The 56,837-nt window shown below is 64.2% G+C and carries 53 protein-coding genes, 2 tRNA genes and 1 pseudogene (1 of these 56 running past the window's edge); 31 read left to right on the forward strand and 25 right to left on the reverse strand.

All coding sequences use genetic code 11. From position 1 onward, the window contains the following. Positions 1-14 precede the first annotated feature (14 nt). The 3 genes and pseudogenes from SE91_RS04345 to SE91_RS04355 all read left to right on the forward strand — a co-directional run. Positions 15-626, forward strand: a complete 612-nt coding sequence (locus SE91_RS04345; protein ID WP_061846703.1) for a LysE family translocator — start codon at positions 15-17, stop codon at positions 624-626. A 721-nt stretch (positions 627-1,347) separates the two neighbouring features. Continuing rightward, positions 1,348-2,556 carry a GGDEF domain-containing protein gene (locus tag SE91_RS04350; RefSeq protein WP_061846704.1) on the forward strand — a complete coding sequence of 403 codons (1,209 nt, stop codon included), beginning with the start codon at positions 1,348-1,350 and terminating at the stop codon, positions 2,554-2,556. A gap of 36 nt (positions 2,557-2,592) precedes the next feature. Next, positions 2,593-3,213: pseudogene (locus SE91_RS04355) on the forward strand (peptidoglycan recognition protein family protein); the annotation flags it as partial. 112 nt (positions 3,214-3,325) lie between these two features. On the opposite strand, the gene SE91_RS04360 reads toward SE91_RS04355, so the two are convergent. The 3 genes from SE91_RS04360 to SE91_RS04370 all read right to left on the reverse strand — a co-directional run bounded on the left by SE91_RS04360 (position 3,326) and on the right by SE91_RS04370 (position 5,990). After that, complete coding sequence (locus tag SE91_RS04360; RefSeq protein ID WP_061850947.1) at positions 3,326-3,667, reverse strand: hypothetical protein; 342 nt, start codon at positions 3,665-3,667, stop codon at positions 3,326-3,328. Positions 3,668-3,866: 199 nt separating this feature from the next. Next, complete coding sequence (gene rpoH / locus SE91_RS04365; protein WP_008544924.1) at positions 3,867-4,766, reverse strand: RNA polymerase sigma factor RpoH; 900 nt, start codon at positions 4,764-4,766, stop codon at positions 3,867-3,869. A 216-nt stretch (positions 4,767-4,982) separates the two neighbouring features. Next, a complete protein-coding gene (locus SE91_RS04370; RefSeq protein WP_061846705.1) occupies positions 4,983-5,990 on the reverse strand; it encodes an RluA family pseudouridine synthase in 1,008 nt (335 codons plus the stop codon). Here SE91_RS04370 and SE91_RS04375 point away from each other — a divergent pair. The 4 genes from SE91_RS04375 to SE91_RS04390 all read left to right on the forward strand — a co-directional run bounded on the left by SE91_RS04375 (position 5,989) and on the right by SE91_RS04390 (position 8,849). Next, the gene (locus SE91_RS04375; protein WP_061846706.1) at positions 5,989-6,333 is read left to right on the forward strand and encodes a hypothetical protein; all 345 of its coding nucleotides are present in this window, start codon (positions 5,989-5,991) and stop codon (positions 6,331-6,333) included. The genes SE91_RS04370 and SE91_RS04375 overlap by 2 nt on opposite strands. Positions 6,334-6,459: 126 nt before the next feature. Further along, on the forward strand, positions 6,460-7,020 hold the full coding sequence (locus tag SE91_RS36875; protein WP_283806310.1) for a DUF2846 domain-containing protein: 561 nt from the start codon (positions 6,460-6,462) through the stop codon (positions 7,018-7,020). 140 nt (positions 7,021-7,160) lie between these two features. Continuing rightward, a tRNA-Glu gene (locus SE91_RS04385) sits at positions 7,161-7,235 on the forward strand. A gap of 84 nt (positions 7,236-7,319) precedes the next feature. Further along, a complete protein-coding gene (locus tag SE91_RS04390) occupies positions 7,320-8,849 on the forward strand; it encodes a site-specific integrase (protein WP_061846708.1) in 1,530 nt (509 codons plus the stop codon). A 434-nt stretch (positions 8,850-9,283) separates the two neighbouring features. On the opposite strand, the gene SE91_RS04395 is transcribed toward SE91_RS04390, so the two are convergent. The 3 genes from SE91_RS04395 to SE91_RS37990 all read right to left on the reverse strand — a co-directional run bounded on the left by SE91_RS04395 (position 9,284) and on the right by SE91_RS37990 (position 12,264). Continuing rightward, positions 9,284-10,516, reverse strand: a complete 1,233-nt coding sequence (locus tag SE91_RS04395) for a hypothetical protein (protein WP_156489450.1) — start codon at positions 10,514-10,516, stop codon at positions 9,284-9,286. A gap of 120 nt (positions 10,517-10,636) precedes the next feature. Then, complete coding sequence (locus tag SE91_RS04400; RefSeq protein WP_156489451.1) at positions 10,637-11,275, reverse strand: hypothetical protein; 639 nt, start codon at positions 11,273-11,275, stop codon at positions 10,637-10,639. 866 nt (positions 11,276-12,141) lie between these two features. Further along, positions 12,142-12,264, reverse strand: a complete 123-nt coding sequence (locus tag SE91_RS37990) for a hypothetical protein (RefSeq protein WP_283806218.1) — start codon at positions 12,262-12,264, stop codon at positions 12,142-12,144. Between the two features lie 261 nt (positions 12,265-12,525). Here SE91_RS37990 and SE91_RS37460 point away from each other — a divergent pair, with 261 nt between their 5' ends. Further along, positions 12,526-12,720 carry a hypothetical protein gene (locus tag SE91_RS37460; protein WP_082813659.1) on the forward strand — a complete coding sequence of 65 codons (195 nt, stop codon included), beginning with the start codon at positions 12,526-12,528 and terminating at the stop codon, positions 12,718-12,720. An 802-nt stretch (positions 12,721-13,522) separates the two neighbouring features. Here SE91_RS37460 and SE91_RS04415 read toward each other — a convergent pair. Further along, complete coding sequence (locus tag SE91_RS04415) at positions 13,523-13,747, reverse strand: hypothetical protein (RefSeq protein WP_061846712.1); 225 nt, start codon at positions 13,745-13,747, stop codon at positions 13,523-13,525. Between the two features lie 176 nt (positions 13,748-13,923). Between SE91_RS04415 and SE91_RS04420 the strand changes: the two genes are divergently transcribed. Together SE91_RS04420 and SE91_RS35955 are read left to right on the forward strand one after the other, a co-directional pair. Further along, entirely contained in the window at positions 13,924-14,175 is a 252-nt protein-coding gene (locus SE91_RS04420; protein ID WP_245318315.1) for a DUF6894 family protein, read from the forward strand. A gap of 56 nt (positions 14,176-14,231) precedes the next feature. Continuing rightward, positions 14,232-14,411, forward strand: a complete 180-nt coding sequence (locus SE91_RS35955) for a hypothetical protein (RefSeq protein ID WP_156489452.1) — start codon at positions 14,232-14,234, stop codon at positions 14,409-14,411. A 24-nt stretch (positions 14,412-14,435) separates the two neighbouring features. Here the strand turns inward: SE91_RS35955 and SE91_RS04425 are convergent, their stop codons facing one another. Further along, entirely contained in the window at positions 14,436-14,873 is a 438-nt protein-coding gene (locus SE91_RS04425) for a hypothetical protein (protein ID WP_061846714.1), read from the reverse strand. A 21-nt stretch (positions 14,874-14,894) separates the two neighbouring features. Then, on the reverse strand, positions 14,895-15,440 hold the full coding sequence (locus SE91_RS04430; protein WP_061846715.1) for a recombinase family protein: 546 nt from the start codon (positions 15,438-15,440) through the stop codon (positions 14,895-14,897). A gap of 392 nt (positions 15,441-15,832) precedes the next feature. Between SE91_RS04430 and SE91_RS04435 the strand changes: the two genes are divergently transcribed. The 3 genes from SE91_RS04435 (at position 15,833) to SE91_RS04445 (ending at position 17,467) form a co-directional block, all read left to right on the forward strand. Further along, entirely contained in the window at positions 15,833-16,426 is a 594-nt protein-coding gene (locus SE91_RS04435) for a hypothetical protein (protein WP_061846716.1), read from the forward strand. Between the two features lie 136 nt (positions 16,427-16,562). After that, positions 16,563-17,234 carry a pPIWI-associating nuclease domain-containing protein gene (locus SE91_RS04440; protein ID WP_061846717.1) on the forward strand — a complete coding sequence of 224 codons (672 nt, stop codon included), beginning with the start codon at positions 16,563-16,565 and terminating at the stop codon, positions 17,232-17,234. Between the two features lie 158 nt (positions 17,235-17,392). Next, positions 17,393-17,467: transfer RNA gene (locus SE91_RS04445), tRNA-Glu, on the forward strand. 139 nt (positions 17,468-17,606) lie between these two features. Here SE91_RS04445 and SE91_RS37465 read toward each other — a convergent pair. Continuing rightward, positions 17,607-18,029, reverse strand: coding sequence for a GlxA family transcriptional regulator (locus SE91_RS37465; RefSeq protein ID WP_245318316.1), 423 nt, complete (start codon positions 18,027-18,029; stop codon positions 17,607-17,609). 75 nt (positions 18,030-18,104) lie between these two features. Beyond that, the gene (locus SE91_RS37470; protein WP_245318317.1) at positions 18,105-18,593 is read right to left on the reverse strand and encodes an AraC family transcriptional regulator; all 489 of its coding nucleotides are present in this window, start codon (positions 18,591-18,593) and stop codon (positions 18,105-18,107) included. A 70-nt stretch (positions 18,594-18,663) separates the two neighbouring features. Between SE91_RS37470 and SE91_RS04455 the strand changes: the two genes are divergently transcribed. The 3 genes from SE91_RS04455 to SE91_RS04465 all read left to right on the forward strand — a co-directional run bounded on the left by SE91_RS04455 (position 18,664) and on the right by SE91_RS04465 (position 22,703). Further along, the gene (locus tag SE91_RS04455; protein WP_245318318.1) at positions 18,664-19,422 is read left to right on the forward strand and encodes a DJ-1/PfpI family protein; all 759 of its coding nucleotides are present in this window, start codon (positions 18,664-18,666) and stop codon (positions 19,420-19,422) included. 55 nt (positions 19,423-19,477) lie between these two features. Then, entirely contained in the window at positions 19,478-20,704 is a 1,227-nt protein-coding gene (locus SE91_RS04460; RefSeq protein ID WP_063921284.1) for an ABC transporter substrate-binding protein, read from the forward strand. Positions 20,705-20,795: 91 nt separating this feature from the next. Further along, positions 20,796-22,703, forward strand: coding sequence for a DEAD/DEAH box helicase (locus SE91_RS04465; protein ID WP_245318319.1), 1,908 nt, complete (start codon positions 20,796-20,798; stop codon positions 22,701-22,703). A 22-nt stretch (positions 22,704-22,725) separates the two neighbouring features. Here SE91_RS04465 and SE91_RS04470 read toward each other — a convergent pair whose 3' ends face one another. Together SE91_RS04470 and SE91_RS04475 are read right to left on the reverse strand one after the other, a co-directional pair. Then, the gene (locus SE91_RS04470; RefSeq protein ID WP_008544961.1) at positions 22,726-23,751 is read right to left on the reverse strand and encodes an alpha/beta hydrolase; all 1,026 of its coding nucleotides are present in this window, start codon (positions 23,749-23,751) and stop codon (positions 22,726-22,728) included. A 129-nt stretch (positions 23,752-23,880) separates the two neighbouring features. Then, positions 23,881-24,174, reverse strand: coding sequence for a hypothetical protein (locus tag SE91_RS04475; protein WP_245318320.1), 294 nt, complete (start codon positions 24,172-24,174; stop codon positions 23,881-23,883). Between the two features lie 380 nt (positions 24,175-24,554). On the opposite strand from SE91_RS04475, the gene SE91_RS04480 reads away from it, so the two are divergent. Together SE91_RS04480 and SE91_RS04485 are read left to right on the forward strand one after the other, a co-directional pair. Next, positions 24,555-26,084, forward strand: coding sequence for an amidohydrolase family protein (locus SE91_RS04480; RefSeq protein ID WP_082813896.1), 1,530 nt, complete (start codon positions 24,555-24,557; stop codon positions 26,082-26,084). Positions 26,085-26,087: 3 nt separating this feature from the next. Continuing rightward, complete coding sequence (locus SE91_RS04485; protein WP_061846721.1) at positions 26,088-27,014, forward strand: CobW family GTP-binding protein; 927 nt, start codon at positions 26,088-26,090, stop codon at positions 27,012-27,014. A 19-nt stretch (positions 27,015-27,033) separates the two neighbouring features. On the opposite strand, the gene SE91_RS04490 is transcribed toward SE91_RS04485, so the two are convergent. After that, positions 27,034-27,411 (reverse strand): tautomerase family protein, encoded by a 378-nt coding sequence (locus SE91_RS04490; protein ID WP_061850951.1) that lies wholly within the window; start codon positions 27,409-27,411, stop codon positions 27,034-27,036. A 165-nt stretch (positions 27,412-27,576) separates the two neighbouring features. Between SE91_RS04490 and SE91_RS04495 the strand changes: the two genes are divergently transcribed. Further along, positions 27,577-28,176: a TetR/AcrR family transcriptional regulator gene (locus SE91_RS04495; protein ID WP_061846722.1), complete on the forward strand. Its 600-nt coding sequence runs from the start codon at positions 27,577-27,579 to the stop codon at positions 28,174-28,176. Between the two features lie 146 nt (positions 28,177-28,322). Here SE91_RS04495 and SE91_RS04500 read toward each other — a convergent pair whose 3' ends face one another. Together SE91_RS04500 and SE91_RS04505 are read right to left on the reverse strand one after the other, a co-directional pair. After that, positions 28,323-28,793: a hypothetical protein gene (locus tag SE91_RS04500; RefSeq protein WP_061850953.1), complete on the reverse strand. Its 471-nt coding sequence runs from the start codon at positions 28,791-28,793 to the stop codon at positions 28,323-28,325. 14 nt (positions 28,794-28,807) lie between these two features. Continuing rightward, positions 28,808-29,308 (reverse strand): hypothetical protein, encoded by a 501-nt coding sequence (locus tag SE91_RS04505; RefSeq protein ID WP_061846723.1) that lies wholly within the window; start codon positions 29,306-29,308, stop codon positions 28,808-28,810. Positions 29,309-29,612: 304 nt separating this feature from the next. Between SE91_RS04505 and SE91_RS04510 the strand changes: the two genes are divergently transcribed. From SE91_RS04510 to SE91_RS04520, 3 genes are all read left to right on the forward strand, one after another. Then, on the forward strand, positions 29,613-31,295 hold the full coding sequence (locus SE91_RS04510; RefSeq protein ID WP_061846724.1) for a methyl-accepting chemotaxis protein: 1,683 nt from the start codon (positions 29,613-29,615) through the stop codon (positions 31,293-31,295). 195 nt (positions 31,296-31,490) lie between these two features. Next, positions 31,491-34,793 carry a carboxyl transferase domain-containing protein gene (locus SE91_RS04515; RefSeq protein WP_061846725.1) on the forward strand — a complete coding sequence of 1,101 codons (3,303 nt, stop codon included), beginning with the start codon at positions 31,491-31,493 and terminating at the stop codon, positions 34,791-34,793. Positions 34,794-34,888: 95 nt separating this feature from the next. Beyond that, entirely contained in the window at positions 34,889-36,754 is a 1,866-nt protein-coding gene (locus tag SE91_RS04520) for a sigma-54-dependent Fis family transcriptional regulator (RefSeq protein ID WP_061846726.1), read from the forward strand. A 26-nt stretch (positions 36,755-36,780) separates the two neighbouring features. Here SE91_RS04520 and SE91_RS04525 read toward each other — a convergent pair whose 3' ends face one another. Beyond that, the gene (locus SE91_RS04525) at positions 36,781-37,335 is read right to left on the reverse strand and encodes a flavin reductase family protein (protein ID WP_156489454.1); all 555 of its coding nucleotides are present in this window, start codon (positions 37,333-37,335) and stop codon (positions 36,781-36,783) included. A 58-nt stretch (positions 37,336-37,393) separates the two neighbouring features. Then, positions 37,394-38,491 (reverse strand): LLM class flavin-dependent oxidoreductase, encoded by a 1,098-nt coding sequence (locus tag SE91_RS04530; RefSeq protein ID WP_061846727.1) that lies wholly within the window; start codon positions 38,489-38,491, stop codon positions 37,394-37,396. A 218-nt stretch (positions 38,492-38,709) separates the two neighbouring features. On the opposite strand from SE91_RS04530, the gene SE91_RS04535 reads away from it, so the two are divergent. The 3 genes from SE91_RS04535 (at position 38,710) to poxB (ending at position 42,087) form a co-directional block, all read left to right on the forward strand. Continuing rightward, positions 38,710-39,624: a 2-dehydro-3-deoxygalactonokinase gene (locus SE91_RS04535; RefSeq protein WP_061850955.1), complete on the forward strand. Its 915-nt coding sequence runs from the start codon at positions 38,710-38,712 to the stop codon at positions 39,622-39,624. Between the two features lie 13 nt (positions 39,625-39,637). Then, positions 39,638-40,270 (forward strand): 2-dehydro-3-deoxy-6-phosphogalactonate aldolase, encoded by a 633-nt coding sequence (locus SE91_RS04540; protein WP_061846728.1) that lies wholly within the window; start codon positions 39,638-39,640, stop codon positions 40,268-40,270. Positions 40,271-40,350: 80 nt separating this feature from the next. Then, positions 40,351-42,087, forward strand: coding sequence for a ubiquinone-dependent pyruvate dehydrogenase (poxB, locus tag SE91_RS04545; protein WP_061846729.1), 1,737 nt, complete (start codon positions 40,351-40,353; stop codon positions 42,085-42,087). Between the two features lie 62 nt (positions 42,088-42,149). On the opposite strand, the gene SE91_RS04550 is transcribed toward poxB, so the two are convergent. Then, positions 42,150-42,515, reverse strand: coding sequence for a hypothetical protein (locus SE91_RS04550; protein WP_008563390.1), 366 nt, complete (start codon positions 42,513-42,515; stop codon positions 42,150-42,152). Positions 42,516-42,581: 66 nt separating this feature from the next. Continuing rightward, positions 42,582-43,490: a PaaI family thioesterase gene (locus SE91_RS04555; protein WP_061846730.1), complete on the reverse strand. Its 909-nt coding sequence runs from the start codon at positions 43,488-43,490 to the stop codon at positions 42,582-42,584. Positions 43,491-43,634: 144 nt separating this feature from the next. Here SE91_RS04555 and SE91_RS36880 point away from each other — a divergent pair, with 144 nt between their 5' ends. Next, positions 43,635-43,952 carry a hypothetical protein gene (locus SE91_RS36880; protein WP_008563405.1) on the forward strand — a complete coding sequence of 106 codons (318 nt, stop codon included), beginning with the start codon at positions 43,635-43,637 and terminating at the stop codon, positions 43,950-43,952. 98 nt (positions 43,953-44,050) lie between these two features. Here the strand turns inward: SE91_RS36880 and SE91_RS04565 are convergent, their stop codons facing one another. Both SE91_RS04565 and atzD read right to left on the reverse strand, forming a co-directional pair. After that, a complete protein-coding gene (locus SE91_RS04565; RefSeq protein ID WP_061846731.1) occupies positions 44,051-45,520 on the reverse strand; it encodes an amidase in 1,470 nt (489 codons plus the stop codon). A 128-nt stretch (positions 45,521-45,648) separates the two neighbouring features. Then, complete coding sequence (gene atzD, locus SE91_RS04570; protein ID WP_061846732.1) at positions 45,649-46,758, reverse strand: cyanuric acid amidohydrolase; 1,110 nt, start codon at positions 46,756-46,758, stop codon at positions 45,649-45,651. Positions 46,759-47,056: 298 nt separating this feature from the next. Between atzD and SE91_RS04575 the strand changes: the two genes are divergently transcribed. Beyond that, positions 47,057-49,393, forward strand: a complete 2,337-nt coding sequence (locus SE91_RS04575) for a Tex family protein (protein WP_061846733.1) — start codon at positions 47,057-47,059, stop codon at positions 49,391-49,393. Between the two features lie 60 nt (positions 49,394-49,453). Here SE91_RS04575 and SE91_RS04580 read toward each other — a convergent pair whose 3' ends face one another. Beyond that, positions 49,454-49,825, reverse strand: coding sequence for a response regulator transcription factor (locus SE91_RS04580; RefSeq protein ID WP_061846734.1), 372 nt, complete (start codon positions 49,823-49,825; stop codon positions 49,454-49,456). Continuing rightward, a complete protein-coding gene (locus tag SE91_RS04585) occupies positions 49,822-50,688 on the reverse strand; it encodes a S1C family serine protease (RefSeq protein ID WP_061846735.1) in 867 nt (288 codons plus the stop codon). The genes SE91_RS04580 and SE91_RS04585 overlap by 4 nt, the downstream gene beginning before the upstream one ends. A 185-nt stretch (positions 50,689-50,873) precedes the next feature. Between SE91_RS04585 and SE91_RS04590 the strand changes: the two genes are divergently transcribed. The 4 genes from SE91_RS04590 (at position 50,874) to SE91_RS04605 (ending at position 56,517) form a co-directional block, all read left to right on the forward strand. Next, positions 50,874-51,839 carry a VOC family protein gene (locus SE91_RS04590; protein ID WP_061850958.1) on the forward strand — a complete coding sequence of 322 codons (966 nt, stop codon included), beginning with the start codon at positions 50,874-50,876 and terminating at the stop codon, positions 51,837-51,839. A gap of 65 nt (positions 51,840-51,904) precedes the next feature. Beyond that, complete coding sequence (locus tag SE91_RS04595) at positions 51,905-52,780, forward strand: dihydrodipicolinate synthase family protein (RefSeq protein ID WP_061850960.1); 876 nt, start codon at positions 51,905-51,907, stop codon at positions 52,778-52,780. Between the two features lie 167 nt (positions 52,781-52,947). After that, positions 52,948-54,054, forward strand: coding sequence for a S1C family serine protease (locus tag SE91_RS04600; protein WP_061846736.1), 1,107 nt, complete (start codon positions 52,948-52,950; stop codon positions 54,052-54,054). Between the two features lie 138 nt (positions 54,055-54,192). After that, the gene (locus tag SE91_RS04605; protein WP_061846737.1) at positions 54,193-56,517 is read left to right on the forward strand and encodes a xanthine dehydrogenase family protein molybdopterin-binding subunit; all 2,325 of its coding nucleotides are present in this window, start codon (positions 54,193-54,195) and stop codon (positions 56,515-56,517) included. Between the two features lie 214 nt (positions 56,518-56,731). Here the strand turns inward: SE91_RS04605 and SE91_RS04610 are convergent, their stop codons facing one another. Then, positions 56,732-56,837 carry the 3' portion of an acyl-CoA dehydrogenase family protein gene (locus SE91_RS04610; protein WP_061846738.1) on the reverse strand. The gene runs 1,091 nt beyond the window's last position, so only the last 106 of its 1,197 coding nucleotides appear in the window; the start codon falls outside the window, past its right edge; it ends in the stop codon at positions 56,732-56,734.

Raw genomic sequence — 56,837 nt, forward strand, 5'->3', positions numbered from 1 at the left:
GATAAGGTCGGCCCATGACCTGGTCCTTCCTGCTCACCTCGCTCATCGTCGTCGCTTCGCCCGGCACCGGCGTGCTCTACACGCTGGCCGCCGCGCTCACCCGCGGCTCGCGTGCCAGCATCGCGGCGGCGTTCGGCTGCACGCTGGGGATCGTGCCGCACATGATCGCGGCGATGCTCGGTCTTGCCGCCGTGCTCCACACCAGCGCGCTCGCCTTCGCCGCCTTGAAATGGTGCGGCGTGGCGTATCTGCTCTACATGTCCTGGCAGGCGCTGCGGGAGACCGGCGCGCTCGCAGTCGAGGGCAAGATCGCGGAGCGGTCGAACGGCCGCGTCATCGTGACGGGCTTCCTGATCAACATCCTCAATCCCAAACTGTCGATCTTCTTCCTCGCCTTCCTGCCGCAATTCATCGCGCTGGATGAAGTCCATGTGCTGGCGCGGATGCTGGAATTGAGCGGCGCCTTCATGGCGATGACCTTTGCGGTGTTCGTCGTCTATGGCCTCTGTGCCGCCGCAGTGCGCGAGCGCGTCATCTCCCGTCCCGCCGTCATGGCCTGGCTGCGCAGAAGTTTCGCCGCCGGCTTCGCCGCCCTCGGCGCCAAGCTCGCGTTTGCGGAGCGGTAAGTACGTTCTCCACCTTTTCAGGGGCGATGCTCCGACAGCGTCATGGCCGGGCTTGTCCCGGCCATCCACGTCCTTGCCGCGGCACAAAGAGCGTGGATGCCCGGGACAAGCCCGGGCATGACGACTACTTCCAACGCGCACCCAATAAAAAAGCGGGCCTTGCGCCCGCCATCTTCAAACCCGCTCGATCCTGCCCGACGCCCGGGCGGAGCGAAACTCCACCCGGGCAAAGAGAAAGAAGCCTCGTTACTTCTTCTTCGCCGCCTTCTTGGCCTTCTTCGCCTTCTTCTTCGCCGCCTTCTTCGCTTTCTTAGCCATAGTATCCTCTTCAGGTTTAATGGTGGAACGCGACACGAGGGATGCTCGGCGGAGGGCCAGCCTCGCAACATCCTCGACGACAAACTCAGCAGATTCGGAGGCGCCTGCCCCGCGCCGTCACATCCGTGTCATCGTGTTATCCACAGCTCAGATGCATTTTCGGGTGATTTTTGGCCGCGAATCCGCATTGCCGCGCCGGCGCGCTGTGGCGGCGACAGGCTTAACGATCCGACAACGCCGGCGCGCCGTTCAGGAATCCAAAACCAAAGGCGCAGTTTCGCAAATCGCAGTGAGACTCCCTTAAGCGCATCCCGCGCATTGTCCCCGCAAGAAAACGGGGATGGGTCATGGACGGACGGCTGCCAGGGACGGGGGGCGGGACGCTGCGCGTGCTGCACGCGCCATGCTGAACGTACCGACATTGTGGACGGTCTTCGTCGTCAACTTCCTGGCGCTCGGCGTGATCTGGGCCTACGTGACGCGCTCCTATCCGAAATTCGCGGCCGCGCGGTTCTGGATGGCCTCGTCCTTCGTCGGCGCGGCCGGCGCGATGACGGCGCTGATCCGCCTGTTCGTTGTGTCTCCTCTTCCGCTTCTGCTTGGAGCGGCGGGTGTCATCGCCGCGAGCTGCCTCGCTGCCATGGGCATTCAGCGCTTCTATGACCGCCCGGTCTCCTGGCGCCTCATGATCGCGACGGGGTGCTTGAGTCTTACCGGCGTCGTGGTGTTCATGGTCGGCTTCGACCACATGCAGCTACGCATGCTCAGCTACACGTTCGGTCAGGCCCTGCCGCTGGTGCTGGCGCTGTGTCTGTTGTTGTCGCCGGAAGGCCGCGTCAGTCCGGGTGCCCGGCTGTCCGGCATCGTCATCCTCAGCATCCTCGCGATCCTGCTCGCGCGCACGGTAGGCAATCTGCTCGGCCACGATCTCTCGGCGCGTGCCGGCGGCCAGGCGCATGCCGTCATGGTGCTAGGCCTGCTGTTCCTGTCGATGACGCTCAATTTCGGCTTCCTGCTGATGGCGATGGACAGCTTGCGCAATGAGGTCGCCGACCTCGCGCTGCTCGACGATCTCACCGGCGTCGCCAATCGGCGGCATCTGCTCCAGCGCCTGACTGAGGAATGCGCTCGCTCGGAGCGCAGCGGCGAGCCCTTCTCGCTGCTGGTGATCGATCTCGACGGCTTCAAGACCATCAACGACACCCACGGCCACGCCGCGGGCGATGCCTGCCTCAAGCACTTCACCCTGATGGCCCAGACGCGATTGAGGCCGGGCGACATGCTCGCCCGCACCGGCGGCGACGAGTTCTGCATCGTGCTGCCGTCGTCGTCGCTGCGCGAAGCTGCCGCGATCGCCCGCCGCGTGCTCGACGTGTGCCGCCAGGATGCCGCGACCTGTACCGGCGGCGACATTCCGATCGCAATCTCGATCGGCGTCGCGCAGTGGGATCGCGACATCGGTCAATTTCCGGACCGCCTGATCGCGCATGCCGACCACGCACTCTACGCCGCCAAGAAGAACGGCAAGAACGACTTTGCCGTCTACGATCCGGCGCCGCCGATCTCGCCCGCGCCGATCGGTCCCGGCGAGCCCGCGCGCCATTTCGCATAGAGCTGTGCTACGTCAGGGGCCGTGACTGACCTCGCCATGATATCTCGCCTGCTCGCGGCCGTGCTCGCCGCTCTGTTTCTGGTCGCTCCCGCCATGGCCGAGGACGCTGAGCTGGCAAAGCTCGCGCGCGCCTCCGGCACGCCCGATATTCCCGGCCTGAAGATGGTGTGGCTGGCGCCTTGGGGGGACGTCGCCAGCGCAAGGCCCTGGCGCAACATCATCGTGCACCAGACCGAAGGGCCGGCCGGCTCGGCGCGCGGCGGCGCGCAGGCGCAGGCGAAGAACCCGACCCGGCGCGGCGTCACGGTCTGGGTCGAGACCGACGGCACGGTCTATTGGGCGGTGGCGGAGAACCTGGTGCCGACCCATGGCGACGGTGCCAACCGCAACGACAACAAGTATATCGACAACCGATCGACCTACCGCCAGGTCGTGGGCGACAATTCGATCGGCGTCGAGTTCGCCGGCAATTTCCCCGACGTCGCGGCCGGTCCGACCGACGCGCAGGTCGCGGCCTGGAAGATCCTCGTCAAGGTGCTGCGCGCGCGCTACGGCATCCCGCTCGACCGCGTCTACGCGCACAATTGGATCGACTACAAGGACGCCCGCTATTGCGAAGGCTGCTGGCTCGCGACGCTGGCGCGGGTTTGGGGGGAGTGGGTTGCGTCATTCCGGGGCGCGCCTCTTGGCGCGAACCCGGAATCAACTCGTCCACCAACTCTGCGATCCCATGGATTCCGGGCTCGCGCTACGTGCGCCCCCGGAATGACTAAACCGGCTGCGCCATCCAGCCGAACAATCGCCGCATCAATCCCGGCCGTTGCGGCAATTCCGGCGGCTCATCTGCTGCCAGCACGCGTTTGAAGAAGTACTCCAGGAACACCATGTCGTTCGGCTCGGTGACGGTGAATGTCTCCTCGCCGAAGAACACGCTGTAACTATAGAAGAACGGGCCCATCCGCGGGATCGTTGCCGTGCCCGCATAATCCTTCGAGATCACGAACTCCGACGGCTCGAGCCCGTGCTCGCGCATCGCCTGCTCGACCAGCGGCAGCTTGCGCATGAACTGGGCGGAAAAGCCGCCGACGGTGGATTGCAGGATGATCGACACGGTGTTCGTCCCATCGATGCTTGTCGGTCCGATCATCTTGGGTCGGTCGGCCGGCAATGTCGGTTCAAGGCGGGCAAGTTCGCTTGCGCCATGAGCGCTGCGAGCAAACGTGGCGCGCCACCACAAACAAAAAAGCCGGCGTTGCCGCCGGCTTTTGTCTCTCTTCGATCCGCCAATTCCTGGCGCCGTCACGCCCCGCTTAATGCGCGGCTTCCAGCGCAGCTTGTTCCTGCCTTGCGATCGTGCCCTTGACCGCGGACTGCACCTTCTCGAAGGCGCGGACCTCGATCTGGCGGACGCGCTCGCGCGACACGCCGAACTCGGCGGCAAGGTCTTCCAATGTCATCGGCTCATCGGCGAGGCGGCGGGCCTCGAAGATGCGGCGTTCGCGCGGGTTGAGCACGCCCATGGCGCCGTTCAGCGCGTCACGGCGGTGATCATACTCCTCATGCTCCGCCATCATGGCTTCCTGGTTGGGCGTATTGTCGACCAGCCAGTCCTGCCATTCGCCGGCTTCGCCGTCGTCACGGATCGGCGCGTTGAGCGAGGCATCACCGCCGAGGCGGCGGTTCATGTCGATCACGTCCTGCGCCGTGACGCCAAGGCGCTTGGCAATGGTCGCGACCTGGTCGGGGCGGAGATCGCCTTCGTCCAGCGCGTTGATCTTGCTCTTCGCCTTGCGCAGGTTGAAGAACAGCTTCTTCTGGTTCGCGGTGGTGCCCATCTTCACGAGCGACCAGGAACGCAGGATGTACTCTTGAATCGACGCCTTGATCCACCACATCGCGTAGGTGGCGAGACGGAACCCCTTCTCGGGTTCGAATCGCTTCACGGCCTGCATCAGGCCGACATTGCCTTCCGAGACGACCTCGGAGATCGGTAGGCCGTAGCCACGATAACCCATGGCGATTTTGGCCACGAGGCGGAGATGGCTGGTGACGAGTTGGTGCGCCGCGTCGCGATCGTCATGCTCGCGCCAACGCTTGGCGAGCATGTATTCCTGCTGGGGCTCCAGCATCGGAAACTTGCGAATCTCGGCGAGGTAGCGAGAAAGGCCGGATTCTCCATTGAGGACCGGCAAAGCAGCGGTACGGGCCATAGTGCGCCCTCCAAAAGGTTCAGGCCCCCGATAGCGGCGGGCCAGGCAGACGACCGCTGTGTCAAAGCCGGCCGGGCTGCGATGTTCCGCGTTGGTGATTTCACGCAGGCGCAATATACCCCATGGGGGGTCGAAAAGGGAAGGATTGCTGACGTCACGTCCCCGTGTGGCAGCTATAACTTTTTGTAATGTAACGCTTTTCTTAAGGCCGCTGCGTCATTGCGCCGCTTTCAGGCAGCTTTGGAGGAGAAGCAAATCCTCCGGCAGAGGGGCCTCCCAGTGGAGTAGTTCTCCCGTCCTCGGGTGCTCCAATACCAGCAGGTAAGCATGTAAGGCCTGCCGGCCCAGCGCCGCCAAAGCTGCCTGCGACTGGGGGCCGAGCTGGTTCGCCTTGGTCTTGAAATGCGGGCCATAGACGGCGTCGCCCATCAGGGGATGGCCGATATGGGCGAGGTGGACGCGGATCTGGTGGGTGCGCCCGGTCTCGAGCTCGCAGGCGAGCAGGGCGGCGACGCCCTTGCCGTCGCGGCCCTCATAACTCTCCAGGATCTCCCAATGGGTCACGGCTTCGCGGCCGCCCTGGCGCACCGCCATCTTCTCCCGCGCATGGGGATGGCGGTCGATCGGCGCGTCGACCGTGCCGCGATGGCGGTGCGGCACGCCCCAGGCAAAGGCCATGTAGCCGCGCCGCATCTCACCGGTGCGGCCGTGGTCGGCGAACTGGGCGGACAGCGAGGCGTGGGCGAGGTCGTTCTTGGCGACCACCATCAGCCCGGTCGTGTCCTTGTCGAGCCGGTGCACGATGCCGGGCCGGCGCACCCCGCCGATACCCGAGAGCGAAGCGCCGCAATGGGCGATCAGCGCGTTCACCAGCGTGCCCGTTTCGTGACCGGCCGCGGGGTGCACCACCAGGCCCTTCGGCTTGTTGATGACGATGATGTCGTCGTCCTCGAACACGATGTCGAGGGCGATATCCTCGCCTTGCGGTTCCGCGGGTGCGGCCTCCGGCACGTCGATTGTGATCGTATCGCCGGATGCGACGTGATAAGCGGGGTCGCGGACCGCGGAGGCCCTCAGGCTCACCGCACCCGCCAGGATCAGGGCTTTCAGCCGCGATCGCGAGAGGTCGGTGAGGTGCGCCGCCAGCACGCGGTCGAGCCGGGCCGAGCCCTCGTCGCCGCCGACCACGACCTCCAACCGTTGCGCTGACCCAGAGCTTTCCATGACGACGTCTGATACCGCTGTTCCCGAACCGACCCCCGAGCAGGCTGCGCTGTTCGCGCGGGTACGGCGGATGATGCTGATCGCGGGGTTAACCACGGCGCTGGCATTTTGCGCCGTGCTGATCGCGGTGGGCTACCGCCTTTTCAAGTCGGAGGGAAGGGCAGTTGAATCCGCGGCCGACGTCACCGCCACCTTGCCCAAGGGCGCCAAAATCGTCGCGACCGGGGTCGCCGGCGACCGCCTCGTGATCACGCTCGATCTCGGCGGCGTCACCGAGATCCGCACCTTCGACGCCCATACGTTGAAGCCGGCCGGAAAGCTGAAATTCGCCAATGAGCCGTGAGGCGGCGCGATCTGGGGATCGTGTCCGGTCCACATTGTCTTGCCGCGCAACTTCTGATTTAGCTCTTGCAGGGAAAGTTGGGGCCGGGACCGAGGAATGGGGCGCATCAAGTCACTCGTTGTTGCGATGACATTCGTCGTCGCATCGCTCGGCTGTGCTGGATTTGCGGCGCTTGCAGAGCCGGCCAAGCAGCCGGCACCTCCCGCCAAACAGGCTGGGCTCGCAGCTCCGGCCAAGCAAACCGCAGCAAAAGCCAAGCCGACGGGTTCGCGGAACGCCCGGCTCTATTTCCTGCGGGAGAAGGGCATTTTGGGTGCGATCGGCGGGCTCGCCGCTTCCATCGAGATCCTGATAGATGGCAAGTCCGCCGGAAAGGTCGACATGGGGACTTTCTTCGTCGTCGACCGGCCGCCGGGCGTCACCAAGATCGCCACACGCATGAAGCTGTCGATGGCGGATTACGAGATCGAAGTCCCGATCGAGGCCGGCAAGACCTACTACTTCGGCGTCGGCACCCGGCGTGGCGGCGCCCCCGTGCAGGACCTGCTCAATCAGGCGGTCGCGGGCAGCAGCGGCGAGCAGATCGGCTCGTCATCGCCCTTCAAGGCCTCTTTCGCCGGCGCGGGTCTGTTCCGGTTTGAGCCTGCCGCTGGCGCCGCCGCGATCGAGAAACTGAAGACGCCGTGAGTGCTGCCGGCGGTTTGCGAGGCGCCTGACAAGGCCGTCGCGCATTAAGCCTCAACCGCACTCATCGTGAATATTCGAGAGTTTCGCACCCGATCGAGGCTTGCCGCCGTCCAAATTCGCGGCTATGTCCTCTCCCTCACGCTCCCTTCGTCTAGCGGTTAGGACGCGGCCCTCTCAAGGCTGAAACAGGGGTTCGATTCCCCTAGGGAGCGCCATTTCTTCCTAACTGCCTGACATCGCTACGACTACTCGGTTCGGCTTTCTCGTCTGCTACGTCTTCGTGCTACGGGAAGCGTTGAATGCCGCGTGTCTCTCATCTGCTCAGGCGGAACGGAATTTACTGGTTCAAGATCGACCTGCCCAACGATCTCGCGGGACGGCCTCTACCCCCTTCGGTCCCGCAGTCCATCAAGCAACTTGAAAGCCCAACGCGGGCAGGTCGCCTCAAGACGGCAGTCTGGCTTTCGTTGAGAACAACCGTCGAGCGCGAAGCCAAGCAGCGTGTCGGCATTCAGATCGCGGAACATGCAACTCTGTTCGACGCGGTGAGAGCGTTCCTGACCGGCAGCGGTCAACCCGAAGAAGCTGTCACGTTGAAGGGGGCCGATCAGTTACCCGCAATAAAGAGCAACTCGATTGAACCCAGGGGCGTCGGCTTGCCGTTTTCGAAGCCAGCCAATGCCCCCACTGGCGCTGAGGCCATCGGTGGGTGGATGGCTTCGTCCTCAAGGGGTTTGACGATAACCAAGGCGTTCCAGTCTTGGTCCAGTGGAGGCGATGTGAAGGGCGCTCGGACGCCCGCTCCCAACACGATCATCGAGGCAGACGCAGCTCGTCGTAGGTTCGTTGAGTTGTTCGGAGATTTGCCGGTGCACTACATCAACAAGCGGCATGGTCGCGAGTATCGAGACGCAATCAGCCGGATACCCAAAGGTCTTCCCGCTGACATGAAGCAGCTTACCCTGCCGGTCCTGATACAACGCGATCTGAGTGCCTACGAGCTACGCTCTGCCACGACCATCAACAAATCCCTGACCCTGCTCGGCGCAGTGCTGGCCCGTGCCGAACAGGACGGCCATTTCGACGGGTCAGGGTGGCGCAATCCCTTCGATGTCTCGTTCGAGGTCGATCCCGCAGATGAGGACTACTACGAGCCGTTCACGAAGGACGAGTTGAGATTGTTGATGTCTAGCCCGGTATTCGCCGCCGGTGTGTGTCCAAAGCGTGGACGTGGCGAGACTGCAAGATGGGTGCCGATGGTTGCTCTGTTTCAAGGTGCTCGCCGCACTGAGGTAATTCAGCTTCTGGTTCAGGACATCGCCAGAGAACCGGATACCGACCTATGGACGTTCCGCTTCGACCGCGAAGGTGACAAGAGGATCAAGACCGTTTCCTCAATCCGACGTGTCCCGGTCCATCCAGAACTGGTTCGTCTTGGCTTCCTGTCCTTCGTGGAGGAGCGCCGCAGAGCGGTCGGGCCGTTGGCGAGCTTGTGGCCGGGATTTGAGGACAGAAGCAAGCTGGCGAGCCGTGCCAACAAGTGGAGCGAGTGGTTCAACGGGTATCTTGCGAAGCACGTGGTCGATGAACCCGTGAAGAAGTTCCACTCCTTCCGGGGAACGTTCAAGCGGTACGGCCGTGCGGCGGGCCTGGACGAGGTCGTCATCAACCACCTTGTCGGGCATTCAAACCACAGCGTCGGCGCTCGCTACGGGCGCAAGCGTGACGCTGATGGTGTCCGGGACAGCGGCTATCCGATGCCCCGACTGCTTGAGGAGATTGGCAGGGTCCGATTTGATGGCGTCAACATCCATGCGTTCGTGCCGTAAGCGCCCATGGGCTTCTGGAGTCCGCTCGTGCGTTCACCGAGCCACCGGCTCTATCCCGCTCGGACCAAATAAAACGAATCCTAGGCTTCCTAAGGCCCTCCTAGCGAGAGTTCACCAAAGCACGTCGATCCTTCCTGAATTCAGCTCATCGCGGCTATGACCACCGGCATCGGTAATCGCGAGGCAAGTCAGGTGATGGACAATAATCCATCATCTTCATCATCATCGTCGTGAACGGCAGGGCTAGACGGCAGTGGCCGTGTCTACCCGGCTCACTGGTCTATCAGGGTAAGGATAGATGGATGAAGACCATCATCAACGATGTAGGTCAGGTTGGAGACGTGAGCGGGGTAAAGGCTTGTGAACCTCAGTGAATAGAGGAGTGAAAACCTACTGCTTACTCCATGTACGGGAAGCGTAAGGATCGCCTCTCCTCAAGTCTTTATTGAGCAGGGCAACTCAACGCCCACGATAGCCTTCGACTGGCTCCGCATTGTCTCAAGGGCGATCTCCGCCTTCGACATGGGTACAAGGAGACCATCATGGAGACCGAGAGCCACGATGTTCTGCTCCATCAACTCACGCAGAACGGCGAGCAGTATCTCGCTCTCCTGCCACATCAGGCGGTAGCCAAGGCCACGGCCCCACGCTCGCTCTAGAGCGGGATGGACCGTCAGAATGGCCTTCTTGGTCTTGTTGACCGTCCAGCGGTCAGGGAGCTTGCCCTTGAAGGTGTCCTCCTCCGTAGCCTCCGCGCCTGTTTCGGCACTAAGGCTCATGTCCTTCGGCCATGTCCTGCGGTTCGGGGTCTCATCGAACAGGAAGCAGTTCATAGCCAGCTTAACGCCGCTCCGGTGAGCCTCAAGGCCGGGGACAGCGTAAAGGTCGCCCTCAGGCGGTTGTAACCACAGGTCGGCGTAAGCCAGCCTCGTGAACATGGTCGAGTAGTCGAGTTCGGCCACGGCTTCACCATCGATCCTGATCTGCTTCCGCCTTTCCCGCTTCATCGACATCCAAAAGCCACCGAACAGCCGTCCGACCTGATCGAACCGATGTTCCTGAGCGTCGAAGATTGTGAAGCGCCGGGTCAGTGTCCGGCCGTAGGGGTCTACCGCAGGCTCAAGGCCATCGTCGATGAACGAGATGTCCGCGCTGTCCAGGAACGCATTCAGTTCTCTCACTGCCGCCCGGTAGCTCAGCGTATCCAGCGTGTCGATGTAGTCCTCCAACTTCCTCGTCTTCGTCCACTTGTGAGTTATTGGCGACTGGTTCCGGATCACCCGCGTGAGCAACAGCAACTCCTGTGACGGATCACGGGCGAAATGCGGGAGCGCGATGTTCGCCTCGACAATCATGTCAGCAAAGCGGGAGGTCGGCTTTATAGAACTAACCTCTCCCCTTATCGCGTCCGAGATTTGACGCTGCAATACGCCGGTGGCCTCAAGCAGCGTTAAGACTTTCCTGTATGTCGTCGTGCCGAACGCCCTATTGTCGTATCTGCCCTTGCCGCGCTCACCGTTGCGGGTGTTGATGGCGAGCCATCCGGTAAGCGGTGGGCTGATTACTGCGTAAGCGAGATTGCAGACCACGCCTTCTATGACGCGAAGGTGGTTCTTCCGGTCGTCGGGACGCCGTGCTCGCTCGCGCTGTTCCCGATTCTGAATCAAGGCCGTGATCTGGTGAACAAGAGCCGTTAGCGGGCCGTCTCTAGCGATGAGCCACTGATCGAACCAGCGATGCTTGATCGGCTTTGCTCGCTTCGTGCTGGGTTTTGAGGATAACACTGATCAGGCTGCCCGATGTCTGACCTGATCCATCATCGCTTTCCACTCGCTTCCAACCCTGCCTCCCGACAAGAGCATCTTTTCCATCGCCTTCCACAGCCGCCTGCCGACGTATCGCAAATCAGCACGGCGGATGCGGCAGTATTCCTTCGTGGGGACTTCCTCCTCAACGAGACGGGTCAGTTCTTCTGGACCGTTAGGCCCGTAGCGGATGGCGCCGGTCTTCTCGCGGCGGCTGCGGTAGCGCATGATCGTGCGGCTGTAGACTTCCCTGCGCATGAACCGCTGACCGAGTAACGCGATCATGTAGTCGTTGCGGACAGGTTGGGGGATGTTGGGTGTGATGAAAGCATCGACGGCCAATGCAAAGGCCAACAGGTTGACCACGCCTCGCCGGGTCAGGATGCCCCTGTCCCTTGTCCGCAAGGCCAGTAGGGCGTCATAGCGTTGCTTGGGGTATCGGCGGCGCTTCAACGCGAGCGGGGCAGGCAGCATCGCGAGCGGGCGGGAGAACGTCCTGCCGATCTGTGATGACCAGTCATCGAACACGCCACTACTGATCTTGTCGGCGTAGTGTTCCCGGACCGCTGCCTCCGCCGCCGCAAGCTGCTCCTTTGTGGGCTTGCCGAAGACCGGCTTCATGTCCTCAAGGAACTGGCGTTCGCAGAGGCCGCATAGGTTTGACCAGCGGGTGGCCTTATTCCCACACCCGGTTGCTTGGCACGGAAGGCCCGCAGCAAGGACGATGGCGTTCCGTTCCGCTGCGGAAAGGCGAGTGTCGGTCGTGATTTGACGCATCGGCAAACGTATTAGGATGTGTGTGTTCCAATCTCGGAACCTGAGGGACACATTACGTTCAGGCCGGGACACCGCCTCATAGGCTTTCGGTAAGGCTGCATTGTGGCTAAGTCATTGAAAAACCTATCCATATGTGGATAGGTCGCAGTATCGCGAGGTTCGCGGAATCGTAACGGTATGGAACCGACCGCGCCATTCAGCGCCACTTGGTTGCCAACTTCGGTGGCTACTCGACTTGCTCGCGCTTTTCGCGATCAGGGAAACGACAGTCCTCTATTGGTATTTGGAACCGGCCCTTTTGAGGTTGAGTGGTGTCCGAAACTAAGGAAGCAGAGCCTTCACCCCGGCCGCCGCAGTGGGGGCCAACGTGTCCAAAGTGCAAAATGCCCTCGCGCTACACCACGTCAATCCTCGACGTGAAGAACGACCGGCTGGTGCCAATCTATCGCTGTCATGACTGCCGCGAGGAGATTTGGAAATAACGTCGGGTTGACCATCTCAGTCGGCAGACTTGGATAGTCCACAATCGACGGTCTTGATCTTACCTGCCGCGTCGAACTTGAGCACCGCGCTGACCGTCCCATTCGGAGTGATGTACGAGATTGCCGTTCCCTCAGACAACGGTTGAAGATCGTCGAGACTAGAGGCCGGACGAACTCGAAGCCGGTCAACCCAATATGCGCGAAGCGCTTCCCGACCCGACACGGTCTTTATGCCGCCGCAGCCGCAGTGACCACTGCATCTTCCGCGTACAAATCCAAGATCGCTTCAACATCGCTAGCGCGGTAGGCATCAAGCCAGTCAACCGCAGCGGCCATCGCGTCAAAGGACATCTTCTTCACCTATACGCCGTGGTGAGGGGCGCTGTAGAAACCTTGCTTGAATAGAAGGTGAAGCGAAGCCGTTGCCCATATGGCATCTGCCATATGCAGTAGGGCGATGAAGACGTAATCGCCTCTGAAATGGTTCCGCGTGAAAAACAAAATATCTTGCTGGTTTTTCCCGGTTCGGTCGGCACACTACCCCGACCGCGTTGGGCTGTCTCGGCGAGGGACGGCCCCATGCGGTCTTGCGTTCACTAGGATGGCACTATCATGACAGAGCGACGGCGTCCGACCCACTCCCTTGAGGAACGGCTGGCGGCAGAGGCCATCCGCCTGCGTGAACAAGCCAAAGGCACTCCGCCAGGAATCGCGAGGGAGGAGCTACTGCGCAAAGCACGACAGGCTGAGACCGGCTCGCACATGAGCGAGTGGTTGCGCTCACCCGGTCTGCTTCCCCCCAAATAGCCGAGCACTGTGCCGTATCCACATGAGGTAGCAAAGATGAAGTGGATGTTGGTGGTCTTGGTGGGCGGTGTCTCGCCTGTCAACACTGATTTGGTGTTCGACAAGTTCAGTGAATGTCTCGCCGCTGAGGAGCAGATGCGACAGCACTATGCCGATGCTTTCGAGGCATGGGATCGCATCGCTGCGGCTAGGATAGACCGGCGCAGGGACTACAAGAAAGCCCGCGAGGTTGAGGCCAAACGGCTCTTGAGCAACGTGGGGACTTGTGTCCCCCATGGTGGCGGCGATCAGCCCCCTCCACCGCAGCAAGCTCCTGCTACATCGTCGGAGCAGCCTGCTAAGCCTCAGCCTCAGGCAGCTCCGCGAACGTAGCCAAGCAGCGATGATCTCAAGGTCGCGATGATCGTTGGCGTGCTCAAGGTGCGGTCGTGGTGAGCAAGACGACCGCCCTTCTAGATGCCTGCGATCCTATGCTTTTTTGTACAATGCAGCGGAACTCAATGCGGGTTGGCGAACTCATCCAAGGGGGCATGGATCAGAGGACGTGTCTCGCTACAACTCGTTCACCAGCGCGAGGGCGAATTACCACTGGTCGACGTTGAGGCCGTCGCCGGGGAACAAAACAAGCCTCTGACAAGAACTGAGGGCCGCTGGAAGATGCGGCCTTTATCTTTCGGACCCGAAAGTCGGCCCCAGCTTGGGCAATGGGGGGCGGTGAAGCTGGGGCCGCGCGGAGTTACCCTTTGGGGAAGGGTAATGGGAAAACTTGGCAATCGGCAAACCGTTCCGACTGATGAGTTGGTCAGCGGTCTTTATCCGGCTTGCCATTTGGGCTGCCGTCACCGCCGCCGTTGCCATAGCCGTTGTTGCCGCGAGGGCCACCCACCAAGCCGCCGCCAGACTTGGCGATAGCGGTGCTGGTCAGAGATGTCGACAGCAACGCCGTCACCGTGGGAGGCGTGACCACGGCAAACTTACCGCACGTTTTCAGAAATTCGCGCCGGTCGTCATCATTCTGCTCGGTCATGACACTCTCCAGAACGTTGAACCGTCATCATAAGATTAACTCAAATTAAAAGGAATTAAATGTTTAAGGTTTCAATCACAATATGTGACCAAGGCTAAGCCGTGTAGCTCATGCGTTGAGCAAGCGCTGTGAACCAGTGGGACGGTGCTCGGACGCACTGCGAGGAACAACAGTCGTTGAAGTCGCGTTCGCGGTATATGCCCCGCTACTTCTTCCATGTTCATGATGTCGCCGCGTCCAAGGACAACGAAGGGGAAGTGCTTCGCGACGATGAAGCGGCTTGGCGCGAGGCTGTCAGCTATGCGGGAGCACTGCTCAACGACATAAACGGAAAGTTCCGGCCCGGTCAGGAGTGGTCTCTTGAGGTCTCCGATGCGGCAGGGAGGCCGGTCTTCTTCATCGGCGTTTCATCACGGCGCATGAGGTAAGCCGGAGATGGCCGCTGCCCCTGTTACCTAACGCGAAACGTGAGCCAAACGTTGACATGGATCAAAAGGCCAGCACTAACCGGGACCACCGTTTTGGCATGAAGCAGCCCGACAATGATGAGGGCGAAGACCCTCCGTACCGAGACAAGCTTCAAGCGGAAGCACGTCGCGTGATTCAGGACTACATCGAGAATCTGCGCGAACTGATCAGGAAGTTGCGCGGCAAGCCACATTAGGACACGCCGCTCCCTGACCTCGCGCTATGTCGCTCGCCCGCGCATGACGCTGATCTTCCATGTGATCTTGAACTGCTCACCCGGCTGCTCATGCAGTTGAAAGGCGCAGTGCATGTTGGCGTGGCCGATCAGATCGCCGTAGGTGCCGTCATCGAGCTTCGTAGTGAACACCCGCCAGAGCATGGCGATGGTCTGCATGTTGTTTCCTGTGCCGTCAGAGGACATGCCGTCGTCGTGGACGCTCGCAATCAAACCATCGGCGAAGCTGCCTAACTCCACTTCCGGCATCATCCTGTCCCGCATCTTCGGCAGCATTGCGAGGACACCGTCCCTTTGAGAGGGCGTCCCGTGCCAGTTCAGTACCAGCTTGTCACCAATCGTGGCCGTGACATTGCCTGTGTTCGTCGCGCCAGCCGTGAATGCCTCGCGCAACTCTTTCATCCTGCGGAACAGGCCGAACATCAAACCCCCACAGAGGCCAAGTTAGTCTGCGCTCATCGCCTTGTAGATCGCGCCCCGTGAACACCCAAGCTGCTTCGCAATCGCGGTCGCGCCAAGCCCTTGCGAGCGCAGCGTCCTGATCTGGTTGTGATCGAGGCTCACCGGCCTGCCCTTGTAGACCCCGTTGGCCTTGGCTTTGGCAATGCCAGCCGCCTGTCGCTCTTTGATGAAGCCCAACTCCATCTCAGCGACCATGCCGAGCACGGTCAGCACCATGCGGCCAAGCGGTCCCGCTGTGCTGACATCAGGCTCAAGGATTCGCAGGGATGCGCCCTTCTGATCAAGCTCATGGACAAGGTTCAGCACGTCACGGGTGGAGCGGCCAAGCCTGTCGAGCTTCACTACGACCAGCGTGTCGCCGGGTCTGATGAAGTCGAGGATGGTCTCCAATTCGGTTCGGCCCTCGCGGCTCCTGCCTGAGACCTTCTCCTGCCTGACGATGTCACAGCCAGCGGCCTTGAGCCGTTCGAGTTGGGTGTCGGTGTTCTGGTCGGCGGTGCTGACGCGGGCGTAACCGATGAGGGACATGCGGCCTTCCTGTTCACGATGGGTGTACCCTTCGTGATCGTTCAGGATATGCGACTTTCGCGTTCACGATGGGTTGATTTCGATAAAGTAGACAGTCTGAATCCATAACTCAAGACCCAAAATACACAATACACTTCGTGGGTCCGACGAGGGCTGCGGCCACGCGGAGATGCACTTTCTGCTCTGTCCCTAAAGGGGCTGCCCAGGGGGGAAACCGCACGGATCATCATGTTGCAGCCGTCTCACATTTTTTCGCGAAATTCCCTTTCCGACCGGCGAGCGTCCCGGGTTACAGCGCTCACGCAAGTCTCTGGATACTGGACATCCTGAGTTGCTGGCCCGGCCCTCTCGCCTTAACTTGCGGTTGCTTAGGGGGTTGAGGAGGAACAGGGGTGGCAGATACCAAATCCGATTTGGCGAAGGAGCTTGCGGCTATCGAGATTCTGACAACGACGTTGGAGCCGCTCGGTGCGACTGCGCGGGCTAACGTCATTGACTATGTCTTCAAGAGGCTCGGCATCGGTGTATCCGCTTCCACGGAGGCGGCGCCGACCATGACACCTCCTTTGAACCTCGCTTCGCCGCCCCCGGCCTTGGCCGAATTGGCCTCGCGGCCCGCTGACATCCTTTCACTCAAGGAGGAAAAGCAACCGAGGAGCGTGAACGATATGGTTGCTCTTGTCGCGTACTATCTTGCTCACCTCGCGAAGGACGGCGAGAGGAGAGACTACATCATCGCGGACGATATCTCGAAGTACTTCAACCAAGCGCGGTTCAGGTTGCCAGAGGGGCCTGCAAGGATGGCTCTCACGAATGCGAAGAACGCCGGGTATTTGGAGGCCAAGGATCGAGGTCAATACCGCCTGAGTGCAGTGGGACACAACTTGGTCGTTCACAGAATGGGGACTGACGAGGCTCAAGGATCGCCTGCTCGACGCAAGAAGCGGAAACCTAAGGTGAAGGGGAAGAGCAATCGCAGAGGCTGACGTGGACCATACTCAAGAATGGCAGTCGCTCTGCGACGCAGTGGATGCGCTGCACAGGACCGTAAGTCGCACCCGTTCAGTTCACGTCAATGACGAGGGCGCTAGAGGGCAGGCTCGGGCCGCTGCACAATTGTACATGCGGAACGCCCGCCCCCTGTTGTCGAACGCGGCCATCGACGACGAGACCATCGGGAGGCTCGACGTGGCTTTCCAAGAACTCCTGCGCCTTGCCTCGTCGAGAAACGTGACAGATGCGTACCAGAAGCGGTTGCGTATCATCAGAAGACTTGCTCCAACGATCTCTGCCGCTCTTGAACTCAAGGCGGGCGAACACCGCAGTCATGAGGCGCTTACATCCTCTGACAAGCAAATAATACAAACTCTGGAACGGACCGTTCCCTCAGCGGCCCTGTCATATCGGCAAGCACTCGCCGATCTCTCCGACGCGGGCCGCGTATCTTTCAGAGGCTCCGGCACGGAACTACGCGAGGCACTTCGAGAGGTTCTCGATCACTTGGCGCCAGACCGCGAGGTGATGGCCATGGACGGGTTCAAGTTGGAGAAAGATCGGCAGAAGCCGACCATGCGCCAGAAAGTCATGCACATCTTAAAGGCCAGAGGGCGGTCTAAGACAGCGATGGGTTCTCCTAGCGAGGCGGTTGAAATGGTGGAGGGTCTAACCGGAAACTTGGCTAGGTCAGTCTATAATCATGGATCGCTCTCAACTCACGTTCATTCGACGCATCAGGACGTGGCTCGGTTGAAGCGATATGTCGACGTGGTTCTGCTAGACATTCTCGAATTATGAACGCCTAACCGGCTGACTGCCCTTGCGCTGCTACTTACCTCTGCTACGTTTCGCACGTTAGGTGACTATGCAGATAAGAAAAACCGAGCGTTAAAGGTGAAGTTCGGAGCGAGGTCAGGCGACGCCGTCCAAATTCGCGGCTATGTCCTCTCCCTCACGCTCCCTTCGTCTAGCGGTTAGGACGCGGCCCTCTCAAGGCTGAAACAGGGGTTCGATTCCCCTAGGGAGCGCCAGCAACCACTCATTTGCGAACCCGGGCCGCCTCGGCTCGCCAAGACTTTTTTGCCGACCGGATTGCCTGTCGCGGCACGACCGTGTCGCTTGAGTATGCGACCGGCTGATCGCGCAAAGGTCAGGCCAATCGACCTTCCTTCATTGCCTCTGCCCTTGATAGAACCGGACCCGGTAATCATGCGGCAGCACGTTGAGGCGGCGGCGGAACGCGCGGCGCAGATGCTCCTCGCTCTGAAAGCCTGAGCGCGCGGCGATCTCCTTGATGGGAGAAGCGGATTCTTCGAGCGCGCGGCGGGCGGCCTCGACGCGAAGCTCTTCCACCGCCTTGCCGGGCGTGCGGCCGGTCTTCTGGCGAAACACCCGCGCGAAGGTGCGGGGGCTCATGCCGGCTCGCTCAGCCAGCTTCTCGACACGCAGGTCGCCGCCGAGATTGTCTTGCATCCAGTTCGATATCTTCTCGAATGCCCGGTCATCAGAGGCCTGTAGGGACAACGGCACGCTGAATTGCGCTTGCCCGCCGGGCCGCTTCAGGAACACGACCAGGCGGCGCGCGATGCGCATGGCCTCGCGATGCCCGAGGTCGTCCTCCAGCAGCGTGAGCGCGAGATCGATGCCCGCTGTGACGCCTGCCGATGTCTAGATGCCGCGGTCATGCACGAAGACCGGATCGACCTGCACCGAAACGTCCGGGTATTTTTCGCGCAGCAGGTCGCAGGAGCCCCAATGGGTGACCGCGCGCCGCCCGCGCAGCAGGCCGGCCGCGGCCAGGACGAACGTGCCGGTGCAGACCGAGCAGACGCGTCTGGCCTTCGGCGCGGCGAGCCGAAACCAGTCGATCAGGGCCGCCTCCGCGGCCGCACGATGAACGCCGGGGCCGCCGCCGACGATGAGGGTGTCAATATTGCGGAGGTCGCAATCGGCGAGCGCCGACGTCATTACTTCAAGGCCGGACGAGGTTTTGACCGGTCCGCCCTTCAAGGAGCAGGTCTGCCAGACATAGGGAGCACGTCCCGTCTGCGATGTTTCGCAGGCCAGCTCGAAAGCCTGCAGCGGCCCGGCGAAGTCGAGCAACAGACACTGGTCGAACAGGACGAAGACCACACGGCGGGCGGCCGAACGGGCCATTGGCTGCGCCTTTGTCATGGGAAAGGCTCGACACGAAAGTCTTGGCAGGAATTGCGCGTATTATGACATTTTGGCAAACGGCCTCTGCTGTCAACATCGTTTCATAAAACGGTGGAGGCGCGGCATGTCCGGCAAGCGGATCGAGATCGGAATTCTGTACTATCCGGGGATGACCCAGCTGGATGTCACCGGGCCGTTCGAAGTGTTTGCCCGTCTGCCGAACGTTCGCATGCATCTCCTGTGGAAGCGCATCGAGCCCGTCGTCAGCGACGTCGGCCTGCCGTTGCTGCCGACGACGACCTTCGCCGATTGCCCGGAGCTTGACGTATTCTGTATCGGCGGCGGCCCTGGGCAGGTCGCCACCATGGACGATGACGAGGTGATCGCATTCGTTCGCGACAAGGGTGGATCGGCGCGCTACATCACGTCGGTTTGCGCCGGCTGTCTGATCCTCGGGGCCGCAGGCTTGATCGACGGATACAGATCAGCCTGCCATTGGTTGATGAGCGACCAGCTTGCCGCCTTTGGCGCCATCGCCGTCGACGAACGCGTCGTAGTCGACCGCAACCGCATTTCCGGCGGCGGTGTCACCGCCGGTATCGATTTCGGTTTTCAGGTCGCCGCTCAACTGTGCGGCGAAGAGGTTGCGAAAAAACTCCAGCTGATGCTGGAATACCAGCCGCAGCCGCCGTTCGATATCACCGTGCAGAATGCGCCGCGTGAGCTGATTTCCGGCATGCGCCGCGAAGCCGAGCCTTGGTTGCAAAAGCGCGCAGCCGCGGTGCAGAAGGCGGTCTTGAAACTCAAGGCAAAAGCGACGGCGGCTTAAGCTCGTTCGCGACAGGGAGGAAAGCCACAAGCGCCATCATTGGAAAGGTGTTCGCATGATCTGGCACGGCCGCATCGCTAGCCTTCTCGTCGCCGGGACTTTCATCGCAACTTTTCCGGCCGCTCGCGCCGCCGAACTCTCGGGAGGCGTGGTCCGGATCGGCATCATCAACGATCAGGCCGGGCCGCTGTCCGACCTGTCGGGATCGGGCTCCGTCACGGCGGCCAGGATGGCGGCGGAAGACTTTCAGAAACTGGTGCCGTCGATCAAGGTCGAGATTCTGACCGCAGACCACCAGAACAAGCCCGACATCGGCGTCGGCATCGTCCGCAAATGGTTCGACGTCGACGGCGTCGATATGGTCGCCGACGTGTCGAATTCGGCCGTGGGACTGGCGATCCAGTCGCTCGCGCGCGACAAGAACAAGATTGCGGTCTATTCGGCGGTGGCGACCACCGAACTGACCGGCAAGCAATGCTCGCGAACCGGCCTGGCCTGGCTGCACGATTCCTACAATCTGGTGTCGGGACCGATCCGCACCCTGGTCAGCCAGGGCTACGACACCTGGTTCTTCATCGCGGCCGATTACGCGTTCGGCAAGAACATGGTGTCGGAGTCGCAGCGCGTGCTGGCGGCGGCGGGCGGCAAGTCGCTCGGGGCGGTGTATCACCCGATCGGCAACGCGGACTACAGCTCGTTCATCCTGCAGGCGAAGGCGTCCGGCGCGAAGGCGATCGCCTTCGCCAATGCCGGCGACCAGCTGGTCAACCTGATGAAGCAGTGGAACGAGTTCGGCATGAACACGGGCAGCCAGAAGCCCGTGGCCGAACTCATGTTCGACACCGACGTCCATGCCATGGGCGCGAAAATCGCCAAGGGCCTGACCACCCTGACGGCATGGTACTGGGCGCTAAATGACGAGAGCAGGGCATTCGGCCAGCGCTTCTTCAAGCTTCGCAACGCCATGCCCACGGCGCCGCAAGCCGCGGTCTATTCCGGTGTCAGCCACTATCTGAAAGCAGTCGCTGCCGTGGGCACGGATGCGACGGATTCGGTGCTGGAGCAGATGCGCTCGACGCCCGTCGACGATTTCTACGCACGCGGCGCGAGGTTGCGCGAGGACGGCAAGCTCGTGCACGACTTCTACCTTGTACAGGTGAAGGATCCGTCCGAGGTCAAGGCTCCCTGGGAATACTATAACGTGCTCGAGAAGGTCCCAAGCAACGAAGTCTACTCCTCGTTGACTGAGAGCGAATGCCCACTGGTCAAGCGGGTCAATTGAGAAGCTCGGCGCGCCAAACGGCTGATTGCCCCTACAGGAGAGTTCGCAGCTTTGTTCTGAGCGGCGCGCCCAAATCCTAAGCCATTGAAAGTTGCGCCCTCTGGGCGACCATGGGAGCCGTGAGAGACCGCTCGGTTGGACGAATGGCCACGGGGCGGTCCGCGGAGGCGCTCGCGGTCCTGACATGGCAATCCTGATCCCTAGTCTGGGTTTCGCACGCTTCGACAGCCGCGGGGAGCTGCGGCTCGCAGAACGGCTCAAGGACTTCCTCGAAGAGAATGCCGTCGTCTGGCACAACCTTCCTGTCGGCCCTCTCAACCGGCATCCGGATTTCATCATCGTTCATCCCACGAATGGCCTGCTCGTGCTCGAGGTGAAAGACTGGCGCCTGGACACGATCGTTGCGGCGGACAAGACGAAAGTCGAGCTGCTGACCAATCGTGGTGTCGTACGGGAGAGCAATCCGCTCGAGCAGGCTCGCAAATATACGTTCGACGTCGTCCGCACGCTGGAGCGCGACGGGCAGTTGCTGTTTCCGCCCGGCCATCGCTACATGGGCCGGGCCATTGTTCCGTTCAGTTTCGGCGCCGTCTTCACCAACATCACGCGCAAGCAGTTCGACCAGACCGATCTCAAGGAGGTGTTCTCGGAGCATCTCTGTCTGTTCAAGGACGAAATGACGGAGGGCGCGGATCCCGAGGAATTCCGGTCCAGATTGTGGCGCATGGTTCATCCGCGTTTCGGGGAGCCGCTCTCCATGCCGCAGTTCGACCGGCTGCGCGCACTTCTCTTTCCCGAGATCCGCATCCGACAGATTGCCCTGCCGCTGGACGACGCGACTGGCGATCCATCCGACCGCACGCTTGCGGTCATGGATATGCATCAGGAGCAGTTCGCGCGCAGTCTGGGCGAGGGGCATCGCATCATTCGCGGCGTCGCCGGATCGGGCAAGACCCTGATCCTGGCCTTTCGCGCCGAATATCTGGCACGTGCGGCGGCAAAGCCGGTGCTCATCCTGTGTTACGCCAACGGCATCGCCGGGCGGCTCGAGGATGCCATGCAGAGCAGGGGCGTTGAGAACCGCGTTCAGGTTCTCACCTTCCATTCCTGGTGTTACCGTATGCTGCGGACCTACGGGATTCCCACCCCGTCGGAGCGGGACTATCCGGACTACGCAGCGCGGCTGGCTGCGAGCGTGTCGGAGGTCGTGAAGGCGGTAGACCAAGGCCATATCCCGATGGAGCAGTACGACGCCGTCCTCATCGACGAGGCGCACGACTTCGAGCCGCAATGGCTCGCGCTTGCGGCCAAGATGGTGAACCCGCGCACGAAGGCGCTGATGGTCGTCTACGACGACATCCAGGCCATCTACAGGGGACGCGAGCGTCCGGTGTGGAGTCAGCTCGGGATCGAGGCGAAGGGCCGAACGACCGTGTTGAAGGTCAACTACCGCAACACGTCGCAGATCGTGGCCTTTGCCCGCCGCTTCGCCGCAGACGTCATCGGCGCTCCCGGCGTCACCGCCGACGATGAGCACGCCATCCTGTTGCCCGAAGATGCTGGACGGCAGGGACTGGAGCCGGCCGTGCAGCGCTGCGTGAGCGTGGACGCAGAAGCTCACTGCGTCGCCGAATGGTTTCTCGACCGGAAAAAGGCCGGTTATGAGTGGTCTCAGATGGCGTGTCTCTATCCCGAGCATTGGATCGGCGGTCGGGTCGCGCAAATCCTTGCCAGGCACAACGTGCCGATCGACATGGCCAAGGACAATCGCAACAGGATTTCAGTCAAGCGCGTGGCCGTGCGGTTCTTGAGCATGCACACCGCGAAAGGGCTGGAGTTTCCTTGCGTCGCCATTGCCGGCTTGGGCTTGCTCGGCCGTCACGGTGAGACCGTCGAGGAATGTGTCCGGCTCACCTATGTCGGCGTAACGCGGGCGACGCACGAAGCGCTCCTGACCTATTCGAGCGAGTCGGCCCTGGTGCAGCGTCTGATCGCTTGACGAACGTCGCGCGGGCGCTCCCTTACGCCGTCGTGCCGTCGATCGAGCGGCGGATCACGCGCAGCACTTCTGCATTCGACAGGAACAGATCGTGGTTGATGATGCCCCAGCCTTCCTGGGAGGCGTCGACCACGCGCACGCCGAGCCGGGCGATGGCAGCCTTCTCGGCGGCGCCGACCCGGGTCATGCCACCTGCGATTTGGCCCGACAGCGCCAAAGCGCGATCGTTGGTCGCGGCAATCACAGTGATCTTGCCGGCGAGCGGACCGATCCGCTGGATCGCCGACGAGAACACGTCCATGTCGATATCTGGCGCGGCAAACACCACAGAGCCGATCTTGCCCGTGACGGTGTCGCCGTATCGCGAATAGAGCTGACGCAGGCTTTCGAGCGTCAGCATGGTTCCCATGCTGTGCGCAACGATGTGCACGCGGCCGGCGCTTGGCGCCGACACGAGCGCGGAGAGCACGCGTTCGAAATCGTCGCGGGACCACATCGCGCTGTCGCGGTCATAGGCGTAGTCGAACAATCCGGCCTTGGAGGGCCAGGAGAACGCCATGGTCCGGCCGCGGAACTTGATCCCGTCGGAGAGAAAGGCGGCATCCAGCACCGCCGTCTCGAATGTCTGCTTGAAACCGTGCACATAGATCAGCACGTCTCCGCTGCCGGCCTGCGCAGCGAGTTCGCCAACGTCGGCCGATACCGGCTCGACCCGATCAAGGCGCCAATTGCCCAGGCCAACCGAAGCGAGGGAAAGACGGCTCTCGTCCGGCGCCACCAGCTTTGCCCGTGCCACCGTCATGCTGGTCGCGCGCTCCGGCCCGAACCATGGTTTGGCACGAGCCCCATTCACCGGTTTGCGCGTGGTGGTGACGAGCAATGTCGGTTCAACGGAAAGGGACGAGGCGTCGAAGCGGGCGCCGGTCGCACCCAAGCCGGCGCATCCACCGAGCGCGAGCGCACTCCCGGCCGACACAAAGCCGCCGAGGAACGCGCGGCGCGAAATGGAATGACGGGAGTCGTGTTGCAGAAGACGTCGGACGATCACACGGAACCTTTGGGAACTTTGCCCACCATAATGCCGCCCCACCTCGCTCACTGAACGACAATGGGGGCGAGAAGACGGCAGAGCCGTCTCTGCGAGTGGTTCAGTCAGGGTGTCCGGACGAATGCCCCATCAGCCGATGATTTCGATCGAATGTAGCGCGCACCACTCGCGCAAGGCCTGCTCGGTTGCCTCCTTCTCGAAGGCATGCCAGCGCTCGATCGCACGTGGTCGAGCGAGCAGGGCCTTGAACTTGGGATAAGCGCCTCGCTTGCTGAAGAAATAGCGGACGTCATCGAAATCATCCGGCAGGAACTCGCGGGCAAAAGCGAGCACCAGGGGTTTGCCGAGATCGAGATCGCGCTTGTCGGGGAGCGGGATATATTTGTCTTCGCTCTCGATGTCATCAGGCAGTTCGTCGTCCAACTCTCCCGAGTAAAGAGGATTAGCAGTAGATCTCCGCGGTCTGTCTACAGACCAAGGCGCGGAAGTCTCCCAGGCCGCCACCGGTACCGGTATTGGCAAACTCAAGGGCTGCCAGGATGTCATTGAACTTCACCGGCATCGCGTTGGGCCACCGTGTGCTCGCATTCGATCCATCGCTTTTAAGCCGGCTTCGCAAGGCGCGACGGGTCTGGATATATTCATCCAGAACGCGGCGCCTGTCTTGAAGAATTTTCCCGCCCCCAGCGCGATGTCGGCTGTGATGGGCTTTTGTCGCGCGCAATGCGCGCAATCACTGCCAAAATGACCTTCCGTGCAAGCATGATGCGTCGGCCTCTGTGGAGGTGGTCGTTGCGCCCAGAATCTGCCTTGATACAAGTTCAGCGCGGAGGAGTTGCGACATGAACGGCTTGGTGATCTCTGGCGGTCGGGTGGTGGACCCCGCCAGCGGGATGGATGCCATCGGCGATGTGGCTGTCGTGGACGGCAAGATTGCCGCGGTCGGCACAGGTCTCGGCGGCGCCGAGCGCGTCATCGACGCCACCGGCCTCGTGGTCGCGCCGGGCTTCATTGATCTGCACGCGCATGGCCAGTCGGTGCCGGCCGACCGCATGCAGGCGTTCGACGGTGTCACGACCACGCTCGATCTCGAGGCGGGGGTGCTGCCGGTCGCATCCTGGTATGAGCGCCAGGCGCGGAAAGGGCGGGTGCTGAATTACGGCGCCGCCGCTAACTGGGCGTTTGCGCGTATCGGCGCGATGACGGGCTCCAATGCGGAGAGCTCGCTAGAGGCATTCGGCAATGCCATGCGCGACCGCCGCTGGATCGAGAACGTCGCGACCGATGCAGAGGTCGCCGGCATCCTCGAGCGCCTGTCGCGCGGCCTCGACGAGGGCGGCATCGGCATCGGCATCCTGAACGCCTATGCACCCGGCGCCGGCGTGCAGGAGCTGACCGCGGTGTGCCAGCTCGCCGCCAAGCAGGACGTGCCGACCTTCACCCACGTCGCCTTCATGTCGCGCATCGATCCCGAAAGCGCGGCGGAGGCCTATATCCGCCTGATCGGCTATGCCGGCGCCACCGGCGCGCATATGCACATCTGCCATTTCAACTCGTCGAGCAAGACCGACGTGGAGCGCTGCCGCGTGCTGATCGCCAAGGCGCAGGCGCAAGGCCTGCCCATCACCGTCGAGGCCTATCCTTACGGTACCGGCTCGACCGTGCTGGCGGCGGCCTTCTTCAGCGATCCCGAGTTCGTCGAGCGCAACGGTACCGGTTACGATTCGGTGCAGCGGGTGACCGACGGCCACCGCTTCCGCGACCGCGAGGAGCTGCTCAAGGCGCAAGCGGAAGAGCCGTCCTCGCTGGTGCTCTGGCACATTCTCGACACCGAGAACAACGCGCATCACCGCGACCTGCTCGACATGTCGGTGCTCTATCCCGGCGGCGCGATCGCCTCCGATGCGATGCCGTGGACGCTGCCCGACGGCTCGACCTACACCGGCGACGCCTGGCCGCTGCCTGATGATGCCACCTCGCATCCACGCTCGGCCGGCTGCTTCACGAAATTCATCCGCGAATGGGTGCGCGAGCGCAAGGCTGTGTCGCTGCTCGAAGGCGTGCGCAAATGCGCGCTGATCCCTGCGGAGATCCTGTCACAGAGCACGCCGGCGATGCGCGCCAAGGGCCGGCTCGCCAAGGACGCGGACGCCGACATCGTCGTGTTCGATTACGAGAAGCTCTCGGACTGCGCCACCTTCACGGCGATGAATCGTCCTTCCGAAGGCGTGCGCCATCTGGTCGTCAGCGGTCAGCCGCTGATCAGCGACGGCATTCTCGATGTGGCTGCGCGGCCGGGCAGGCCGGTGCGCCGGCCCGTCGCCCGGGGCTGATCCATGCCGGTCCCCATTCTCCTGGTGACGGGCTTTCTGGGGGCGGGCAAGACCACGGTCGTCAATCATCTGCTGGCCAACGCCGCGGGGCGGCGCATCGCCGCCATCGTCAACGATTTCGGCGCGATCAACATCGACGCGGAGCTGATCGCGGGCGCGAGCGACGGCGTAGTCAGTCTCGCCAATGGCTGCATCTGCTGCTCGCTGGAGGGCGATTTGCTCCGCACCCTCTCGACGCTGCTGCGGCGCGATCCGAAGCCCGAGCACATCGTCATCGAAACCAGCGGCGTCGCAGATCCCGCCGACATCGTGCGCAATCTGATGGACCCGGTGATCCTGCGCGAGGCGCCGCTGGAGACGGTGCTCTGCGTGATGGACGCGACCGCGCCGCCGAGTGCCCTGGAGGACGCGCTGCACCGATCGCAGTTGCGCGTTGCCGACATCGTGGCGTTGAGCAAGCTGGACCTGGCGGAAGAGGGCGCGGGCCTGCGGATGCGCGAGGCGATCCGTGCGCAGCGCGTGCCTGCTGTAGTGGTCGACGCGCACCATGGCGAGATCCCTGCCGCGCTGCTGTTTCCCGCGCATGTCGATCGCGCGCCGACGCCGCGCGAGGTCGGGCCGCGACGGCCGGCGGAAGAGCGCTTCGAAACGCTGAGCTGGACCTCGGAGCAGCCGCTTTCGCTGCCGCGCCTGCAGCAGGCGATCGGCAAGCTGGCACCGAAGCTCGCGCGCGCGAAGGGCCTGTTCGAGACCGTCGAGCAACCCGGCCGCATGATGGTGTTTCAGTTCGCCGCCGGCCGCGCGACGTTGGCACCGGGTGAAGCCCCGGCGCCAGGCGTGCCGCGATCACGGATCGTCTTCATCGCCGAACTCGGCATGCTGTCACGGGCCGAGCTCGACGCGATCATGGAGGGCTGTGTTGCGAGTTAAAGCTGCAGCGCGTGCTGCGTCACGCGAATTGCGCGATGCCGTGGCCCACGGACCAGTTCTCCTTGGGCGCATCGAGCACGTTGACGAAGACGTCTTCGGGGCGGATGCCCGGGCTTTCGCCGAGCAGGTCCGCGATGCGGCGATACAGCGCCTTCTTCTGCTCTGCGGTGCGCGAGGCGAACACGGTGATCTGGATCAGCACGGCATCGTCGCTGCGTTCGACGCCGTAGGCGTTGCCGCAGCGGAAATTGGCCGGCGCAAGCTCGCTGATGGTCATGAATTGATCGCCCTCGGGCACGTTCAGCGTCTCGCGCATGGCCCGGTAGAGGTTGTCGAGGATCGCCTGCCGATAGGCGTCCGGCTTGCCAGCCCGCATCGAGATGTGGAGGAGAGGCATGAACTGGTCCCTTTGCATGCGAGTCCGGCCCGCCAGGAGCACAAGCGCCGGCGGTTTTCGGCCCATTGACGAAACTTGCTGTCAATCCCAATCTGTTTTTGACACGCTGTCTAGAAACCACGTTTTTGACATCGTGTCAAATATTTGCCCACACAGGAGGATATCTTGAGGCCGCGCGAGTTCGACCATGATGACGTCCTGCGCATCGCGTTCGAGCAGTTCTGGCGCAAGGGTGTGCGCGGCACCTCGCTGTCGGACATCGCGCGCGATGCCGGTGTCCAGCGTGGCAGCCTCTACAACGCCTTCGGCAGCAAGGAGGCGCTGTTCCTGACGGCCTATGAGCGCTATGCGGGCGAGTATCTCGTCACGCTGCGAAAGGCGCTCGGCACCGGTTCGTTGCGCAAACGCCTCACCGCGTTCTTCGATCTGACCATCACCAACTTCCGCGCGGGCTCGCCACCACGGGGATGTCCGACCACGCGCGGCTTGATGGAGCTCGGCGCGGCCGAAGGCGAAGGGCTCGACGAGGAGGTGCGTGAGGCTTTTGCGGGCCTCGTCTCGTGCATCACGGCTCTCATTCAGGAGACATTGTCGGCCGGCGCCGAGCGCGGTGAATTCAGCGGCAACCCTGCGGCTGCGGCGCTGCACATCGTCACGGTGACGCGGGGTCTTGCCGTGCTCGAACGTGCCTTCGACGATGAGCCGCAACTGCGCAAGATCGCAGCTCATACGATCGACCTCGTGCTGGGCAAGAAGGGCGGTTAGTCAGGTGAAGATATAGGAGAACGACGATCCCAGCGGTGGTCGCGCTGGGATCGCCTGGAGGTTTCATGGAGGGCATCGAGCTCTGCGCCTCCACGCGATGTTGATAGCGTAAGGCCGCTCGCGATGCGACTAGAACCCGTCAAAGCTCAGCACAAGGCGAGAGCGTTGACCGCGCGCGTCGTCGCATCCTGCTTCCCGGAGCCCACGAACTGGCAAACGACGGATTCGAGCTCGCCCAGCTGCCGGCTGCGTGCGACCGTGAGCAGCCGCATCAGTTCCGTTTCGTCCTTCGACAGGCGGCGGCAGGACGGCGGCATGAAGTACAGCTCGCATGACCTGCCGCTGCGCAGGATCCTGACGAGCGCTGCGGCCCGCGCCACCAGCAATGCGCCGTCGGCGATATCAGGAGTTTCGTCGGCGAAACGGTAGGCCGCTTCCCAGCAATCGGACGCGCCGGTCGCATAGGCCGCTCCGATGAAGCGGAACAGCGATAGCGCGACGCGGGAAAACTGATCATAGCTCTCGACGCTGCGCGGCGTCGACAGCACCGCTTGGAGCGGGCAGAGCCGCGATTGCTCCGCCTCCGGGACTGCCACGGTCGTGCACGTGTTCTGCATCGCTGGCGGTCCCATCAGTGCAGCGTCGGACTGCCCACGAACCAGCTCTTCATGGCCTTGGTCCGATCATGCTCGAAAGTCCGGATGTGCCGGTCGGGCAGGATGAGACCCGCCATGCGGAAGATCGTTGCAAGTCCGCGCACGGGCGCGAGTGCCCAATCGGCCCCGACCGGCGGCAGCCAGCACTCGAACTGCTCGCGAACGACGTCGATGCGCTCCTGCTGGGCCGCGGCGATGGCCCGTAAGATTCCGTGCTCGCTGTCGGACATGCGCGGGCAGGTGGGACAGTGTATTTCGATCGCCGTATGCGCCGTGCACGCGAAGACCTCGATAATGGCTTCCAGCGAGAACACGGCGTCGCCGACGCGAAAATGATCGTACACCTGCTGGATATCGGCCGCGGTCGGGACCGCACCTCCGCTGCGCGCCTTTGCCCTGAATCCCCAGATGAACAGCCGCTCCGCCGCGCTCAGCGCAGGAAGGTCTAGGGATCTGGTGTGTGTCGATTGGTGCATGGAGGCTCTGGCCTTCGGCTGCGCTCACGCCACTTCTGGCGTTGGTGATCTGCGTCGATCGTTCTGCCAGAGCCTTCCGCAAGTCAACGCTGGGAGCGGCGATATCGAGGTCTTCTAGATCTAAAGAAGCCTGGAGCCAGGAAACAACCAGCCCTTGTCTTGAACGATTCCAAGGCAGGGAGTCCGAATGGTGCCGCCGTGATGCACATTTGGCGGGCGTTGCGGGCGAACTCCTTGCTTAAAACTTTGCTAAGGCGAGCACGATAAACTGACATATCAGCCCTCCGAATTCTTGTGAGCTCCGATGTTTTTCTCCCGCATCAGTTTCAAGCTGGTCCTGATTGTCGGCATCAGCCTCCTCGGCATGATCGTGCTGGCGCCGATCGCGCTTTCGACCCTGCGCACGCAGATGGTCGCCGACCGCCAGGCCAAGACGCAGCACATGGTGGATATCGGCTACGGTATCCTGGCGCACTATCAGAAGCTCGAGAGCGACGGAAAGCTCTCGCGCGATCAGGCCCAGGCCGGTGCAATGGCTGAGATCAAGGGCCTGCGCTACGACAAGGTCGAGTATTTCTGGATCAACGACATGGCCCCGAAGATGGTCATGCACCCGATCAAGCCCGAGCTCGACGGCAAGGATCTCTCGGGGATGAAAGACCCGGCCGGCAACGCGCTGTTCATGGGTTTCGTTGACGTCGTCAAGAAGCAGGGCGCGGGCTTCTACGGCTATCTCTGGCCGAAGCCCGGCTTCGACCAGCCGGTCGGGAAGATCTCCTATGTGAAGGGCTTTGCGCCCTGGGGCTGGATCATCGGCACCGGCATCTATCTCGACGACGTCGATGCCGTCTTCCGTCAGAACGCGATGACGTTCGCCTACATATGCCTGGCGGTGCTGGTCGTGGTTCTCGGCGTGTCCTTCCTGATCGGCCGCAGCGTCACCCGGCCGCTGGCCCGGATCACGTCCCTGACCGAACGCCTCGCCGCCGGCGATGCCGCGTTCGACGTGCCCTACACCGATCGCCGCGACGAGGTCGGCGGGCTCGCCAAGGCGCTCGCCGTGTTCAAGGACAATGCATCGGCCGTCAGCCGGATGCATGCCGAGCAGCAGGAGCTGAAGCAGAAGGCCGACGACGAGAAGCGCAAAGCGATGGCCGACCTCGCCGGCAAGTTCGAGGCGAGCGTCCAGGCCGTCGTCCGCGACGTCTTCCACGAGGCGCGCGCGATGCAGCAGGCCGCGCAGGGCATGTCGGAGACCGCGAACAAGGCGACCGACCGCGCGAGCTTCGTTGCCGCCGCCTGCCAACAGGCTTCCAGCAACGTGCAGACGGTGGCCTCCGCCGCCGGCGAATTGTCGTCCTCGATCACCGAGATCAGCCAGCGCGTCGCGCAGGCCGCCAGCGTGGCCGACAAGGCCGCCGCCGACGGGCAGCGCACCAACGACACCGTGCAGGGCCTGGCTGCCGCCGCACACAAGATCGGCGAGGTCATCGACCTCATCAACCAGATCGCCTCGCAGACCAATCTGCTCGCGCTCAACGCCACCATCGAGGCGGCGCGCGCCGGCGAAGCCGGCAAGGGCTTTGCGGTGGTCGCGAGCGAAGTGAAATCGCTGGCGAGCCAGACCGCCAAGGCGACCGATGAGATCGGCGCGCAGATCACGGCGATCCAGGCCGAGACCAACGAGGTTGTCGGCAACATCGAGAGCATCCGCGCCACCATCATGGAGGTCAACGAGATCTCCTCATCGATCGCGGCCGCGGTCGAGGAGCAGGGCGCCGCCACCCAGGCGATCGCCCACAGCGTGCAGGAGGCCGCCTCCGGTACCGACCAGGTCTCGCAGAACATCTCAGGCGTCACCGACGCCACGGCGGAAACCGGCCAGGCTGCCGGCCTCGTGCTGCAATCGAGCGGCCGGCTGACGCAGAAGCTGCAATCGCTCGAGAACGAGGTCAGCACCTTCGTTGCGGGCGTGCGGGCGGCCTGATCGTCGCCGGTCGCGTCTGCCGTGACGTGGATAATTCGCCGCGTCACGACGCGTGCGGCTGGCTCGAAATTCCGGCCGGCGGGAGCGGTCATCGCGACCGGGTTTCCCGTCCTTGACGGCTGCGGTTAAAGTGGCGAAGCAGGACCATCGAACCTGCCGACCCGCGTCTGCCATCGCGGGCGTGGAGACCGCCGCATGTCGTTCAAGAAACTGCTGATCGCCAATCGCGGCGAGATCGCCATCCGCATCGCGCGTGCCGCAGCCGATGGCGGCATCACGACGGTCGCGATCCATCCTGCCGACGATGCGCTGTCGCTGCATGTGCGCGTTGCCGACGAAGCCATCGAGATCCCCGGCCGCGGTGCGCGGGCCTATCTCGACATCGATGCGGTGGTGAAGGCGGCGAAGGCAACCGGCTGCGATGCCGTGCATCCCGGCTACGGCTTCCTCAGCGAGAACGCCGCCTTCGCGAAGGCTTGCACTGAAGCGGGCGTCGTCTTCGTCGGGCCGAAGCCGGCCGCGCTGGAGCTGTTCGGCGACAAGGTTGCCGCACGGCAGCTGGCAAAGCGCTGCGGCGTGCCGATCATCGCCGGCACCAGCGGGCCGTCCACGCTGGAGGAGATCACGGCGTTCTTTACATCCCTCGGCAGCAACGCGGCGATCGTGATCAAGGCGATGGCCGGCGGCGGCGGTCGCGGTATGCGCGTGGTCGAGAGCTCAGCCGATCTGGCGGAAGCCTATGCGCGCTGCCAGTCCGAGGCCAAGGCAGCGTTCGGCTTCGAAGGCGTCTATGCCGAGCGGCTGATCCGGCAGGCGCGTCATATCGAGGTGCAGATCATCGGCGACCATCACGGTGCGATCTCCCATCTCTGGGAACGCGAATGCACGATCCAGCGCCGGCACCAGAAGCTGATCGAGGTGGCGCCGAGCCCGTCGCTGAGTGATTCCTTGCGCAGCCGCATCATCGAGGCGGCGAAGCAGCTCGCCTTGGCTGCCTCTTACGACAATCTCGGCACCTTCGAGTTCCTGGTCGATGGCACTGCCGACGACAACTTTGCCTTCATCGAGGCCAATCCGCGGCTCCAGGTCGAGCATACCGTGACGGAAGAGGTGCTCGGTCTCGACCTCGTCCGGGCCCAGCTCGCGGTCGCGTCAGGCGCGACGCTCGCCTCGCTCGGTCTCGCGCAAGGGTCGATCCCGAAGCCGCGCGGCTATGCCATGCAGCTTCGCGTCAACATGGAGACGCTGGACGAAACAGGCGCGACGCATCCGACCGGTGGCGTGCTCGCCGTGTTCGAGCCGCCGTCGGGGCCGGGCGTCCGCGTCGATAGCTTTGGCTATGCCGGCTACAAGACCAGCGCCGCCTTCGACTCGCTGCTGGCCAAGGTGATCGTGCACACGTCGGGCGAGGCCTGGCACGATGTGGTCGCGAAAGCCACGCGCGCTCTGCGTGAGTTCCGGATCGACGGCGTCGTCACCAATATCTCCTTCCTTCAGGCGGTGCTCGCGCATCCCGATTTCAGGACCAACCGTATCGCGACCGATTTCATCGATCGCAACATCGCAAAGCTCGTGGAGGCGGCCGATGGCGCCGCTAAGCCGCTGTATTTCGCGGCGGCCGAGCGAAGCGGGCACGACACTGAGCCGCAGGTCGCGCAAGCGGTGCCGGAAGGTGCGCTGATGGTCGCCGCGCCCCTGCAGGGGACGATCGTCACCATCCAGGTGAAGGAAGGCGAGATCGTCCGGCCCGGCCAGCAACTCGCGGTGATCGAATCCATGAAGATGGAACATCTGGTCATGGCGGAGCAGGGCGGCCGGGTCATGAAGCTCGTCGCCGGCGACGGCGTCACGCTGCTGCACGGCGAGCCGATCCTCTATCTCGAACCGCTGGACGTCGCGGCCGATAGCGCGGCGGCGGAAGCCGACATCGATCTCGATCACATCCGTCCCGATCTTGCCGAGCTGATCGCGCGCCAGGCCAACACGCTCGATGCGAACCGGCCGGCTTCGGTCGAGCGGCGCCGCAACACCAACCAGCGCACGGCGCGCGAGAATGTCGCGCAGCTCGTCGACGACGGCTCATTTATGGAGTATGGCAGCCTGGCGATCGCGGCGCAGCGCCGACGGCGCAAGCTCGACGATCTCATCAAGAACACGCCTGCCGACGGCCTCGTCATGGGCGTTGCCACCGTCAACGCTGAAAAGTTCGGGCCCGAAGGTGGCCGCTGCATCGTCGTGGCCTATGACTACACCGTGCTCGCGGGCACGCAGGGCCACATGAACCACAAGAAGATCGACCGCATGCTGACGCTTGCGGAAGACTGGCGCGTTCCATTGGTGTTCTATGCGGAAGGCGGCGGCGGCCGGCCCGGCGACACCGACCGGCTCGGCATGACCGGCCTCGACGGTCCCTCGTTCGTGCAGTTCGCAAGGCTCTCCGGTCTCGTGCCAGTTGTCGGCATCGTTTCCGGCTATTGCTTCGCGGGCAATGCCGCGATGCTCGGCTGCTGCGATGTCATCATCGCCACCAAGAACGCCTCGATCGGCATGGGCGGCCCCGCCATGATCGAAGGCGGCGGTCTCGGCGTCTATCATCCGGCCGAGGTCGGCCCTGTCTCGTTCCAATCCCCGAACGGCGTCATCGACATCCTGGTCGAGGACGAGGAGGAGGCGACAAGGGTTGCGCAGAAATACCTGTCCTATTTCCAGGGTGCGGTGACGGATTGGGAGGCCGCGGACCAGCGCCTGCTCCGCCGCGCCATTCCCGAGAACCGGCTTCGCGTCTACGACATCCGCAGCGTCATCGATCTCGTCGCCGATAAGGACTCCGTGGTGGAGCTGCGCCGCGACTACGGCGCCGGCATGATCACCGCGCTGATCCGCATCGAAGGCAAGCCGTTCGGCCTGATCGCCAACAATCCGCGCCATCTCGGCGGCGCCATCGATGCCGATGCCGGCGACAAGGCCGCACGCTTCCTCCAGCTCTGCGACGCCTTCGATCTGCCGATCGTCTCGCTCTGCGACACGCCCGGCTTCATGGTCGGTCCGGAAGCGGAGAAAACCGCGATCGTCCGCCACGTCTCGCGCATGTTCGTGACCGGCGCGAGCCTCACCGTGCCGCTGTTCGGCATCGTGCTGCGCAAGGGCTATGGTCTCGGTGCGCAGTCCATGATCGGCGGCGGCTTCCATGCCTCGTTCTTCACCGCGGCGTGGCCGACGGGCGAGTTCGGCGGCATGGGCCTGGAGGGCTATGTCCGTCTCGGCTTCCGCAAGGAGATGGAGGCGATCGCCGATCCCGAGGAGCGCGAGACCTATTACCGCAACAAGGTCGCCGAGCTCTACGCCAACGGCAAGGCGGTCTCGATCGCATCGGTGTTCGAGATCGACAACGTCATCGATCCCGCGGAGACGCGGCGCTGGATCATGGCGGGCTTGCGGTCAGTGCCGAAGCCGCCCGCGAGGACGGGGAAGAAGCGGCCTTGCATCGACACGTGGTGAGGGCAGTGCAGCAATAGCTGCGTTCCGGTTCCCGATTGACATCCCCGCCTGTGGTGCCAGACTTTGCACAATAATACAGGGTGGAGACGTCCGCGATGGCCAGCCTCTCGGCCTCGAACCATGTCGCCCGTGTCTTGTCCGTCGCCGACCAGGTGGCCGACGTCGATGCCTCTTCGCGGATTGCCAACTCCTGGCGGCGCTGCCTCGTCAATCACAAGCTCGATCCCGCCCGCCAGGGCCCCCCGCAGACGCTGACCGAAGCCGAAATCCGGCATGCCGCCGAACCGATGGAGCAGCTGATCCGGCTCGCGACGCCGGAGCTCGAAAGCCTCGCGAAGGTCCTGCGCGAGGCCGGCTATTGCGTCAATCTCGCGGACCCCGGCGCAACCGCGCTGCTCAGCTGGCTGCCCGGCGCCGCCGATGCCGACATCTTCCTGCATTGGGGCGTCTATACCGGCTCGAATTTTTCGGAAAGCTGCGAAGGGACCAACGGGCTCGGCACCGCACTCGCGGAGGAGAAACCGATCCTGGTGCATCGCGATGAGCATTTCCGCGAGCAATGGGGCATCTTCTCCTGTGCGGTGGCGCCGCTGTTCGATCCAGCCGGCCGCATCGCGGGCGCGGTGAACATCACCTCCTGTCGTGGCGATCTCAGCCGCACCGCGCATCAGCTTGCGCTGGCGGTCACGATGGAGGCGACGCGCCGCATCGAAGGGGCGATCTTCCGCGATCATTTTCGTAACGCTTCGATCGCGCGTGTGCCGGGTGGTGACGGCGGCGACGGACTGCTGGCCTATGACGAGGATCGGCGCGTCGTCGGCGCCTGCCGTTCGGCACGCGCCCTGCTGGGTCTCACTGACGGCACCATCGCATCCGGCATCGATCTGTCGCGCTACGTCGAATTCGACCATGAGGGCGTGCGTGGCTCGGATGGCGCCGTCGAGCTGCGCCGCGCCGACGGCCGTGCCTTGGGCCGGGGCCGTGTTGGGCCGCCGCTGCGCGCAAGATCGAGCACGCGGCCGCTGGCGCCGCGCCGAGATGCGCCCGTCGACCGCTTCGATGCGTTGCACCGGCTCGCCGGCGGCGATCCTGGTTTGGTCAGAAGCGTGATGCGGCTGAGGCGCATCGGCGACCACAATCTGCCGGTGCTGCTGCATGGTGAGACCGGCGTCGGCAAGGACGTGTTCGCGCGCGCCATTCACGCGGCGAGCAATCGTGTGCGCAACAACTATGTCGCGCTGAACTGCGCGGCGATGCCCGAGAGTCTGATCGACGCCGAGCTGTTCGGCTACGAGGCGGGTGCCTTCACCGGTGCGCGGCGCGACGGCTCGAAGGGGCTGATCGTGCAGGCGGATGGCGGCACGCTGTTCCTCGACGAGATCGGCGACATGCCGGTCGCGCTGCAGACGCGCCTGTTGCGCGTTTTGGAGAACCGCGAGGTCTGGCCGCTCGGCGCGCTCAAGCCCGTCCCCGTCGACATCCGGCTGATCAGCGCCACCCATCGCGATCTCGGCCGCATGGCCGAGCAGGGCGCCTTCCGCGCCGATCTCTATTTCCGCCTGCGCGGCATGGAGGTGCGGTTGCCCGCCTTGCGCGAGCGCGCCGACCGCGACGACGTCATCCGCCAGATCGCGCGCGAAGAGGCGCCGGCCTGCCGCCTCTCGGATGACGCCTGGTCGCAGCTTGCGGCCTATCCGTTCCCCGGCAACATGCGCCAGCTCCGCCACGTGTTGCGGCTCGCCGGCTGCACGGCGGAGGGCGGTGTCATTACCGGTGCCGATCTCGATTTGCCGGCGTTCGGAAGGGCGGAGCCTGACCTCGAAGCGGCCGAGCGCGCCACGATCGTCGAGGCGCTGCGTAAGCACGGCGGCCGCGTCACCGACGCGGCGCGTACGCTGAAGCTGAGCCGTGCGACGCTGTATCGGAAGATCAAGGCGATGAAGATCGAGACGCCGCGATAGCGCTTAGCTGCATGTAGCGAGCGCTCTTACGAAAAATCCGTCCAGATCAGATGCCGTGCGTCGATGTCGCCAATCGTCACGCTCTCGCGGATCTCCCGCGGCGTGTGGAAGTTGCTGCGCAGATACACCAGCGGCGTGGCCGCGGCGGAATGCGACGCGCTGCGGACCTCGCCGACGAAGATCGAATGCGTCGTCGTCTCGAATTCCTGCGCCAGCACGCAGTCGAATGCAGCGACCGCGTCCGTCAGCACCGGCGCGCCGGTCTCGCCCCGCGTCCACTGGCCGAAGGCGAAGCGATCGTCGCCATTGACGCCCTTCTGGCCGCTGAAGGTCAGCGCCAGCAGGGCATGATCCTCGTGCAGGAAGTTGATCGCGAAGGCGCCTTCCTCGCGGATGCGTGCATGGGCGCTGGCGTTGCGGTTGACGCAGACGATGAGCGACGGCGGATTGTCGGAGAGCGAGCAGGCCGAGGTCACGGTCAGCCCGGTGCGCTTGCCGTGCTCGGCGCCGACCGTGACCAGCGCAACCGCGCCGGCGCATTGGCGCATGGCCTGCTTGAAGTCTTTGGTGTCCACCGTCACGCGGAAATCTCCGAAACGAATGCGGGTGCGGCAACGATCTCGCCGCACCCGCATCAGGTCAAGCCGCCTTCTTCGCGGAGCCGAGATGCGTCAGGCGCGGCATCACCTCGTTCTTCAGCAGCGACAGCGAGTGGTGCCAGGCTTCCGCCTTGTGCTTGTAGTCGAAGCCGAACACCAAGAGCACGCCGAAGCCGCCGACCTCGTCGTAGATCTTCTCGATCTTCTCGGCGACGGTCGCGGGCGAGCCGACGATCCAGTTCCGCTTCGCGCAATATTCGACGGTGACGTCGCTGTCGGGCACGTCGGGTGCGTGCTTGAGATAGTCCTTGAAGCCGAAATGGCCGAGCAGCGGCAGGAAGTATTCGCTCATCATCCGGCCCATCATGTCGCCGGTCGAGAGCCTCCAGGCCTCCTCGTCGGTATCGGCAACGAACACCTCACGCACCAGCCGCCAATCCGCACGGTTCGGCTTGCGTCCGGTCTTGGCGGCGCCGATCTCCACCGAATCCCAATGACTTGAGACATAGGCCGGGTTGAGGTTGAGGCTCATCGGAATGAAGCCGCGCTCGCCGGCGAGCTTCAGCGTGTCCGAGTTCTTCGACAGCCCGGCGACGCCGATCGGCGGATGCGGCGCTTGCAGCGGCTTGATGTGCGGCTTGAGGAAGTCGAACATCGTGTCCGGCTTGGTCACCGTCCAGAACTTGCCCTTGTGGGTGAAGGGCGCCGGCTCGGTCCAGAGCTTCAAGATGATCTCCAGCGCCTCGCGGGTCATGTCGCGGTTCTGGCCGCTCATGCCGTCGACGTTGAACATCGCCCAGTCGCTGGGCAGGCCGCTCGCCGCGACGCCGAAATTGAGCCGGCCCTCGGAGAGATGGTCGAGCATGGCAACGCGGTTGGCGAGTTCGGCCGGGTGGTGATAGGGCAGGAGGAAGCCGCCCGGCCCGATGCGAAGCTTCTTGGTCTGCATCAAGGCCTGCGCGATCAGCAGGTCCGGCGTGGGGTTGGGTTCCCAGGGGGCGGTGTGGTGCTCGCCGACCCAGGCCTCCTGGTAGCCGAGCTCGTCGAGCCAGCGCATGACCTGCAGGTCCCAGTCGTTCCCTTCCTTCAGGCCGCACTCCGGCGGATGCGAAGGCATCGTGAAATAGCCGATCTCCATGGGCTTCCTTCTCCACAATTGACGCGTCTTGTTGCGCGGTTCACGGATGTGAGTGGGAACGCTTCAGCAAGGGGTGTGCCAGCGCGATACCGGTCCGATCCTTACGAGAAAGGGCTGGTTCGCGGCGGCAATAGCCGATATCCCGGGACAGATTTGCAAGAGCTCGTCTCATTGTCGCGAGACGGCGTCTTGCCGGTGAGACGAGGATGCGTGTCGAGATGAGCGAACCCGCCTATGTTGCGGTGGACTGGGGCACCAGCAGTTTTCGCCTGTGGCTGGTCGATCGTGCAGGCGAGGTGCTGGCTGAACGCCGCAGCGGCGAGGGCATGCTGGCTGCGGCCAAAGCCGGCTTCCCCGCCGTGCTGCAATCGCATCTTGCCGCGATTGAGGCACCGGATCAGCTGCCGGTTCTCGTCTGCGGTATGGCGGGCGCCAAGACCGGCTGGGTCGAGGCCGGTTATGTCGACACGCCCGCGCCGCTTGCGGCCGTCCTGAAGCAGGCCGCGCGCGTGCCGGGCGAGGGGCGCGACATCCGCATTCTGCCGGGCATCGCGCAGCGCGATGCAAAAGCGCCTGACGTGATGCGCGGCGAGGAGACGCAATTGCTCGGCGCGCTCGGCCTCGATGTCGCCGGAGAGGCGCTGGTCTGCATGCCCGGCACGCATTCCAAATGGGTTTGGGTGAAGGACGGCACGGTCGCGCACTTCTCCACCTTCATGACGGGCGAGCTGTTCAGTGCCGTCTCGCGCGAGACGATCTTGTCGCTTGCGGTCGCAGGCGCCGATGACGCCGAGGATGTCACGAGCTTCAAGGCGGCGGTGGTCGCCGCATACGAAGCTCCGGCCTTCGCCGCCAATCTACTGTTCACCGCGCGGTCGCGTCAGTTGCTGTTCGGCGGCACGCCGGCTGCGGCGCGCGAAACGCTGTCGGGGACCCTGATCGGTGCCGAGCTCGCGGCCGGTCTTTCCGGTCCTGTTCCGAAAGCCGGCGTCACGCTGATTGCCTCGGGGCGGCTTGCGGTGCTGTACCAGCTCGCTTTCGGGGCGCTATCGATTGCCGTGCAGCCGATCGATGCCGATGAAGCCGTCCGCCGCGGCCTGTCGATGGCGGCAGCGGCGATCTGGTCGAAATGAGAGGATCACCGAGATGAGCGTTCCGTTTCCGCCAATGAAGCGTCCGCTGGTCGCGATCCTGCGCGGCGTCAGGCCCGAGGAAACCGAGGCGATCGTCGGCGTGCTGATCGAAGCCGGCATGACGGCGATCGAGATTCCCCTGAATTCGCCCGATCCGTTCCGCTCGATCGCAACAGCCGCGAAGCTCGCGCCATCAGGCGTGCTGATCGGCGCCGGCACGGTGCTGACGGCAGCAGATGTCGATCGTCTCAACGATGTCGGCGGCAAGCTCATGGTCTCGCCCAATGTCGATACCGAAGTGCTCTCGCGTGCGCATCAGCACGGCATGGTCACGATGCCCGGCGTGTTCTCGCCGACCGAGGCGCTGCTGGCGGCGCGCTCCGGCGCCTCGAGCCTGAAGTTCTTTCCGGCGAGCGTGTTAGGTGCGTCAGGCATCGCCGCGATCCGTGCGGTGCTGCCGGGCGGGGTGATGATGGCCGCCGTCGGCGGCGTGTCCGACCAGAACTTTGCGGAGTACATCAAGGGCGGCGTGACCGCATTCGGGCTCGGCTCCAGCCTCTACAAGCCCGGCATGTCGGCCGCCGATGTCGCGGCGCGCGCCAAGGTGACGATCACGGCCTACGATCGGGCGATCGTGAAAGACTGAACCGGCAATAAACAAGCCGTGATGCCGTCACGGTCGCGCATTATCCTATCTTGCTGCACCAGCGAGATCAGGAGACCGACATGGCGATCAACAACGTAGCCGATCTGTTTGTGGCAACGCTCGAACAGGCCGGCGTCAAGCGCATCTATGGCATCGTCGGCGACAGCCTGAACGGCCTTACCGAGGCGCTGCGCCGCCGCGGCACCATCGACTGGATCCATGTCCGCCACGAGGAGGTCGCAGCGTTCGCCGCCGCCGGCGAAGCCGAGTTGACGGGAAGCCTCGCCGTCTGCGCAGGCTCCTGCGGCCCGGGCAATCTGCATCTGATCAACGGCCTGTTCGATGCGCATCGCAGCCGGGTTCCCGTGCTGGCCATCGCAGCGCAGATCCCCTCGGCCGAGATCGGCGGCGGCTATTTCCAGGAAACCCATCCGCAAAACCTGTTCCGCGAATGCAGCCATTATTGCGAGCTGGTCTCGGACCCGAGCCAGCTTCCTTTCGTGCTGGAGAACGCGATCCGCGCGGCAGTCGGCCTGCGCGGCGTTGCCGTGATCGCCATGCCAGGCGACGTCGCTTTCCGCAGCCCGCCCAAGCGTGCGCTGTCGACGACGCGCGGCCTTGCGCTGGCGCCGCCGAAAATCGTGCCGCAGGCCGATGAGTTGAAGGCTCTCGCGGATCTCCTCAATGGCACTGAGCGCATCACGCTGTTCTGTGGCCGCGGCTGCGCCGGCGCGCATGCGCCCTTGATGCAACTCGCTGAAGCCTTGAAGAGCCCGATCGTCCATGCGCTCGGCGGCAAGGAACATGTCGAATACGACAATCCCTATGACGTCGGCATGACCGGCTTCATCGGCTTCTCCTCGGGCTATGCGGCCATGCACGCCTGCGATACGCTGGTGATGCTCGGGACCGATTTTCCCTACAAGCAGTTCTTCCCGACCGATGCGAAGGTCGCGCAGATCGACATCCGTCCGGAGAATCTGGGGCGGCGCTGCAAGATCGATCTCGGCCTCGTCGGCGACGTCAAGCTCACCATCGAGGCGCTGCTGCCGCTGCTCAAGTCCAAGACGCAGCGCAAGCATCTCGATGACGCCGTCGCGCATTACAAGAAGGCACGCGAAGGACTCGATTCGCTGGCCAAGGGTACGCCGGGCAGCAAGCCGATCCACCCGCAATATCTCGCGAAGGTCATGAGCGACCATGCGAGCGATGATGCCGTGTTCACCGCCGATGTCGGCACGCCGACGGTATGGGCCGCGCGCTATCTGGACATGAACGGCCGCCGTCGGCTGATCGGCTCCTTCGCGCACGGGTCGATGGCCAACGCGATGCCGCAGGCGATCGGCGCGCAGGCCGCGCAGCCCGGCCGGCAGGTGATCTCACTGTCGGGCGACGGCGGCTTCACCATGTTGATGGGCGATCTGATCACGCTGACGCAAGAGAAGCTGCCCGTGAAGGTGGTCGTGTTCAACAACGGCGTGCTCGGCTTCGTCGCGCTGGAGATGAAGGCGGCCGGCTTCGTCGACACCAATGTCGATCTGGAGAATCCTGATTTCGCCGCGATGGCGCGCGCCATGGGCATCTTCGCCAAACGCGTCGAGGACCCTGGCGAGCTGCCCGGTGCGGTCAAGGAGATGCTGGCGCATGAAGGGCCAGCGCTGCTCGACGTCGTTACCGCCAAGCAGGAGCTGTCGATGCCCCCGACGATCACGGCCGAGCAGGTCAAGGGCTTCAGCCTCTGGGTGCTGAGGGCGGTGATGAACGGCCGCGGCGACGAGGTGCTGGACCTCGCGAAGACGAATCTCTTGCCGCGATGATTTCGCCAAGCGGTCGGGTCACTTCTCCTCAACGGGGAGAAGTGATCGCCGACGGCGCGGTCTCAGCCGCGCTTCACCGACGGCGCGGGCAGGCGCTCCGGGCGGTTCTGAAAGCGCTGCCAGTGCAGCACGCCGCCGATCAGCAGCGCCGGGATGAAGCCGAGCACGATCAGGAAATGCGGCAGCTTTGCCGACGAGACGAATGCAATCGCGATGTCTGAGATCAACCAGAGCGCCGCGAATATCACCGCGAAATCCAGGCGCGGGCAACGAAGATGGTAGAACACGGCGGTGATGATCACGGCGGGCCCGATCGCAATGCCGATCATGACGGCCGTCAGCTCCGTCGGCGTCAGCGCGTCGAGCACCATGGAGGCCAGCAGCCAGAGTGCGGCGAACATGGCGATGATGTCGAGTGGATGCCGCAACAGAGTACCTCTTACGGGGACGCGCTATCGTTGTGGCCGGAACCTCGGCCGTCAAGTAAAATACGCCTATTCCTCGTCACTTCCAGGCGTTGGCCGCAGCATGAAGTGACCGAAGGCGGTGGCGATCGGCTTCTCCGCATCGTCCTGCCAGGCCCGCGCCTCGAAGGCGACGATGCGCCGGCCTTGCTTCACGATCGAGACGTTTGCGAAGGTGTCGAGCGCGCGTCCGGAGCGCAAGTAATTGACGGTGAGGCCGATCGGCTTGGGCGGTGCGGCTGCGCCCAGCTCGCGTGCCACGCCGATGATCGCGGTGGTCTCGAGGAAGGCACCGGTCATGCCGCCATGGATCGCGGGCAGGATCGGGTTGCCGATGATCTTCGGCGAGAACGGCATCGTCAGCGTGCCGTCGTCGTTGACGCGGATGCCGAGACAGCGCGCGAACGGGCTGTTCGCGAACGGGCCATCCGGATCCTCCGGCGCCTCCAGCGTCGGGATGTCGCGTGCATCCATCCGGCGGTCGGCGAGCATGTTGGTGCGGTTGGCGCCGATCATGAAGCAGGCGGTCGCGGTCGCGACCGGATCGTCTTCGGACTCCTGGTACGCGGTGGAGCGGACGAAGGCGATCGAGCGCGTGGTGCGATAGCAGACCGAATGCGCCTTGATGTCGAGGCCGGGCGTTGCCGGCTTCTGGTAGTCGATGCGCAGGTCGAGCGTCGCGATGCCGCGCGTGCCGTCGAGCGCAAGCTGCACCGCCATGCCGCAGCTCTCGTCCAGCATCGCGGTAACGACACCGCCATGCAGAACGCCAGTCTCGGTGTCGCCGACGAAAACGGGCCGGTAGGGCAGGCTGGACCAGGCCTCGCCGGGCGCGAAGCGGTCGAGCTGGAGCCCGCTGATATGGCCGTAATCGGAGCGGCGGCCCTGGATCGCCTCGGCGAGTTCCTCGAAGGGGAGCGTAGCAGATAACGTGGACATAATGACGTTCTAGACCAGCGGCGGGCGCCGCGCAAAAGCCCGTATGGATATCGTGAATCGGCCCCTGGCGGTTTGGCCTCGACAGGGCGGGCCGAAGCGACGATGGTGGGGCTTCGTTCGTTCGATTAGCCGCAAGGAGCGCCCATGGCCGACCCCGAAACGCCCTCGACCGTCCAGGGGCCCGTCATCATTTCGAGCTCCAGCGCCGAGCGCGCGCCGATCATCTATTTCGACGGCGCCTCCTGCTTCGGCCATCACAATGGCGCGATCCAGATCGAGCTCGCTGCGAACCTCCTGATGCCGGTCGGCGCCGCGGTCAGGGTCGACGTGGTCCAGACCGCGCATCTGCGTTGCAGCGTGGCGGCAGCGCTGGCCCTGCGCGAAGCCCTCGACAAGGCGCTGGCGATGTACAAGCAGGGTCAGCAGCAGCCGAACGAGGAGATCCCGGCGGTGAAGAACTGAAGTCACCGCAAAACAGGACCTCATCCTGAGGGCCCGCCGACGGCGGGCGTCTCGAAGGATGGCCGCAAATGCGCGGTCTCGAAGCGAGTAGCTTTGCCTCAGCTCACATGCACCTTCGGCTTCTGGCCACCGTTCCACTTGCCGTCGAGCGCGCGCTCGATCTGGGCGGCGAGCTGCAGCAAGAGGCCGTCATTGGCCTGCTTGGCGATGGCCTGGATGCCGAGCGGCAGGCCGTGGTCCTGGGCCGCCATCGGCATCGAGATCGCGGGGATGCCGCAGAGATTGGCGAGCGGCGTGAAGGCGAAGAAGCGCCAGAGATTGCCGAACCAGTCGCGCACATCGGGATTGTCGGAGATGGTGAGATATTCCCTGGTGCCGACCTTAGGCGTCGGCAGCGCGGTGATCGGCGTCAGGATCACGTCCCACTGCTCGAAGAAGCTGCCGAAGCCGCGTGACGTGGTGTTGAACACGGCCTGCATCTTCGCTCGCTCGGCAAAGCTGGTGTGCCGGCCGGCTTCCCAGATGCGGATGTTCATGGGCTCGATCAGATCTTCCGGCGGCGTCTCCAGCCCGCGCGCGGCGAGCATGTTGGAGATCACCACTGCGAAATTCGAGATGTAGCAGGTGGTCTGCGCGGCGAATGCGGCGCGGAAGTCGAGCTCGGGCAGGGCGAAGTCGACGTGATGGCCGAGGCCTTCGAGGAAGCGGCCGGTCTTCTCCAGCTCGGCCGCGAGCTCTGGCGTCGCGGTGTAATCGCCCCAGCTGTGCGACAGCGCTATTCTGAGCTTGGTCGGATCGCGCTTGATCATTTCGGAATAGGGCTGCGCCGTGGTCCAGAACGGCATGAATTCGCCGGGCGCCGGTCCCCGTGCATGGTCGACGAAGGCGGCGGTGTCGCGCACCGAACGCGACTGGCAGCCCTGGATCGAGACGAGACCGGTGAGATCGGACATGTGGGGGGCGAGCGAGAACACGCCGCGCGAGACCTTCAGCCCGATATTGCCATTGACGCCGGCGGGAATACGGATTGAGCCGCCGCCGTCGGTCGCGTGTGCGATCGGCACCACGCCGGCCGCGACCATCGCGGCGCTGCCCGCCGACGAGCCGCAGGTCGTGTAATCGGTATTCCAGGGATTGCGCGTGACGTAGACGGCGGGATTGTCGGCCGAACTGCACACGCCGAATTCCGGCGTCGTGGTGCGTCCGATCAGGTTGAGCCCCGCCTGACGCAATTTGCCGGTGAGGAAGGTATCGGCCGCGGCGCGATTGCCGCGCATCAGCAGCGAGCCCATTTCCTGGAGCCGGCCCTTCATGGTCGGTCCCAGATCCTTCATCAGGAAGGGCAGGCCGGCGAACGGGCCGGAGAGGTTGGCGCCGTCCTTGGCAGGATCGGCGATCACGTCCTCGAACAGCTCGACCACGCCCGACAGCGCCGGATTGACCTTGGCGACGCCGGCCGCGGCCTGGCGCGCCAGCTCCTTTGCCGTCAGCTCGCCCTTGCGGACGCGGGCGGCCAGCGCCACGCCGTCATGCTGCGCCCATTCATTCCAGCTCATCGGCAAAGTCATGTAGTCAAATCCCCTTCGGTGGCGGCGCTCCTTCCTTTCGCAAAGGCCGGCCTGAATCAACCGAGCCGCCGCGAGGGGCAGGGTTGCATGGGGCGGAGAGGCGGCGGGACGTGGAGCTGCAGGCCGTCTCAATCCGGCAGTCGTGCGATCACTGCAACCGGTCCGCCGCCCGGCGGTCCCTGATGCTCCGCGCCGCCGGAGACGTAGATTGCACTGGTGCCGGCAAGGCCCGCGATCAGCCCGCCGACCGCGGCGCGTGCGTGGCGCGTCGAGCTGATGTCGGTATCTTCCAGCATGGTGTGGCGGAAGCCACGCACGGTGCCGTCAGGCGAGGCCTCGGCCTTGGCGAAGATGTTGACGAGCTCGCGGCCTGCGCCCGCTTGAGGTGCGATGCCCAGCCCAACACTTTGCAGCGCTGCGCTCACCGCCGCGGCGTCGATGGCATCGCTCATCACGGCGTGCCCGATCTCGAACGCGCTCACCGACAACGTCGAATTGCCGAGCACGATGACGACGTTGTGCATCAGCTCGATGCCGGCCGAGGTGGAGGCGACCTTCGAGAACAGATCGTAGCGCCGCAACACGTCCTCGTCGCGGATATCGGGAGCGATCTCGCCGAGCGCGACCGCGACGCCGAGCGCAGAGGCGCCGCGGGAATAGGCCATCGAACTGTAGGCGCTGGTCGTCACCGTCTTGTTGCCGCGCGCGCTCGCAGCCTCGACGCGATCGCTGGTGAGCAGCGGACATTTGATCTGCACGAAATGAACGTCGGCGGGATCGCTGATTCCGACGTGCTCCATCGCAGCCTTCACGGCCTTGGCCGTTTCCATGATTTGCGCGGAGCGGCCGAGCTCTTCGGGCAAGAAGTCACGGGTGTGCGCCACGCCGATGCTGAGGCGCTTGCCCGAGATGCCTGCCGGGCGTTCGACCTCTTGCCGCGTGAACACCGTGATGTGCGGACTGAGCACGCCCTCGGTGCCGCCGGACATCACGAAGGCGATGCGCTGCTCGACCTGCGCAGGAGAAAGGCCGAGCCGCGGCGCCAGCGCCGTGCACAATGCCGCAACGGCATATTCCCGCGTGAAATCGTTGACCCCGCCATTTCCCTCGGTCTTGCCGAGGATGGCCAGGATGGAAGCGGGGTCGATCGCGCCGGATTCGATCATGCTCATGAGGCCGGAGACGTCGCCGGGGCCCTTGGTGGCGATCCTGATGGCGCCGGCCGAAGTGGTGCGCATGAATGGTCCTCACGTGGAGTTCGGTGGTCCGGCGAGTGCACCAGCCGTGGAATGGAGGCTGCTGTCAATCCTCTTGTCGTCCTGGCGAAAGCCAGGACGACAAGAGGATTGAGTCCTCGTACCAAGAGCGCCCGCGCCATCCCCACGAATGTGGCGAGATCGCATCGGTTCAACAAAAAATCCCTTGTCGACGATCCTCCGCTGTACCTTGATGAATCAACCCGGCTTGGTCCATAAGCGGCGTCCCGTGGCCGGTGGTTCGCCGCCGCGTCGCGTGGTTGGATAGAGGGATTCTCGCGTGGCAAATATCAACCAGAAGATTGCGCAGGAGCTTGGGGTTCGGGCCGAGCAGGTCGAGGCGGCGGTGACGCTGCTCGACGGCGGCGCCACGGTTCCCTTCATCGCCCGCTACCGCAAGGAAGCGACCGGTGCGCTCGACGACGCGCAATTGCGCACCCTGGAGGAGCGCTTGGTGTATCTGCGCGAGCTCGAGGACCGCCGCAAGGCCATCCTCGAATCGGTCCGCGAGCAAGGCAAGCTCGATGCCGCACTGGAAGCCTCCATTCTCGCCGCCGACAGCAAGGCGCGCCTCGAAGACATCTATCTGCCGTTCAAGCCGAAGCGCCGCACCAAGGCGGAAGTCGCCAAGGAAGCCGGCCTCGAGCCGCTCGCCAATCAACTGATGGCGGAGCCCGGCAACGATCCGAAGGTGGTGGCTGAAGCCTTCGTCAACGCCGAGAAGGGCGTTGCCGATGTTGCCGCCGCGCTCGACGGCGCCCGCGCCATCCTGGTCGAACGCTTCGACGAGGACGCCGACCTGATCGGCGCGTTGCGCGAGGAGATGTGGACCAATGCGCGCATGGCCTCCAAGGTGCGCGACGGCAAGAAGACCGAAGGCGAGAAATTCGCCGATTATTTCGATTTCTCCGAGCCACTGACCAAGTTGCCCTCGCACCGCATCCTCGCGATGTTCCGCGGCGAGAAGGAAGAGATCCTCGACCTGCAGATCCAGGCCGAAGCCGAGGCGCCGCCGCCGGGCGTGCCGAGCGCCTATGAATTGAAGATCATGAAGCGGTTCGGCATCGCCGACCTCAAGCGCGCCGGCGACCGCTGGCTGGTCGACACCGTGCGCTGGGCTTGGCGCACCAAGATCCAGGTCCATCTCAACATCGACTTGCGCATGCGGCTGTGGAACGCGGCGGAGACCGAGGCCGTGCGCGTTTTCGCCTCGAACCTGCGCGACCTGCTGCTGGCGGCGCCCGCCGGCACCCGCGTCACCATGGGCCTCGATCCCGGCTACCGTACCGGCGTGAAGGTCGCCGTCATCGATGCCACCGGCAAGGTGGTCGACACCGCCGTGATCTATCCGCACGAGCCGCAGCGGCAGTGGAACGAGTCGCTTGCGATCCTCGGCAGGCTCGCAATGAAGCATCGTGTCGAGCTGATCGCGATCGGCAACGGCACCGCCTCGCGCGAGACCGACAAGCTCGCAGCCGATCTCGTCAAGGGTCTGGCCGAGCTGAAGATGAACAAGATCGTGGTATCGGAAGCCGGAGCGTCGGTCTATTCGGCCTCGGCTTTCGCCTCGGAGGAATTGCCGGGCCTCGACGTCACCCTGCGCGGTGCCGTTTCGATCGCGCGCCGGCTGCAGGATCCGCTGGCCGAGCTCGTCAAGATCGAGCCCAAGGCGATCGGCGTCGGCCAGTATCAGCACGACCTCGGCCAGGCCAAGCTCGCCAAGTCGCTCGATGCCGTGGTCGAAGATTGCGTGAACGCCGTCGGCGTCGACGTCAACACCGCCTCGGCGCCGCTGCTGGCGCGCGTGTCGGGCGTGGGCTCCGGCCTTGCGCAGAGCATCGTGGCGCATCGTGACGCCAACGGCCCTTTCAAGTCGCGCAAGGCGCTGAAGGACGTGCCGCGGCTCGGACCCAAGGCGTTCGAGCAGTGCGCGGGCTTCCTGCGCATTCTCGGCGGCGAGGATCCGCTCGATGCCTCCGGCGTGCATCCGGAAGCCTATCCCGTGGTGCGCCGGATCCTGGCGGCGACCAAGAGCGACATCAAGGCGCTGATCGGCTCGAGCGAGATCGTGCGTACGCTCAAGCCGAAGGATTTCGTCGACGAGACCTTCGGCCTGCCGACCGTCACCGACATCTTGAAGGAGTTGGAAAAGCCCGGCCGCGACCCGCGTCCGGCGTTCAAGGCCGCGGTGTTCAAGGAAGGCGTCGAGGAAATCAAGGATCTCAAGAAGGGCATGATCCTCGAGGGCACAGTGACCAACGTCGCGGCCTTCGGAGCCTTCGTCGACATCGGCGTGCATCAGGACGGCCTCGTGCACATCTCGGCGATGTCCAAGACCTACATCAAGGATCCGCGCGAGGTGGTGAAGCCCGGCGACATCGTCAAGGTGAAGGTGCTGGACTTCGAGGTCGCCCGCAAGCGCATCTCGCTGACGCTGCGCCTCGATGACGAGGTCGGTGCCAAGAAGGACGCTCCCGGCATGCAGCGCGACAACAGTCGCAACACGTCCCGCATGACGTCCTCGGCGCCGCGCAAGCAGGAATCGTCCGGCGGCGGCGGCGCGCTCGCCGAGGCCCTGCGCCGCGCTGCGGAGAAGAACAACGGCAAGCGGGTGTGAGCTAAACCTCTCTCGCCCTCTCTCCAGAGGAGAGCTCTATCCGCGGAGAAATTCGTTCGCTTACAGTTCGATCACCCCGCGTCGCGCCGCATGCGCGACGGCGTCGGTGCGGCCGGTGGCATCAAGCTTGTCGAGCAGTGAGCCGACATGAAATTTCACGGTGTGCACGGAGATGCCGAGCTGTCGTGCGATCATCTTGTTGGAGCCGCCCTCGGCCATCAGCGCCAGCACGTCGAGCTCGCGCTGGGTCAGTGCGATGTCATCCGGCATGACGCGCGGATCACGGGCGACGACCGTCGCCGCAGCTTGCTCGCCGGACGCAGCCAGGCGAATCCCGGCGACGCTGCCGAGCAGCTTCGCCAGGCGACCGGCGAGAACGGGATCGTCGACCTCCAGCGACAGCACGATCTCGGGCGCGTTGTCCGCGCTCACGCCTCGGGCCTTTCGCCGACGGTGACCTTGAAGCTGACCGGCTCGCCGCCGCGGCGTGCCGCGACATCGATCACCGCGCCGACGCTCGAAGGCCCAAGCGTCTGCGACAGCGCGCGTACGCCGGACAATCTCTGGTCATTGACTGCCACGATCACATCGCCCTGGCGGATGCCGGCCGCGGCCGAAGGTCCTGCCTTGTCGACATTCATCACCATGGCGCCGATACCGTCGTCGAGCCGCACCGGCTGAAGCCCGAGGCCGAGATATCCGCGCGCGATGCGGCCGCGCGCCTCGAGCTGGGGCGCGACGCGCTCTATCGTCGCCGTCGGGATCACCAGCACCCGCCGCGGGCCCAGCACCGCCATGCCGAAGGCGTCGCCCGACGCATCGAGCGCGAGCCCGCCCTGCTGGCTATCGCGCAGGCGGACATCGAGCTCGATCCGCGCGTCGATGTCACCGCCCCGTAACGAACGCCACCTCTTGCCGGATGCCGATACCATCCCGAGCGCCGCGCTCGGCGCATCGCGGTTGGTGGCAACCACCACTGACAGGGCCCCGAGGGGCGGGACCGTCGCTGAGAGCTTGACCGGCGCGATGGCGGCTTCGGTGCGCAGCAGCGCGATGTCGGTCGTATGGTCGCGGCCGGCGATCGTGGCGGCCGCCCGGCTGCCGTCGGGCAGGCCGATCTCGACAGCACCTTCCTCGGCCAGGGCCTCATCGGCGGTGATGATCAAGCCGCTCTTCCAGACAAAGCCGGTGGCGCGGGCGCGATGCGAATGCACGGAAACGACGGACGGCGCGGTGCGCGCCACCACGTCCGCGAGCGCGGACGACAGGGAGGACAGGGCAGTCAGGTCGGTCATGGCAGGCTCCTGTAGCTGTCCTCAATCTGGGACGTCGTAGGCGTTTGCGAAACTGGCCGGGTGGCCAGGACCAAAGGGCCTCTGCGGGGCAAAGCCGACGAACATGTGATTGGGAGCCGCTCACGGGAACGTGTAGCAATCGGTTGGATATTGCGCCCGACGGCCTCAACATCGAGCTCCGACTGATGACCATCGATCTCACCCGCCGCACCCTGCTTCAGCTCGCTGGCGCCACTTCGCTGGCGATGGCGGCCGCAGCCGCGGCACGTGCCGAGGGCCATGCGCAGGGCGGCGGGCCGACCTATGCCAGCCGCACGCCGATGCGTGTCGGCATGGTGACGCTCCGGGTCAAGAATCTCGACAAGGTTGCGGATTACTACCGCGACGTGATCGGGCTCACCGTAATGGAACGCTCGGGCGCCGCTGCGAAGCTCGGTACGGCCGGCGTCACGCTATTGGTGCTGGAAGCCCGTCCCGATGCCGCGATCGAGCCGCGCACCGCTGCCGGTCTCTACCACACCGCGTTCCTGATGCCGACGCGGAAGGATCTCGCGCGCTGGCTGGTCCATGCCGCCTCGCATCGCGTGCCGCTGTCGGGCTTTTCTGATCATCTCGTCTCTGAATCGGTCTATCTCGATGACCCCGAGGGCAACGGCATCGAGGTCTATGCCGATCGCGATCCCTCGCAATGGCAGTGGAGCGAGGGCAGCGTGAAGATGGCAACCGACGAGCTCAACATCCCTGATCTGCTGTCGCTGACCAACCCGCGCGTTCCTGATTATGCCAAGGCGCCGGACGGAATGCGCATCGGTCACATGCACCTGCGCGTCGGCGATCTCGCGCAGGCCGAGAGCTTCTATCACGGCACCATCGGACTCGATCCGACCCGCCGCCGTAGCGGCGCCGCGTTCCTGTCGTCGGGCCGCTATCACCATCACCTCGGCATGAACGTCTGGCAGAGCCAGGGCGCCGGCCAACGCGACGATCAGAGCACGGGCCTCGCCTGGTTCTCGCTGATGATGGCCAAACCGGAATTGCTCGCCGCGCAGGAAGAGCGCCTGCGCAAGGGCGGCGTGAAAGTCACGACGATTGCGGACGGTGTCGAGGCGATCGATCCCTGGGGCACGCGTGTGCGCCTGCTCAGGGTTTGATCGCAGGCGCGGGCATTGCTAAGACCGGTCGGGCACGAACCATTTGACCGGGAGCCATGTCCGACATGTCCGAACTCCACGGCGTCTTCCCCTACCTCGTTTCACCTGTCGATGCCGATGGCGGAGTTCGCACCGAAGTTCTCGCAAAGCTCTGCGACGACCTGATCGGCGCCGGCGTGCATGGCTTGACGCCGCTGGGCTCGACCGGCGAATTCGCCTATCTCGATGCCGCGCAACGCTTGGCCATCGTGCAGACCACGATCGAGACCGCCAAGGGCCGCGTGCCGGTCGTGGCCGGTGTTGCCTCCACCTCGACGGCGGACGCGGTGGCGCAGGCGAAGGCGTATCAGAAGCTCGGTGCCAACGGCATCCTGGCGATTCTGGAGGCGTATTTTCCGCTCGCCGATTCGCAGGTGGAATCCTACTTCCGCGCCATTGCGGACGCCGTGGACATCCCCGTCGTCATCTACACCAATCCGCAATTCCAGCGCTCCGATCTCGCGCTCGACGTCATCGCGCGCCTCGCCGAGCATCCCCGCGTCGGCTACATCAAGGACGCTTCCACCAATACCGGCCGGCTGCTCTCGATCATGAACCGCTGCGGTAATTCCTTGCGCGTGTTCTCGGCCTCCGCCCATATCCCCGCCGCGGTGATGCTGATCGGCGGGCTCGGCTGGATGGCCGGACCTGCCTGCATTATCCCGCGCCAGAGCGTGGCGCTCTATGATCTCTGCAAGGCGGGCCGCTGGGACGAAGCCATGGTGCTCCAGCGCCGGTTGTGGCGCATCAATGAGGCCTTCGCCCGCTTCAATCTCGCCGCCTGCATCAAGGTCGGCCTTTCGATCCAGGGCTACGACGTCGGCGATCCCGTCCCGCCGCAGGCGCCGCTGACGGCCGACGCACGCAAGATCGTGGAGGCGGCGCTGCGCGAGCTGGCCTAGCGGCTCGCCACGCGGCAATTTGCCCCGGCACCCGTGCCGGACGCAAAAAGGTCATTACCTCCCGGAGAAACTTCCGTTGGTTTGCGACGTTGCTGCGTGAGCGAGGTCTGTCACCCCATGCATGTGCGTCCCAACATCGTATCCAGCACAAGAGACGGTGATCCCCGATGAATCGTCGCTATGCGATTGCCGCGGCAGTCTTCGCCGCCCTGCTGCTCGCCATCACTTCCGCGAAGATCCTGCATGTCCCGATCTCGTATGTCCCATGGGCGGCGCCATCCGCCCGCGCCGTCGAGCAGCGCGGTCCGCTGTCCGATGGCGAAAAGGCAACCATCGACATCTTCGAGCGCGTATCACCTTCGGTCGTGCAGGTTGCCGTCAAGTCGGACGCCAATCCTCTCATGGGCGAGGAAGGGCAGGGCGGCGGCGGCGCTTCCGGTACGGGGTTCGTCTGGGATCGCGACGGGCACCTCGTCACGAACAATCACGTCGTCGCCAATGGCAACGAGATCGCGGTGCGCTTCGCCTCGGGCGAGGTGGCTGAGGTCGACCTCGTCGGCCGGGCTCCGAATTACGATCTCGCGGTGCTGCGGATCCGCAGCGTGCGCCAGTTTCCAGCGCCGATCGCCCTCGGCAGCTCGAACGACCTGAAGGTCGGACAATCCGCTTTCGCGATCGGCAATCCCTTCGGGCTGGATCAATCGATGACCAGCGGCATCATCAGCGCGCTCAAGCGCAGGCTCCCGACCCATGCCGGCCGGGAGATCGCCAATGTCATCCAGACCGATGCGGCGATCAACCCGGGCAATTCGGGCGGGCCGCTGCTGGATTCCGCCGGCCGCTTAATCGGCGTCACCACGGCGATCATCTCGCCGTCGGGATCGAATGCCGGCATCGGCTTCGCGGTGCCGGTCGATGTCGTGAACCGGATTGTCCCCGAGCTCATCCGCAACGGCCGCGTGCCGACGCCCGGCATAGGCATCGTGGCCGCCGGTGAGGATGTCTCGACCCGGCTTGGCGTCGAAGGAGTGATCGTGGTGCGAACGGCCCCCGGCAGTCCGGCCGAGCGGGCTGGGATTCGCGGCGTCAATTTCTCGACGGGCGCGGTCGGAGACATCATCACCGCCGTCGAGGGCAAGCCGGTGCGGCGCCTCGCCGATCTGACCGACGCGCTGGAGCAGGTGGGCGCCGGCAAGTCCGTCCGCCTCACCGTCAAGCGGGGTTCGGACAGCCGCGACGTGAATGTCGGCATCATCGACATCGAGCGTTCCTGACCAAGCATTTGACTTGGCAATCTCGGCCGCCAAATCGGGCGTGGTATGCAATGCAGATGTGCCGCGGCTCGGTTGTATCCACCGCAAAATCCGCTAAAACCGCGCCGGTCGTTTTCCGGATTTCAGGGACATAGCGGAATGAACATTCTTCCCGGCAATTTGCGTTTCGGAGCGGGGCAGCCCGTCAAGCGTTTGGAAGACCAGAGGCTGCTCACCGGGAAGGGACAATTCATCGACGACAAGCCGGAGGAGGGCGCGCTGTGGTTGCACGTGCTGCGCTCGCCGCACGCCCACGCGAAGATCGTCTCGATCGACACCGGCGCCGCGGCGTCGATGCCTGGCGTCACCGCGATCTACACCGGCGCCGACCTCGTCAAGGACGACATCGGCACCATTCCGACGCTGAACATCTTCAAGCGCCCTGACGGCAAGCCGATGACGGTGCCGCCGCGCCGGCTGCTGGCTCATGAAGTCGTGCGCTATGCCGGCGAGGCCGTTGCCGCCGTGGTGGCCTCTTCGCGCGTGGAGGCGCAGAGCGCGGCCGAGGCGATCGTCGTCGAATATGACGTGCAGCCCGCGGTCGTCGATCCCGTCGAGGCGGTGAAATCAGGCGCGCCCGTGGTGTGGCCGGAGGCGCCCGACAACATCGTCGGCGCCATGAGCTATGGCGATGCCGCCAAGGTCGACGAAGCCTTTGCCAGCGCGGCGCACACCGTCGAGCTCGACATCGTCAGCCAGCGTCTGGTGCCTTCGGCGATGGAGCCGCGCTCGACCATTGCCGAGATCGACAAGAAGTCTGGACGGCTCCTCCTGCACGTGCAATCGCAGACCCCGGCCTCGACCCGCGACGTGCTGGCGGAAGCCGTGCTGAAGCGTCCGAAGGACAGTGTCCGCGTGCTGGTCGGCGACATCGGCGGCGGCTTCGGCCAGAAGACCAACCTCTATCCCGAGGACGGCATCGTCGCCTATGCCGCGACCAAGCTGAACAAGAAGATCCGCTGGCGGGGCGACCGCACCGACGAGTTCGTCGGCGGCACCCATGGCCGCGATCTCACCTCGACGGCATCCTTTGCGCTCGACGAGAAGGGCAAGGTGCTGGCCTATCGCGTCAAGTCGATCGGCTGCACCGGTGCGTACTCTTCGGGCGCGGCCAACATCATTCCGCTGGTGCTCGGGCCGTTCGTGCAGACCGGCGTCTACGATCTGCCGCTGGTGCATTTCGAGGTGAAGTCGGTGATGACCCACACCGCACCGGTCGGCGCCTATCGCGGCGCGGGCCGCCCCGAGGCGGTGTTCATCGTCGAGCGCCTGTTCGACGCTGCTGCGCGCAAGATCGGCATGGATCCGCGCGCGATCCGCAAAGCCAACTACATCAAGCCGGCGCAGCTGCCCTACACCAACGCAGCCGGGCAGGTTTACGATTCCGGCGCCTTCGCGCACATGCTCGACCGTGCCGTGAAGCTCGCGGACTGGGACGGCTTTGCCGCGCGCAAGAAGGCAGCCAAGAAGAAGGGCCTGCTCTACGGCCGCGGCCTCACCTCTTACATCGAATGGACCGGCGGTCGCGCCCACACCGAGAAGGTCAGCCTGCATGCGACCTCGCAAGGGCGCGTCGTGCTGCATTCCGGCACCATGGCGATGGGGCAGGGCCTGCAGACCACCTACACCCAGATGATCTCCGACACGCTCGGCATTCCCATGGACAAGATCGACGTCGTCCAGGGCGACACGGATCTGGCCATGGGCTTCGGCAGCGTCGGCTCGCGTTCGCTGTTCGTCGGCGGCACGGCGGTTGCGGTCTCCTCCAATGATCTGATTCAGAAGGCGCGCGAGAAGGCGGCGAACGTGCTGGAGACCTCGGTCGAGGACATCGAGTATCAGGGCGGCGTGCTCACCGTGGTCGGCACCGACCGCCGCATCAGCCTGTTCGATCTCGCCGAGAAGGAGAACGGCGCCAAGCTCAGCGTCGATTCCGAAGGCGAGGTCGATGGTCCGAGTTGGCCGAACGGCACGCATATCTGCGAGGTCGAGATCGACCCCGAGACCGGCGTCTCGCGCGTCGTGCGCTACACCACCGTCGACGACGTCGGTGTCGCGGTGAACCCGATGCTGGTCACCGGGCAGATCCATGGCGGCGTCGCGCAGGGCATCGGCCAGGCGCTGTACGAGGGCGTCTCCTACGATGCCGACGGCCAGCTCCTCACCGCGAGCTACCAGGATTACTGCATCCCGCGCGCCGACGACGTGCCGCCGATCGTGGTGACGCTGGACGATTCCGCACCCTGCCGCACCAACCCGCTCGGTGCCAAGGGCTGCGGCGAATCCGGCGCCATTGGCGGCCCGCCCTGCGTCACCAACGGTGTGATGGATGCGCTGGCCGAGCTCGGCATCACCCAGCTGAACACGCCGCTGACGCCGCAGAAGATCTGGCAGGCGATCCGGGAGGCGAAGGCGGCGGGATAAGCGCGGCGCGTTGTTGCGCAGGCTGCTGCCTCAAACTCAACTCGTCGTCCCGGGGCGCGCGCAGCGCGAGCCCGGGACCCATAACCACAGGAAGTGGTTTGGCGCGAAGTGGTAACTCCGAGTCCCCGTAACCACATCTCCATGCGGTTATCGATCCCCGCCTTCGCGGGGATGAAGCGGAGAGTGCCGCGTCAGCTCGCAAGAACTTCGTTTCTCAAATCCCCAGCATCATCTTCGCGATGATATCGCGCTGAATCTCCGAGGTACCGCCGAAGATCGTGTAGGCGCGGCCGTTGAGATATTCCGGCATCACCGTCAGC

Source organism: Bradyrhizobium sp. DOA1 (genome assembly GCF_001593325.1).
GTDB lineage: Bacteria > Pseudomonadota > Alphaproteobacteria > Rhizobiales > Xanthobacteraceae > Bradyrhizobium.

Excerpts from the sequence above, each read along its gene's own strand:
- SE91_RS04345 (WP_061846703.1), top strand. The coding sequence starts at position 15 with ATGACCTGGTCCTTCCTGCTCACCTCGCTCATCGTCGTCGCTTCGCCC.
- SE91_RS04350 (WP_061846704.1), top strand. The coding sequence starts at position 1,348 with ATGCTGAACGTACCGACATTGTGGACGGTCTTCGTCGTCAACTTCCTG.
- rpoH (WP_008544924.1), bottom strand. The coding sequence starts at position 4,766 with ATGGCCCGTACCGCTGCTTTGCCGGTCCTCAATGGAGAATCCGGCCTT.
- SE91_RS04375 (WP_061846706.1), top strand. The coding sequence starts at position 5,989 with ATGACGACGTCTGATACCGCTGTTCCCGAACCGACCCCCGAGCAGGCT.
- SE91_RS04370 (WP_061846705.1), bottom strand. The coding sequence starts at position 5,990 with ATGGAAAGCTCTGGGTCAGCGCAACGGTTGGAGGTCGTGGTCGGCGGC.
- SE91_RS36875 (WP_283806310.1), top strand. The coding sequence starts at position 6,460 with ATGACATTCGTCGTCGCATCGCTCGGCTGTGCTGGATTTGCGGCGCTT.
- SE91_RS04390 (WP_061846708.1), top strand. The coding sequence starts at position 7,320 with ATGCCGCGTGTCTCTCATCTGCTCAGGCGGAACGGAATTTACTGGTTC.
- SE91_RS04400 (WP_156489451.1), bottom strand. The coding sequence starts at position 11,275 with ATGAAGCCGGTCTTCGGCAAGCCCACAAAGGAGCAGCTTGCGGCGGCG.
- SE91_RS37990 (WP_283806218.1), bottom strand. The coding sequence starts at position 12,264 with ATGTCCTTTGACGCGATGGCCGCTGCGGTTGACTGGCTTGATGCCTAC.
- SE91_RS37460 (WP_082813659.1), top strand. The coding sequence starts at position 12,526 with ATGACAGAGCGACGGCGTCCGACCCACTCCCTTGAGGAACGGCTGGCG.
- SE91_RS04415 (WP_061846712.1), bottom strand. The coding sequence starts at position 13,747 with ATGACCGAGCAGAATGATGACGACCGGCGCGAATTTCTGAAAACGTGC.
- SE91_RS35955 (WP_156489452.1), top strand. The coding sequence starts at position 14,232 with ATGGATCAAAAGGCCAGCACTAACCGGGACCACCGTTTTGGCATGAAG.
- SE91_RS04425 (WP_061846714.1), bottom strand. The coding sequence starts at position 14,873 with ATGTTCGGCCTGTTCCGCAGGATGAAAGAGTTGCGCGAGGCATTCACG.
- SE91_RS04430 (WP_061846715.1), bottom strand. The coding sequence starts at position 15,440 with ATGTCCCTCATCGGTTACGCCCGCGTCAGCACCGCCGACCAGAACACC.
- SE91_RS04440 (WP_061846717.1), top strand. The coding sequence starts at position 16,563 with ATGCGGAACGCCCGCCCCCTGTTGTCGAACGCGGCCATCGACGACGAG.
- SE91_RS37465 (WP_245318316.1), bottom strand. The coding sequence starts at position 18,029 with ATGCGCATCGCGCGCCGCCTGGTCGTGTTCCTGAAGCGGCCCGGCGGG.
- SE91_RS37470 (WP_245318317.1), bottom strand. The coding sequence starts at position 18,593 with ATGGCCCGTTCGGCCGCCCGCCGTGTGGTCTTCGTCCTGTTCGACCAG.
- SE91_RS04460 (WP_063921284.1), top strand. The coding sequence starts at position 19,478 with ATGATCTGGCACGGCCGCATCGCTAGCCTTCTCGTCGCCGGGACTTTC.
- SE91_RS04485 (WP_061846721.1), top strand. The coding sequence starts at position 26,088 with ATGCCGGTCCCCATTCTCCTGGTGACGGGCTTTCTGGGGGCGGGCAAG.
- SE91_RS04490 (WP_061850951.1), bottom strand. The coding sequence starts at position 27,411 with ATGCCTCTCCTCCACATCTCGATGCGGGCTGGCAAGCCGGACGCCTAT.
- SE91_RS04500 (WP_061850953.1), bottom strand. The coding sequence starts at position 28,793 with ATGCAGAACACGTGCACGACCGTGGCAGTCCCGGAGGCGGAGCAATCG.
- SE91_RS04505 (WP_061846723.1), bottom strand. The coding sequence starts at position 29,308 with ATGCACCAATCGACACACACCAGATCCCTAGACCTTCCTGCGCTGAGC.
- SE91_RS04510 (WP_061846724.1), top strand. The coding sequence starts at position 29,613 with ATGTTTTTCTCCCGCATCAGTTTCAAGCTGGTCCTGATTGTCGGCATC.
- SE91_RS04515 (WP_061846725.1), top strand. The coding sequence starts at position 31,491 with ATGTCGTTCAAGAAACTGCTGATCGCCAATCGCGGCGAGATCGCCATC.
- SE91_RS04520 (WP_061846726.1), top strand. The coding sequence starts at position 34,889 with ATGGCCAGCCTCTCGGCCTCGAACCATGTCGCCCGTGTCTTGTCCGTC.
- SE91_RS04530 (WP_061846727.1), bottom strand. The coding sequence starts at position 38,491 with ATGGAGATCGGCTATTTCACGATGCCTTCGCATCCGCCGGAGTGCGGC.
- SE91_RS04535 (WP_061850955.1), top strand. The coding sequence starts at position 38,710 with ATGAGCGAACCCGCCTATGTTGCGGTGGACTGGGGCACCAGCAGTTTT.
- SE91_RS04540 (WP_061846728.1), top strand. The coding sequence starts at position 39,638 with ATGAGCGTTCCGTTTCCGCCAATGAAGCGTCCGCTGGTCGCGATCCTG.
- poxB (WP_061846729.1), top strand. The coding sequence starts at position 40,351 with ATGGCGATCAACAACGTAGCCGATCTGTTTGTGGCAACGCTCGAACAG.
- SE91_RS04555 (WP_061846730.1), bottom strand. The coding sequence starts at position 43,490 with ATGTCCACGTTATCTGCTACGCTCCCCTTCGAGGAACTCGCCGAGGCG.
- SE91_RS36880 (WP_008563405.1), top strand. The coding sequence starts at position 43,635 with ATGGCCGACCCCGAAACGCCCTCGACCGTCCAGGGGCCCGTCATCATT.
- SE91_RS04565 (WP_061846731.1), bottom strand. The coding sequence starts at position 45,520 with ATGACTTTGCCGATGAGCTGGAATGAATGGGCGCAGCATGACGGCGTG.
- atzD (WP_061846732.1), bottom strand. The coding sequence starts at position 46,758 with ATGCGCACCACTTCGGCCGGCGCCATCAGGATCGCCACCAAGGGCCCC.
- SE91_RS04585 (WP_061846735.1), bottom strand. The coding sequence starts at position 50,688 with ATGACCGACCTGACTGCCCTGTCCTCCCTGTCGTCCGCGCTCGCGGAC.
- SE91_RS04590 (WP_061850958.1), top strand. The coding sequence starts at position 50,874 with ATGACCATCGATCTCACCCGCCGCACCCTGCTTCAGCTCGCTGGCGCC.
- SE91_RS04595 (WP_061850960.1), top strand. The coding sequence starts at position 51,905 with ATGTCCGAACTCCACGGCGTCTTCCCCTACCTCGTTTCACCTGTCGAT.
- SE91_RS04600 (WP_061846736.1), top strand. The coding sequence starts at position 52,948 with ATGAATCGTCGCTATGCGATTGCCGCGGCAGTCTTCGCCGCCCTGCTG.
- SE91_RS04605 (WP_061846737.1), top strand. The coding sequence starts at position 54,193 with ATGAACATTCTTCCCGGCAATTTGCGTTTCGGAGCGGGGCAGCCCGTC.